This window comes from Candidatus Krumholzibacteriota bacterium (assembly GCA_016932415.1).
Lineage (GTDB): Bacteria > Krumholzibacteriota > Krumholzibacteriia > Krumholzibacteriales > Krumholzibacteriaceae > Krumholzibacterium.
On the sequence record JAFGCX010000009.1, the window covers coordinates 57,672 to 115,342 of the forward strand.

Sequence of the window (57,671 nt, forward strand, 5' to 3'; positions counted from 1 at the left end):
GTACTGGTTTCTTGACGGCAGGCCTCTTGTGTTTCTTGACGCTTTTCGGGAAGATTTTTCGATCCTGTCGCTGAAATCAAGAAGTTTTCTGCCGATCCTGGAATGAAGCGTCCGGATAGGATCTTTTGCTTTTCTGCACTGATACAGAGCGATGGTGTATTCCCTGGGAAAAGCGCGCATCATCTCGAAGATAAAATCGTGTGAATCGAACCGGTCCTCCATTTTTTCAAGGATAGATTCAAAGACGGTGTCGACGAACAGCTCCATCTCGTACCTTTCCGTTTCTTACCATTTTCCCCTGTGTACTCTTTCTTCGTCGTATTGGGTCCTCGGTTGTTTTTCCTCCGCCGGGTGGCCGATCGCTATAAGGCTCAGTATTCCCGTTCCATCAGGGATATCAAGGACCTTTTTTATCGCCGATACGCGTTCTTCTCTGGGATGGCATCCAAGCCAGACTGATCCCAGCCCCAGTCCGGTCGCCGCGACGAGGATGTTTTCCGTCGCGGCTGCGCAATCCTGGACCCAGTAATCGGGGGAGATGGCTGTCTCGGCGCAGACAGCGATTGCCGCGGTGGCTTCGAAAAGCATCTTGCCATGTGGATGGGCTTCGGCCAGGCTGTCGAGGACCTCTCGATCGGTAACTGTAATAAAATGCCATGGTTTAAGGTTTCTTCCCGAAGGCGCGGCCATGCCCGCTTCAAGAAGAGCCGTGATATCTTCCCGCCCGACAGGAAGGTTTGAATACTTTCTTATACTTCTTCGGGCGAATATATTTTCATTCGACATCGCAAACTCCATTCTGCTCGATCCTGCCGGGGATCACCGGTTCATCCATCCGATCTCCCCGCTATTTTGACGTAACCTGTTTTCTCTGCCTCAAAGCCTCATAAAGGACTATCGCCGCTGCCACCGAGACATTAAGGGAATCGGCATTTCCATGCATAGGAAGCTTGATCCCATCGTCGCACGCGTCCATCCATTTACCGCTGATACCGCTGTCCTCACTGCCGACGGCTATCGCGACAGGTCCGGTAAGGTCCATTTCCGAATATAATTTTTCCGCCCGGGGAGTTGTCGCCATTATCCTTATATTATGTTTCTTGAGCCATTTGATGATCTCTTCCGCCTGGGAGATCGCCGAGGGAATGGAAAAGACAGTCCCGAGACTTGCCCTGATGAGGTTCGGATTGCTCAGGTCAGTGACCGGATCGCTTATCAGGACTCCGCTGGCGCCAGCACCATCGGCGGACCTGAAAATTGCGCCAATATTCCCCGGTTTCTCGACTGAATCGACGACAAGATAAAGGGGGCTGGCGCCAGGCCTGAGATCATCAAGGGTATTTTTCATTTTTTTAGCGAGCGCTGCCAGAAAACTCGAACTGCCCCTGTACGTTATTTTTTCCAGAACCTGAGGAGTGACTTCAGTCTGTTTGATATTCATCGGGCCAAGCACTGTCAGAAGGTTTTCCTTCTCCTCATCAGTGGCAAGAGTGGGACAGATGAATATTTCGGTGACCTCGATACCGTTTTTCAGAGCTGAATGGAGTTCCCTTACTCCCTCAATAAGCATCAGGCCCGAAAGGTCTCTTTCTTTCTTTTTTCCGAGTCTGATCAGCGATTTGACGACCGGGTTGTGCAGACTCGAAATCTTTTGAGGACTCATTTTTGCAGGTCACTTTTCTCTTTTGCGGTATCTCGCGACCCTGTCTCCGGCAAGCAGCGCCTGGAATATCCTGCTTCGTCTACGCTCCAGAGACCGGGCCAGCGAGAGGCTGAACTTTTTAGCCAGAATATTTATAACAGGAAGATTGTAATCGAAATGGGCTCCCTTTTCCATTAAAAGGCCGGATTCCCTGCATAACCTGTCAAAGACGGCTGTGCGGTATCTTGTCAGAATGACCCCCGTGTCATCCGATCGGCTACCTGGTCTGATAACACCCTTGATCTTCTGGATAGAGGGATATACAAGCTGTTCATCGAATGATTTAGGGGAGTATTTTTTTGATATCTGTATCACGGCGTATCCGCCGGGTCTTGTCAGAGAATATATCTTGTCAAGAAACTCCCTGATCTTCGGTATGTAAGAAACGACTCCGATACAGAGGACAGCGTCAAAATACCCTTCCATATCGTTAAGATCATATATTTCGCCAGTAGTAAAAGTGACTCTCTTTTCACCGATCTCGTCGGAGAATTTTTTGCTCGCCTTTTCAATCATGCCGGGCGCGATATCAATACTCGTGATATTGTACCCCCTGTCAAGAAGCTGACGGGTATAGATCCCGGGGCCGCACCCTATATCGAGAATTTTTTTTCCATCATCTTCCAGGAGCTCAAGGACATGGGCCATTCTGGCAAGATACGAGTATTGATGACAGTTTGAGTAATCTTCGGTGTATCTCACCTCTTCGTAGCGGCGGGAATCCTCATCGAAATACTCTTTGACCTTTGATTTCTGATATTCAGAGTCCATTGTCATCTTCTTTACCACGTTTCCTGATCACTTTCGCCGGTGAACCGGCTGCCACGGAGAAAGATTCGATCGGCTTTACGACGACGCTCCCCGCGCCTATTATCGATCCCTCACCGATATTGTTCATTATCACCGAATTAGCTCCTATCCAGGAACTCTTTCCTATCGATATGAAAGGATCTTTTTTTTCGCTTTCAACCAGGATCCCTTCTTCATTGTACATATGCTGGTATTTACCGCTCAATATCGAAACATGATCGGAGATCATAACGTTGGAATCAATCGAAACAGATCCGATTATCGAGTACTGGCCGATATATATTCTGTCTCCAACCGAGGCATCCCTGTGGGTAAAGAGCGATCCGAAGCTGACCAGCAGGTCTTTTCCAGAATATCGAAGAGTGTAATTATAATAAGCCCGTCTGGCAAATTCTCCATGTTTACCACTGATCCGGCTGAGCATCTGCGCGAAGGCGCTGAAGGTGTTCTCCGTTCCCGAGATCCTGTGGTTGAAACAGACAAGAAGATACAGAGGAAAGACGACAATCTTGTATATCGAGTTCAATATATGTTTCATAAGATTATTCATCGCTACAGCCCGGAAACAGGTCCAGCATCAGATCGCCTCAGTCAACGCATTTTCAAAGTACCAGCTTATCATATACGCTACAATATTTTTCAACCATGGTATCGGTTGAAAAAAGACTCTCCACTCTTTTTCTTGATTCGATCCCCATCTCTTTCCTCAGAGCTTTGTCTTTTACCAGTCTCAGTATCGCAGAGGCGAGAGCGCCCGAATCGCGGGGAGGAACAAGTATCCCTGTTATGCCGTCGATCACTAGCTCAGGTATGCCACCCACTTGTGTAGAGACTACCGGTATGCCCGCGGCCATAGATTCAAGGACGACCATCGGCAATCCTTCAGAGTCGGAGGAGAGAGCCGATATATCGACTCCTTTCAGGACTTCGTCCATATCCTTTCGATAACCGGCAAAATCAGTTCGAGACGCGACGCCCACTTCAGCTGCGTATCTTTCAAGCTCTGACTGAAGAGGTCCGTCTCCGACTATCAGGAATCTCACGATATCGGTCTCCCTGATTATCGCGGCGGCGGCGTCGAGAAAATTGAAATGGTTCTTTACTTCAGAGAGCCTGCCGATTATGGCGACAGTGATCAAGTCGTCTTTTACATGCAATTGGATATCGTCCACGGTCTGTGAGGAAAGGTCGGGAAGAAGGGGCGTGCCGTTATAGATAAGGAGATCGCATTTGTAGAGTGACATCAGCTCTTCCGACACCGCTATTTTGTGGTTATTCTTGAAAAGACCGCAGTATTTTATCAGCGCTTTCTGTTTCAAACTGTAATGGAATATCCCGTGAAGGGTCGTTATTACCGATGCCCTTGTCCTGACAGCCGCGGCGTGGCCGTAGAGTTCTCCTCCGACATGGCAATGGACTATATCTATCGATTCATTTCTGATTATATCGCGGATCTTTCCGACCAGTGAGGGATCGAAACCCTCTTTTCTTCCCGGAAAATGCAATCTGATCCTTTCTTCGTCCAGTTTTCCGGCCAGGAAGGTGTCCCTCTCGTCTTCCATGCTGCAGACGGAGACTTCGTATTTCTCCCCGTCGAGGTGGGTGGCGAGATCATACACTATCTTTTCCGCGCCACCGGTCCGGAGAGAATCTATGACCTGTAAAATCCTTATACGTTTTTTCACTCGAATCTCCATAGGCCATCCAGGACAGTCAGAATCAGAGCCCAGCCTCCTGTTTCAAGTCCTCGATCCGAAAGGTGATCATATTGAAATCCTTAAGCCATTCTTTCCTGAGAGACTCTTTCAGGCTTTCCAGTTCCTTTTTGAGACTCTCCCTGTCGCCGGCAGCTTTTATAATAGCGTCAGCGATCGAGCGTTCATCATGTCTCGTGTAGACGGCGCCGCTGGAAAAATATCCTTTCAGAGTGTCGGTGTCGGAAAGGATCAATGGTTTAGAAAGAGAGACACCTTCATACCCGCCACAGACTATGCATCCTTCCTGTTCGGTCAGGACCATGACGATATCGACGCGGCTCAGCAGGGCGAGATATTCCCTGTCGGGAAGGTATCCCGTCAGATCGATCCTGCCTGAAAGAGCATCCCGGTCTATTCCGGCTTTTCTGAAGTTTCCCGTCACGAATATCCTGAAACCGTCGGGAAGAAGTTCCGCCGCCCTGAAAACAGACCCGTACGGTTCATCCTCGGCGAAAGTACAGACATAAAGGATGTTGATACCTTCAAGTCGATTGTCATCACCCTCGATATCGAACGAAGGAACCGTGTCGGGAAGGATCATTACTCCATCGACGTGAAGCCGCTGCCTGAAATTGTCGTTCGTCACGATAGTGAGATCGGAGTGTCTTATGCAGAACCTCTGGAGAGCCCAGAACAACTTCGCGAGAACCGGAGGAAGATCGATATAGGGAGTATGCAGGTCATTGATAAGGATGTACCTGAAAAACTGTTTCAACATTACGGCAAGCAGGACAAGGATTATCGACGGATTCTGAACGAACAGTATTCCGGGGCGATCATGCCGGATCGTGGTTATTGTCCTGCCGATACTTTCACGGTAGCGCGAAAGCCTGCTTTTGGCCGACGTACCGAAGTGGTAATAATCAGATCCGAATTCACGGGCGAGAAAGTCGCTTCTTCTGTGATAATGCCAGCTGATCCAGATCTTTTCTTTTTTCATCCTCTTTTTATCAGAGGAGCGATGAGTATAACTTTTCATAATCCCTGACTACCCTTGCCGCCGAGAAATCATTTTCAATGACTGTTCTCGCGTTTGCCGACACGGAGACCGCCTTTGCCATATTGCCGAAGATACGGTCGATGACATCTGCTATGGCTTTCGGATCCCGAGTTTCGACCAGGTATCCGTTTCTACCATCCGTTATCAATTCCGTGATCCCCGGGATCCTTGTGCTGATGACTATTTTTCCCATGGCCATCGCTTCCATGATTGACCTGGAAATACCCTCAGTCAGCGAAGGCAGGACCATGATCCGGGACCTGTTGAGAAGGTCGAGACTGTCGTTCCTGTGTCCAAGGAAATCTATACGGTCCGAAATGGATAACCTTTCCGCTAAAGATTCAAGTTCGCCACGCATCGGTCCATCACCGATGATCTGCAGTCTTGTCTCCTTATCTTTAACCATCGCAAGAGCATTGATCAGATCATCGACTCTCTTGAGACTGACCAGCCTGCCCATATAGGCGATCAACCGCGGGTCCCCTTCTTCAGGAACCGGTATAGTGTCGAGATCGACAAAATTGTTTATCACAATCAATTTTTTCTTTTTTATTCTTTTAAGTGTCGAGGCCATTTTCTCAGACAAAGGAGCAACCGAGTCGAAATGGCGAAGAAAAATCCTGTCGATTTTTTCATATAACCCCAGCTTCCGGTCTCCCGTGGCGCACCATCCATGAGGAGTGCTTATTTTTTTTGCTGAAAGACCTCGCGCGGCGAAAAGGGCATAGACATCCGATTTGTAATCGTGAGAATGGACAATATCCGATTCAGCGGCAATGATCTCTTCGCGGATAATCTTGATATCATCAGAGCTGAATTTCGACGAACTTTCCAGGACCATATACTCGATACCGATCTGCTTGATGTGGCTGGCGATCTCAGGGTCCCCACCGGGAGCAAGAAGAATGACCCGGGGTTCGACGATCGACCTGTCGATCTTCCGCAGAAAAGCGAGCAGCCATCTTTCCTTTCCGTAATTTCCCAGCGGTGAGAGGATGTGCAGGACTTTTATTTTTTTCAACATCTCTATCCAGTGTCCCCCGATAAAGCAAAGTGAAGTTTAATCGCAGGTTGCCAATTTCAGTAGCATATATTGTGCAAGAATCATGATCTTTCAGGTCTATTGTATAATATTACGATAGACTTTTCTCCATATTTATTTAAGATAGAGACTGCTTCGCGTAATGGATAGATGAATAAGGGCGAGGATAAAGGTAACGGGGAATTTTCAGGTCATATTCGGTTCAACTTACAGGGAATGGAAATTGCTTGATGACAGGACAATCGGTTGCTTCCGGACCTGATAAGGCAAAAAATAAGAAAATCTCAATAATATGAAAAAACAAAATGCTCTGATAATATCCGCCCTTGTGTTCGTTACGCTGATCCTTTCCCTGGTGCTTCTGAAATCCGCGCTACTTGCCATTGCGGCAATATTCGCGTTGGTCATGTTAATAACTATATTTTTTCATCCTTACTTCGGGTTATTGATCTATCTGATTTTCCTGATTCTCAGGCCGATGTCATTTATTCCCTATCTGGCGCCTCTTCGAATTATGCTTAACCTGGCCTTGGTTATCATATTATTTTTTCTGATCCGAAAGATCTTCAACAGGGAAGAAATCAATATATTTGCCACACGCCAGAATATCCTGATGTTTATCCTGTTTCTCATAGTCCCCATAAGCGACCTTTCAAATTTCAATCCCGGGAGGGCATGGAATTCCTTGAACGAATTTCTCACCCTGCTTCTCCTGTTTGTTCTTCTGGTCCTTCTTACCGGGCGTAAATACAGGATGGTCTTCTGGTGCCTCTGTTTTTCATGTTTATTTCTGGCAATCAATGGACTGGTCCAGCACTTCAACGGCGTTGATCTTTTCGGCACTCCCCCCGTGGGCACCAGGATCAAGTATGTCAGCATCTTCGGCGATCCTAATGATCTGGCTCTAGCGCTGGTATCTTCGATACCGATCATCCTTTTTCATTTCTTCAGCAGAAAAGTGAAGCTGATTTTCAGGATCGGATTGATAATCATGTTGACAGTCTTGTTCATGGCCATTTTCTACACAAATTCAAGGGGAGGGTATTTAGCGGTTATCGCGGTACTGGTCAGCTTTGCCATTAAAAACTGGGGCGTAAAGAGAGGATTGATTGCGGGATCAGTCCTTGTAACGATAGCCCTCCTGATGTCGCCTAGCCGGATGTCGCAGATAGAAGCGTATGGCGGTTCTGAAAGTGGGCGAGTATTCGCCTGGATGCACGGGCTTGGAATCGTAAAATCCCGCCCAGCCTTCGGGATCGGAATGAACAATTTCATCGCGACATATGACAAAGCAGCTCACAGCGCTTATATCAAGTGCATGGCTGAACTCGGGCTTATCGGGTTTTCAGTGTGGGCAGCTCTGATATTTACAAGTTTCAGGGACCTGGTCAGAATTGAAAAAATTTCAAATGATAAGATCCTGATATTGTATTCCAGGATCACCCAGGTCTCGTTGATAGGATTTCTTACATCGGCGTTTTTTCTATCCCAGACTTATAGTCCGATCATATATATTCTGCTGGCGATGTCGGCAATACTTTCATTGCGACTACACGCCGAAGCCGGCATTAAATTCACATTTATGACAAGGAAAGAATTGCTTATGATCCTGACCCTGGTGGGGCTTACGATAGTGTTTTACAAGATTCTCATGATACTGTATTAAGGTGTTTTATCATAACAGTGGTCAAACGCAATATTGAAACATGAAAAAGCTCTTCTTTATCAATTATGTTCTTCACCGTCCCAGGTTGCCGAATGTCAGTGGCCGATATGAACTGCTCTCGGATTCATATCATGGTGATATGGTGGCGGTATGTCCCAGTGGTAGTACTGACGCGATGCCGGGTAATTTCGTTTTTCACAATATTTCTTCTACCCGAATAAAGATAATCGACCACATTATCTTTATTTTCTCTGTCCTGTGGCATGGACTGCGATCTCAAAGAAGGAAAAAGATCGACATTATTGTAGCTTACGACCCTCTTCTTTGCGGATTCTGCGGATATATACTCAAGAGAATGACTGGAGCCAGATTGGTCGTTGAGGTAAACGGAGATATTATCAAGGCAGGGTTCCTTGGCGAACTCGGTATTCTGCGGAAATTTAAAAATCGATTAGTATCGGGGCTGACAGTTTTTATTCTCGACAGAGCAGACAAGATCAAATATCTGAATTCTGAGATTGCCGCTGCTTATTCATCTATGACAAAAAACGGTGACTATGAGACTTTTATCAACTTTGTCCCGACATACGAGTTCCAGAAAGGCCCGACCCGATTTGATAAAGTCGTTCTGTTCGTGGGGTTTCCCTTTTACCTCAAGGGCGTCGATATTCTGATCGATGCATTTAAAATGATCTCGCACCGGCACAGTGATTTTGCGCTTAAAATTGTAGGATATTGCCCGGATCCGCAAGACTACTATGAAATGATCGGTGATAACGCCAATATTATTATCGAGAAACCTGTTTTCTACGATGAGATCATTTCCGAATTCAAGAACTGTTACTGTTTCGTCCTTCCCTCGAGATCCGAGGGGATGGGCAGGGTCCTGATCGAGGCTATGGCCAGCGGTAAACCTGTGATAGGTTCGAAGGTCGGAGGTATTCCTTTTCTGATCAGGGACGGTGAAAATGGATTCCTTTTTGAAAAAGGGAATGCTTCAGATCTGGCCGCCAAACTGGAAATTCTGCTGGGTGATGAATCCATAGCAAAAGAAATGGGTGAAAGAGCCCGCCAATACGTTGAAGGGAATCTCTCTTCCGAGATCTATATTGCAAGGTTCAAGAAATTTCTTGATTCATTGCTTTGACGTGTTTTACAGCATGCATAATGCTGAACGAAAAAAAAGAAAACGCAGCCAGGAACTCAAAAAGTTCATCATCCATCTGAGTATAGTATGCCGCCGGGTAGAAACTGAAAGGATGAAACCCCAAGGTTCCGAACCTCAGGCCTACCAGTATCCACGCGAATAACGTCACAATGAAAATATAGACAATAAAACGGGTTGAAACAGGGAAGTGAATAAAATAGAGCAACTTTCTTACTTGACTGTATTTTTTAGCAAACCATGGAACAACCAGGAAAAATATCACTGTAAGCAGAAAAAACGCGTTGGAAAAGATACTGACTGATTCGATATTATGCAGTGTCAACTCTCTCTGGACGTTGACTTCCCTGAGAATCCCCGGTGTTTCAATGCCAATGATCCTCTGTCCCCAGCTTATTTCTTCTCCGGCGCAAAGAATAAAGAATATGATCAGCAAAATATCTGTCATCAGTTGCCATCTTCCATTAACCCCGCACCTGGAACGCCTGAAGATGTGGATGAAGACGACCATTGCCGCCAGAAACCAGAGAATCGATGAACCGTATTCTATGATACCATCCTCTTTAATCATGTAGGAGTATGATCCGACATTCGAAAAGGCCAGAAACCCCATATAGCTGCCGAAGAGAATGGCCAGAGAGACGAGGAAGAATCCGATCGATTTTTCATGGTCATATTGTATTTCAAAAAATGCCCCAGCCGATTTATTGAGCATTTCAGTAATGCCTCTTTCAACAGGTCGCCTGATCAGTAATAGCACTGTGAACAGCGGTATATTTATCGCGTTCAACATTATCACAAAATTTTTTCCTCTTTGAGCGTAGATCAGCAGGAGCGATCCGGCCAGTAGAAACACCGCAGTTAGAAATCCCCAAACGGATAAAAACTTTCCGAGATTGATATTATCAGTTTTCTTGTTCATTGAAGATCTCCCGGTGCTCTCAGTCTGATCAATGGTTGAAAACAACCCCGATGAGAAGAAGTGTAATTATAGCTTGTACTTGTGTCAAGGTAATTGCGGGGAAGACCCGAGTTGGCCGAAACACGAATATTTCGCCTGTCTAATGAGAACCGGGATAATCAGGGCCCGGAAAGGGTGATATTTTCGGGGAGAAAATACCGGTTAATAGCTTCTTCTCACCGAAGGACGGACGAATTTTCTTGATTCGCCGGTTTGCGGCATCATAGTATTGCTCAGCATGGTGCAAGATTGCATTCAGTCAGGCATCCTTAATCATGAAAAGTCACCCTGAAGGGAATGTGCCGTCTTATGGCAACCAGGATATTCATTACAATCGATACGGAAGAGGATTCCTGGGACAGACGTTCCAGGACAGACAACGCCGTATCGAACATCTCATATATACCGAAGATCCAGGATCTGTTCGATGAGTTCGGGGCTGTTCCGACCTATCTGTTGGATTATCCGGTCGTAGTCGACCCGGCTGCGTCAGAGATCATCCTTAAGATCCATGAAGAGGGAAGATGTGAGATCGGGACTCATTGTCATCCATGGAATACCCCGCCTTTTGAGGAAGAGATGACAGATCATAACTCGATGCTATGCAACCTGCCGTATTCCCTGATTTGCAAAAAGCTGGAGATCCTCCACAAGGCGATTATCGATCGATTCGATACTGCTCCAATCTGTTTCAGGGCTGGAAGGTGGGGTTTTGGGCCAGACGTAGCTCGATCTATCATGGAACTGGGGTATCATGTCGACAGCTCCGTTTTGCCTCTCTGGGACTGGACAGATTACTGCGGACCGGATTTCTCCGGCGCCCCTTCGTCTATTTATCATTTTTCTCCTGAAAATATTCTCGAAGAAAAACCTGGTAACGGTCTGGTAGAAGTCCCCGTGACGATGAGCTTCATGCAAAAACCCTTCGCAAGATATGCCTCTTTGCGAAGAAGATTGATGAGGCAGGGCCTTTCAAGATTTCACTTGCTCGGAGTCCTCGACAAATTAAAGATCCTTAATCTCCGCATGCTTTCACCGGAGGTCTCCACATCATTCGATATGATCAGGACGGCAAGGAACTATCTGGAAGATGGCAATTCTTTTTTAAACATGACCTTCCATTCGACATCACTGATGCCGGGGAAAAGCGAGTTTGTTCGGGACGAAAATGATCTGCGTGATTTTATCGCGAAAATCAGAGCTTTTCTTGAGTTCTGTTCCGATGAAAAATTCTCATTTTCTCCCCTGAGCGATGTCCTGGAGAATTCAGATGGATAAAAGCAATGATCGGATAAGAGAATTCAGGCAGGGAGATGAGACGGGGATATCCGTATTGTTCAAGGATGTCTTCAAAACCGATAAAACGGTGGAATATATCCGGTGGCAGTATATGGATCATCCGGGTGGTCCCGGATGGCTGTATCTTTCTTCGATAGATGATGCGATAGTCGGAGAGTGCTGTACGATGCGCAGTCATTTGAATTTCCTTGGAAAGGAGATTCCCGCCGGAGAATTATGCGACGGGCTTATACGACAGGACCAACGAGGCAAGGGGTTATTTACCGGAATGGTCGAACGCAACTGCGAACGCGCCATCGAAGAGGGATTTAAAGCGATTATCGGATTTCCCAACAGAAGCGCTTATCCTGTTTATATCAAGAAACTCGACTGGTACAACATCACTTATCTTGATGAGTACAGCTTCAAGACAGGGTACAGAAAACTGACCGGAGCGGTACTGGACAAGATCGTTAAAATAATTCTGGCAGTACCGGTCAGAATAAGATTCCGGGTCTTGAAGGACATATATCATTCGTTTCTCCATCATAACGACGTAAAATTCATAACGACGTCGAAATTGCCGGACGATATTAAAGAAGTCCTCGAAGAAGCTTTGAAAAACGAGGTCATCTCAGTCTGGAAGGATCTGCCTTATTTGCGCTGGAGATACGAAGATCATCCCGAAAATGATTACGAATTTCATATTATGATCGTGGACGGTGAACCTGTCGGAGTGACCATCTGCCGGAAGATGAATGATATTGTGGCGATATGCGATCTGATACATAAATCAAAGAATATCGATCAGTCGGAACTGATGCTGCTGTATGCTTTATCCCATTATTTCTCTACCGGCGCGCAGAAGATAGAATTCTTCGGTCACGACAACGGTTTTTTCGAAACGGTATTCAGGCGTTGCCGGTTCAAACGAATATCTCCATCGAAATTTGTCCTTGTCGGAAAAGTATTTGATGATCGCAAGCTTGAATCGTTGTTCGGATTACCTCATAACTGGAAAGTCACTTATGGGGATACTGATATTATCTAGTGTTTCTGATGACCCGCGGATAGAAGTCATGCCGATCCAGCGCGCCGGAGATAATTGACATCATGAAAGTATGTATCTTTTTCCCAATCTTCCCACCGAGGTTCGGAGGCGGGACGATCCAGGCTCTGAAGTTGGCGGATGAGCTGCGGAGAAAAGGTGTCGACATATTTTTTGTCGCTCTCACCGACTGTCCCTGGCAAAGGGGATCAGGTAAGTACGAGGGAGTTGAAGTCCACTACATATTTGTGAATGACCTCGATATATATATCGAAGGGCAGAGTACATTGATCGATAAACTCAAGATCTTTATCAAACTCTTTGTGACCTTCATCAGGCTGAGAAAGAAATATTCGATCATTCACATACAGGGTATGGGGTATCCATATACTTCTTTAAGCATACTGGCAAAATTGTACAGAAAAAAGACTCTCGCGAAAGTCTCCATGTTACAGGAGGTGAACTTCAAGGATTGCGGCAGGATTTTCGGCATGATAAGCAGGTACAGCGCCCTCAAAGTGGACAGGCTGATAGCGATCAGCAGCTTGATACGGGACAGACTGATCGAGGACAATTTTAAAGAATCAAAAGTCAGATACATACCCAACAGTGTCGATATTCAGAAATATCATCCCTTGTCGCCAGATCAAAAGAAAAAGTTGAAAAGAGAATTGAATATTGACAATCAGCTGGTTATAACATTCGTCGGTGGGATCACGTACAGGAAAGGTGTCGACCGTCTGGTTTCGATGTGGCCGGCTATCTTTGAGAAGTATCCGGACAGCTGTCTGTTCCTGGTAGGGCCACTGTCCGAGAAAGAGGGAGCGACAGGCGACAAATTCTGTTACGAAGAAATAAAGAAGGATATCAAGGATAAAGAACTGGGGGAAGTCATCCAGTTTACAGGCAGGGTAGATAATGTGGCTGAATATCTCCAGATATCTGACCTTTTTGTCTTTCCGTCGACAATGGAAGGGATGCCGAATGTTCTGCTGGAGACAATGGCTTGCGGCGTTCCCGCGATATCATATCGCGTGAGTGGAGTGGATGATATCATTGTCGATGGCGAGAACGGTCGAATAATAAATGTAGGGGATGAGAGTGCTTTTCGCGAAGCGGTCATCGAACTGTTACGCGATGAAGATAAGAGAAGCAATTACTCCAGGGAAGCCAGGGAAAAGATCGTCGATATATTTTCACTGGATTCAATCTCCGACCTGTACATCGAAATATACGACTCTCTCGCGGAAAGCTAACCTGCTATCTTGAAGTACCTTCTTTCCTTGCTGTTAAGCAAAACGAAGATGTTCAACAACAGCGCGAGAGAACAGACAGGAACTCCCAGTTTGAGAATGCTGAGATAACTTATCTCGATCATATTTCTGATAACCAGCCAACTGATAAAATAGATGCCGGCCCCAAACAGAATTGAAGTAGATAAGACTTTCAGCAGGTTCAATAACGGCACTTTTATCACGCGGCATGTATACACGGGAGTAATAAACAGACTCGTTATCAACAGAGGGATCGTCGTCCCCCAGGCTACTCCTATTATGCCGTATTTTCTCACCAGGATAAGACTGAGTACGAGGTTGGCGATCGCTTCGCTTGAAACGATTATCGAGTATTGTTTATGTTTTGAGACTGCCAGGAGTACAGTTGCTGAAACCGATTGTACCGAATCGAAGAGCATGCCGATAACCAGTATGACAAGTATCGCGTAGGCGTCAATAAAATCGATTCCCATCCATCTTGAAATAAAGGCTTTCCCGAAGATCACGAGAAAACCGCCTGAAAAAACAGAGAATATCGACGTAAGTTTTATCATCAGAATGTATTTTTCGCGAATACTCTCAAAATCATTTTGACCTTCAAGCTTGCTGAAAACCGGAAACATCAGTGCAATTCCGGTCTGAACAATACTCTGGTAGTAAATCGCCACCCTCGATCCTATGTTGTAATGCGTCACCGCGCCAAGCCCCAGAAAAGCTGAGATCACGAAGTTATCAGTATGAAATCTGATTCTCTTGGACACCATAACGATGAATGAGAAAGTTCCGAACCCGAGGAGTTTCTTCATCCATATCCTGCTTATGTAGGATCTCCGGATCTTCAGGATCTTGTAACGGACAAGGACATAGATCACGACAGAAAGATACTGAATGCTGTTCACTCCGACAGTGATCACCGCGAGTGAGACAATGCCATACCCTCTTTTAAGGAAAATGACGATCAGAGCAGTTCTGACAAGGAGTTTTATTATATCGATCCCTTCGATCACATCATGCCTGATATTCGAACCTAAAAATCCGATAAAAGCCCTGACCGAGAAAGAGAAAGCTACATCCAGACCTATAAGTAGAATTACTTTCCTGAAAATATTTATATTACCGGGATCATGGACAAATCTGGGGCAGAGCCATATGATGACAAGCGAGACCAGAACGATCAGAAGTGAACCCATAAAAAACAGGAACAGGGAAGTATTGAAGATCCTGTTTATATCCTCATCATCATCCTTTCCGGAAGCTTGAGAGATAAACTTCTGTATCGCGATCAACAGGCCAAAATCAAGAAATCCGTAATAACCGACGATGCTCGCAGCGAAGATCCACAATCCGTACCATCTCTCTCCCAGAGCGTGGATCACGAAAGGCATCATGAAGAAACTGACCACCACGATGACTACAATATTCAGGATCCTGAAAAAGGACCCTCTTAATAATTTTTCAACCAGGGTAGCCATGAGTCAGGTCACTCCATTCTATCATCATGTCAGAGGAAACCCGCCGTCAAGCTTGTAACTTACCAGAGAAACCACAAGACAGGAATAACTATTTGCATTCAGTATATTCAAGATATTATTGATTTAAACGCACCTTATCTGTTCTGCTCCGATGTTGCCCGGGTATGTTCCCGGATGGAACGATTCAACCAGGGGATGAACATTCGCGTGACAGCTTTCGCTCCAGCCTCGATCGGGTGCGAGTCTGTCCTCCCCGCGGCAAACTGGGGGACCAGAGTGTTCTCATCCGGCCTGCCTTCCAGAATAGCCAGGCAGTTGAACAGATCGAATACTCTGACATTCGGTAAATCTACTCCATATTCAGTTGTCAGCCATTTCGACCACTTACGGGCTCTTTTAGCGTTTTCCGGTGTTGTTGAGGCTTTTACCAGGGGGGGAGTCGACATGGCGATGAATAAAATACCGGGATTGTCTGTAAAAGTAGCCAGGAGAGAATTATAATATTTCTTATACTGGTCGAGCATCAAGTCGCTGGTGATGTTTGAAGCGGGAAAACAGCTTTTGAACATGATTATATCGTGTTTTTTTTTCTCCCCTGTCAGTTTCCAGCTCTTGATTACATCGAAGTACATGGGAGTATTGAAATTAATGGGAAAATCCGGGGGATCGGTATGGTCACCTATCACGTAGTCGCCCACCATGGCGTCCTGGTAGTAAATGCTGTAAAAATCGATATTGTCGGCAGTCAACGCGTCTCGAAGTCCGCCGTCAAGGATCGATTTCCCAGTGCTGTGATGATGCCATACCATTGTCATTCTATCAGATGGCATCCCGGGATCAATCCCGGGATCGAGGGATATGCTGGTGTCTGTTTCAGGGACTGACCTGTTGCTTTGGGCGCAGCCCAGCATTAAAAGGGATAAGCATAGACTGACCAATCTTTTAGGTATCAGGGAAGCCATAATCGATTCTCCCTTTGAAAAGGAATCCAAATGCCGATATGATATTTGACAAAATCGTTCCATCAGAGCCAAACGACACCTCTTATCCAACCATAGTCGCTGTCATCGCTACCAGGAACTCTCTCATAATCACTATTAATGATTGCGGCGAGATATATCAAGGGTTAAAGTCGGGTCGTCCTGACTCTCTCCAGGAATGGAAGAAATCTTTTTGTCATCTTCTCCAGTTACCGGTATAATCTCGTAACACATTGACAAAACGTCAAATATATGTAATAATATTAGATAGAGATTTGTTTTTTAATTTATTTTATTTCTGTCTGGAGTGGATATTGATGATGGGAAGGTATTCGTCTCTGCTGTCATATTGTCTTTTGGGATGCCTGGCGGCTTTTTTAATGGCAATATTCTCACCTGTCAATGCCCAGAGGGCCGCACCGCTGATTGTTGACCATAACTGCACTGATATTACACTTATTCCGGAAGCTGGAATCATCAACGCGAAAACGGTGCTTCATATCGTGTATGGACACACGTCGCACGGCAGCCAGATAACAGATGGCATGACCGGCCTGGTGGGTTTTGCCAACGGTGGCGGTCTGGGGTTATCCCTGGCGGCCGATATATTCGCGTGGAACAATGGTGGATCGGACGGCGCGCTCGATCTGCACGATGAAGGTATGTACGGAGACGTCGGATATTATCCCGACTGGGTGAACGAAACGGTGGACTATATAGAGAATAATCCGGATGTGAATGTCATCGTCTGGTCCTGGTGCGGCCAAGCCGGGGACAAGTATGTCGCGGGGACTCTCTACAGCGAATATCTTGCTCCGATGAGCCAGCTCGAGATCGATTATCCTGATCTGACATTTGTCTATATGACAGGTCATATGGACCATTACGCGGATGCCGATATAAAAGCAGCCAACCAGATGATACGCGAATATTGCATTGAGAACAATAAGGTGCTCTATGACTTTGCCGACATAGAATGCTATGATCCAGATGGGACTTTTTTCGAATATCCCGATGACGATTGCGATTATTATTCGTCTGAATTCGGACCTCTTTTAGGTAACTGGGCTTTAGAATGGCAAGATTCGCATCCGATGAACGTGGACTGGTATGATTGCAATGCCGAACACAGCCAGCCATTGAACGGTAATCTCAAAGCTTACGCCGCATGGTGGTTGTGGGTCAGGTTGAGCGGATACGGGATAAACACGGGGATTGAAGATATACCCACGCCTTTTACACTGGGGCAGAACTTTCCCAATCCATTCAATCCGGCTACTACGATCAAATACAGTGTATCAGTGAAGTCGAGGGTCTCACTCGCCATTTATGACGTAAACGGCCGGTTGATCGACAGGCTGATCGACCGTATTATCGCCCCTGGTTCCTACGTCCAGTCGTGGGATGGTACTGATACCAGTGGTCGCCGGGTGAAATCGGGTATTTATTTCTACAGGTTGAGATCAAACGGGTCCGAGCAGACAAAAAAAATGGTATTACTCCAATAAATCGATTTCGGGAAGAATCTGATGAAAAACCGCCTCGATCGAGGTGAGATCTATTAAGGTGAAATATCTTTTACGGGATTTGCGCTTTCCGCGCAAAACTTCTCTCTGACCAGCCTGTTTTTCTTTTCCGTGTCAAAGAGGCTGACTCTTATAGCGTTATTGCTGCAATTTATCAATTTCTTATACAAGCTGCACTTCATGATCGTTTTAGCGGGATTTCCCATCACGACTGAATCGGGCTCTATTTTCCCTCTTACGACCGAGCCTGCCCCTATAACGCAGTTATCACCGATGACTGAACCTGGTAGAATAATACAGTTGATGCCGATAAAACAATTGGAGCCGACTTTGATCTTCCCGAAGACATTTATGTCGTTTGAATGATCGTCGTGGTCATAAAAAAGCCAGGCTCCTCCATCATGAGTTATGAACTGCGTTCCGGTCGCGATAACGACATTATCTCCAATCTCGACGAGGTATGGCTCACTGGAGAATTCCAGAGTGTATAATCTGCAATTATCACCGATTTTGACTCCCTCTTCCCTTGCCATCTCAACTCGCCACTGGTAGATGTTTGTTCTGAACAGTATTTTAAGTTGGAATTTCTTCTCGATCTTTTTCAATAATCTCGATGAAATCCTGCTGTTAAGCCTTCGCACGACGGGCAAGAATAATTTTGATGAAAGATATTTCAAGTTGTCAAAAAGACGTTTCATATTGTTTTCTCCTTGACCCGGACGGGATGCTTCCACCTGCTTGCAGTAACTATGCCTCGATCCCTCCATTTCTGGAGGCGCCGAATCTGCCTCGGGGACGGTGGATTGTATCCGCGCCAGTCTACCGGCCCGAGCGGATTGTACCCTTTTTTGCACAGTTTCACAAGTGCCAGTATGCACGACGCGGTATATCAGGAAAAAATATGCTTGGTAATTTCAATCTATTTCTGTTATCTCTCTTTATGTTGATAACTGTTATATTTAGACTTACCTTGCTAGTGCAGGACGGGGTCGCCGGTTTCCCGGAAACCCTCGAGTATGGGAACGAAAATTGCGTAGTCTAATGAGGATTTAGCATCTTCGATTGTACCTGGAGGGTAAATGATGGTCATTCCAGAAACAAATAGATATTTTGTCCTGTTTGCGGTTCTGCTGATCCTGCTGATGCCTTCGGGCGGGCTGAACGCGAGGATTGTTCATGTAGCGGTCAACGGGAGTGACAGTGGAGACGGGAGCGCGGAGAATCCGTATGTCAGCGTTCAGATGGCCATTGATGACACTTATGAGAATGGATATGGCCTTCCCGGGGGCGACACGATATACGTTCATGAAGGAACATATCTGAATGAACCGAGAGCGGGGGGGTATCAACTTTACGGTGAACCTGACGCGTGGACATATCTGATGGGGGTTCCCGGAGAAGACAATCCCGTTTTTGCGGCCTTGCCGACGGCAGGATTCACCGCTTTGCATAGTGACTGGCCCGCGTTGAACCATTTTGTTCTTAAACGGCTCACCTTTAAAAAGACCAACCCGACAGAAGGGGCGCACAATATAAATATCTACAGTGATGACTGGGACGAGGAGGCCGTGCATCATGTCGTGATTGACAGCTGCATTTTTTACAATCAGAGGGTAAATTCCGAAATGATTAAAATGGCCGGTGTGGATAATTTTGTCATCAGGAACTGCTATGCCAATGGAAGCAACGCGACCAGTATCGCTTTCGCCGGTGTCGGCTGCCATAACGGTGAGGTCGTCAGTTGCAGGATCGATTCATGTATGCAGGGGGGGATACAGTTCAAGGGCGGAAGCAGTGAAATAGTAATCAGAAATAATGTTATAAATATGGCTAGTTTTACCGGTGTCAATATGGGTGGAGATACCGGTACTGATCATCTCAGGCCTTCAATCGACGAGATGGAAGAGCCGACTTATGAAGCGAAAGGCATAGATGTCTACAGCAACGTCCTGATCGACTGTGTCGTACCTTTCGCGTTCAACACAGCGAGAGACTGCAGGTTTTATAACAACATGGTGATAACGACGGATCTTACGCGCAACGCTGAAGGATTGTACGAAAGTGTCGGCGTCGTATGGATACGACATACAAGTGACTGGTGCCCCAACGCGTCCCGAAACTGCCTGGTTGCCAATAATATTTTCTACTTCAATGAAGTAAGAAACGGTTATCAGAATATATTTTTCCAGCTGACCTCAGATAACAATTACGATGAAGACGATTATGCTTCTACATTCAGATTTCATAACAATCTGTGGTATTGCTATGAAAATCCGGCAGAATCGTGGAAGGATTGGACCAACGAGGGAAGATGGGAATGTGTCGACACTACCGGCACCAATCTATACGCTGTGGACCCGGTTCTTTATACAGATCCTGTCTCTGGCCTCCCTCTTCCGTCCAACTCTTATACCCTGGCCTGGAAGGGAATTAGCGTGACTCCTCCGGATGGTTACGAGTTCAGAGACTTTTTTGGAGAGGTCTATTCAAGCCCGCCTCCGATAGGGCCGGTCAACCTGACTTCTGAGCCTGGCGCTCCCCCTTCGATGCCATCAAACAGGATATTGATGTTCCAGAATCTCACGGGGAAGAAGGATTGACGGGGAGAGCACTCTTTCTTAAGCAGAGTTTCCTTGTGGCCAAAAATCCTGTGATCGACTGGTATTTATTTTCCTGACATATTACTGGCGAGAAAAAGTCCGCTTGATCTTTCTCATCAGTTCAGAAAACCCGAACAGTTCCGCTTCAAATTCAATGTTTGATATATTATCGCCATCGAGAAAACGGGTCAGAGCGAATTTGTCAGTCGATGGATAGTTGAGTCCCGGATCGCACGTGACGGCGCTTTTGATACCGGTATCCTCAAGCCATGGAAACTGAAGACTGTCCCAAATGCCGCTGGGATAGCAGAAATGATCAGCTTCAATATTCAATTCGGATCTCAAAGCTTCGCGGTTATCCTCGATTTCCGCGAGAGCGGTATTTTTTTCAACGGGGAAACGGTGCCGGTGCGTATGCAATTCAAGACTTAATCCCATCATTTGAATATCACGCAATTCACGAATATTCATCATATGCAGCATCCTGCTTTGTACGATCCTGTCAAAACTTACATTTAAAAGCTCTCCCAAGCGCCGGAGAATATTACCCCTTTTTTCTTCATCGCATTCATTTTCACCATAATTGATCAGCTTAAGGATCGTCTTTTCCTTCTCATTAATATCCGAGATATCTACACTGCCCGTCTCAGCATCGAGCAGTTCTGACATATCAAGGTTTGTCTCAGTTGTCTTCCAGAACATATATTGGATTACCAGACGAAAAACCGGAGTCTGTTTGAGGACATAGTATGTCGACACATATACTACGGCGGGAAACGAATATTCCTTCAGCATCGGAGCGGCAATCTTGAAAGTACTATAGAATCCGTCATCAATCGTTATTACAACTGAATCGGGAGGCAATTCATCCTTTTGCAAAAGCGCAAGGGCATCCTGGACAGGTATTACATTGAAAGCATTCTCTTTCAAAAAACGCAGGCGCCGGTCAAAAATTCCGGCAGTCATGAATGTAAGCGGATAGAGATGACTCTCATCTTCAATCTCGAATCCATGGTAGCATAATATCCTGAGTCCGGACCGCGTCAAAACCCTTGAGAGTCTAAAGATCCCGAGAGCTTTACAGACAATATAGAACCCACTTTTAAAAAGGCTATAGGTCCTTTGATATTTCATCAGGCGAAAAATCCTCCATAAAGAACATTTCTGTAATACGAAGATCGATTGTATATAAATAAGCCTTCTTGAACAAGCAAGATATAGAAACTTTGTCCGTGTCGATCTGGGCAGTTCCCGGGAATTGTCGGACAAGTGGCAAGTAAATTGCGGAGGATTTAAGGCGGTAGCATGATAAAGGAATATTGAAAACAGGCGCGTATAGAAGGCTGGATCGATGAGGCTTGACTGGAAATCCGGAGTAACGACAGGGAACGGAAAAAAGATGAGAGACTTCAATGTGGAAAATCGGGTGGCAAGAATTTTTAGCAAAATGCAACAATTGGTTTCAGAAGGCGACTTGCGGGGCGCGAGAAATGATTTTTCATCAAACAGGAATAATAGCTTGCGGCCGGTACAGGACATCCCAGTCTCAAAGTTGATAATCAACTCTAAATCAAATAATAGTATAGAGATGATAGAAAGAAAGGAATTGAATCAAAATACTTATTGATTAAATTCGGGATATGCTCCATTTTAAGCAGGACAAAAACGAATCTTTGAGGAGGATGATATGACTCCTGTCAGAATAAAAGCAGCAATCTTCGTATTCGTTTTAGTGTTTTCCATCCCCGTGGCGGCGCAACAAACGATCGACTATATTGTCAACTGGTCCGCGAATCCAGAACCTGACATTGAAAAATATCTGGTCTACAGGTCATTTGAGTCCGAAAGCGGGTTCGAGTTGATAGACAGTGTCGATGTAAACACCTTGTTCTATATCGATCTGGAACGCGAAGAAGGAATTGCTTGTTATTACCGTGTGGCGGCTAAAAATACAGCCGGAGCGATCGGCGTAATGTCCGAGAATGTATCAGGGTTTACTATTCCTGATGGCGCCGACCAGGCAACTGACGCGCTCTGCCGGATCTCAAGTTTTAGAAAGATAGACAACAGGATATATGATGTCACCTGGACTACTCAAAACCCGACTATCGGTTTTCTGAGATTCGATTCAGATGACGAAGTCCTTGATCTGACAAGTTCATGGGACAATTCGGAGTATCGAACTACACACACCATCCGTGTGAGCGATTTCGAGTCGGAAGGGATGTATTATTTCAGGGCCGTCTCATACGATGCTCAAAAGAATATGGTGATCTCTTCCGTTGAGATACTTGAAGTCGAGGACGAAAACGCCGCTCCTCCTACAGCAGTACAGGATCTTTTCATATATCCGGTTCCTTACAATCCGGTATCGGGATCTATGACTATAGATGGAGTCCCTGAGGGCGGTTCGGTTACGATCTTTAATGAGAGCGGACTTGAAGTATGGAGAAAAGAGGGTGTGGAATCAGATTCCACGTTAAACTGGGATGGTAATAATATGAATGGAAGCCCTGTCACAAGCGGCATCTACTATGTTGTTACCAAGTCCGCCAGCGGTAAAATATTCAGCAGGAATCCGATAATGGTAGTGCATTAGAAAGTGACGGCATCAAAATGGAATATACAGCAAATACGATAAAGCGTTTTCTGTCTGTTCTGGTGCTGTTATCAGTCCTGACGGTCCCGGTGGCGCTAAGCGCCACCGATGGACCAGGATGCACCGGGGCAAACTACCTTACATATACCGTCGGATCGAAATCTGTGGCGATGGGAGAGGCTGTCGCCGCTTTATCCGGCGATCAGTTCACCTGGCTCTCATCTCCGGGGACGTTCCATTTCATGGAGGGTAGCGGAGTCGGGATAACGCACGCGGAATGGTTGATAGATACAAGATTCAATAATCTATCTTACTATCAAAGAATCAGTGATATGTATGTCTTCAGTGGAGCTATTACCTATACATACCGGCCGGATATTCAGGGGTATGACAGTTATGGGATCGAGACGAGTAAACTTCAGAGCTATAACTACGTGGCTCAGGCAGGAGTCGGTTTTACGCCAGTCGATCAGTTCACGGTGGGAATGAACCTGAAATATTTCAGAGAGAAACTTGACAGCTGGGCCGAGGGCGGGATCTGCTTCGATCTTGGGGCTCTTTTTACGATTGAAAGTAAAAATATTGCCCTCGGTTTTGTCTTGCAGAACATTGGTCCTGATCTTGAATCCGAGACGATGAAAGAACCCCTGCCCATGACGATACGTTTTGGGGCCAGCCACAACCGGGAGATCATTAAGGACAAGTTTGGTTACGGAGCCGTATTCGATCTTGTGAATCCCAGGTTCGAGGATCCTTACTTGAGTGCCGGCATTGAACTTCAGATGTACAATATTCTTTCTGTCAGGGGAGGTTATCTCAGTCAGGAATCAAAAGCCGGGAATAATCTGACCATGGGGTGCGGGATCAGGGTACAGGAAAACCTGTCGATCGATTACGCGTGGGCTTCGTTTGGGGACCTCGATTCAATTCACAAGGTCTCGATTTTCTGGAAGCTTGACTGAGACTGAAAAACAGTGGGGATGACTTCGATCTTGATCAGGTGACTGTCTCTGCATCCCTGGCGGGTCTTTGTACCGGGGATGTACAGCGCCGGTATTTTTTAGTCGCCTGTATTGTCCGTTCATAAACTCCTTACGGTGTCGTGCCGCGTTCAAAGCTTTCATAAAACCGACAAATCCATATTTGAGAGCAAATTCATCCTTGTCTAATACGATATCAGGAGATAGAATAATCGCGGGGATAGCGATTAACTACAGGCAACAGAGTTCTTGTGACAGCATCGCTTAATGTGAGTCTGCCGGGCTGTCCTATCGATTGAAAAAGACAATTGTCTTTCTATCAGCCGAAGATCCGCTCGCATTGGTCGAGTCCGAAAGGGCCATGGATCAGGAGACAGGTTGTCTGTGAAAGAATCGACTCAGCATAGAAACGCGGGAATAGATATTCTCAGAGCCGCGGGCTGTCTATACATAGTCGGGTTCTGGCATTTATTGGATTATACCAACGCGGTGGTACATTACAATAATCCAGTGACTCTCAGACTGACCTATATCATTCTTGGCACCTTTATCTTTGTTTCAGGATATTATGTCGGGCTGAGATTCAAAACTACAAGCAGGAATGATATAATCGGCTTTTACAAAAAAAGACTGATAAGAATCTATCCTCTTTATCTTATCGCTATTCTGCTGTTTGCGATGCTTCAACTATCCGATGTAAGAACGTCTCTGAAAGCTGCCTTCCTGATCTCAATGATTGTCGGAAAATCCCCACCGACCTTATGGTTTATCGCTCTGCTGATGACCTATTACGTGATATCGCCATTGATCATTTATGCTGTCAAGGCATTGAATACATTCGGGACGATCTTGTCTTTTGCGCTATTTATCGCGTGTCTGATGATATTATTCTACATTACAGGACGGCCGGATCTCAGAATGATCGTATATTTCCCTTCCTACCTTCTCGGCATATATGTAGCGGACAGGAAAATCGATAATACCGTAAAGGGGCATATGATTCTTATTCCAGTTGTCGCGACCATATTTCTTTCATTCCTGGAATTTCAATATGTTTTTCTTGAGATCACTACTAAAACAATAATGATATTGTTATGTTCATTCCTTGTTTTTAGAACCGGATACAATATAAAAATATCATCGAATAGATCATATAAAGGTGTATTGATTTTAAGCTATTCAAGTTACTGCATGTATCTTTTTCATCGTCCGGTATATATTGTTTTGAAAAAACTGTATTTTCCCGCGGAGATGGCGTACCAGGTCGTCTACCTGGTCATATTATGCGTCCCATGCGTGATCCTGGTGTCATATATTCTTCAGAGGACTTACGATAATATTATTGGAATGCTGAAAAGAAGCCCCGCTCCCGGAATCCACTGATCAGAGCCAGATATTATTGACAATAATCTGACGATCTAACCTGCGGTTTTTTTCCAGCGGGCATCAGGATCAGAAAAAAGATATTTGTACAAGCCGATCACGGCAGCAGAGTTCAATGATAAAAACAATGAGAAAAAATTGAGTAACCTGTTGTTTTTCAGCCGGCTGCTGAGCAAAGTAATAGATCCTGAAATATAGATGGCGATCTGGATCCAGAAGAGGATGATATACAAGGTGCTTGACGCCAATCCGGATGTGACGGCGGAGATAACCAAAGCGTACGGTACGAAAAGGCGAAACCATTTGTGGGAGACAGATTGGAAGAATATCCTGTTTTTAAAAGGATTCAGTGACCACCGGTTGTTTGAAAAGAATTGGAAATTCCCGGTCAGTGTCCTCACCTTTCTCCGGAATTCAATCCCGATCCTTGCCGACGGATCGTCATACGCGATTGCTTCTGATTCAAAAATGACCCTGTATCCCTGCCTTAAAACCTGGGCCGGAATCGCCACATCATCGAGGATAGTATCGTCAGGAATGGGGGAGACCAACTTTCGCCTGACGGCATAGATCGCTCCCGTCGCTCCCAGTGTGGAGTCGACCATTGATTCGGCTGCCCTGAGCATCTTTTCGTATTTCCAGTATAGTCCTATATTCGCGTCCGAATCATTTTCTCCGGCGGATAACACGAGTTCTCCGCTGACGCATCCTACAGCCGGATCATCGAAGTTTCTGACAAGTTTTTTAAGCGAATCTTTCCTGTATATCTGCCTGGCATCCGAAAAGACTATGATATCATTCTTGGTCTTCTCCAGAGCCTTATTGATCTGATGCGGTTTGCCGTGATTTTCCGTGTCCTCTATAAACATGATATCCATTTCTTCCTTCAGGATATCATTCGTTTTGTCAGTGGAACCGTCCGATACTACGCAGATATCAAGGCTTCCCCGGGGATAATCGAGTTTTCTGCAGTTTTCCAGTTTGGCAGCGATAGTATCCTCTTCGTTATACGCTATAATGATCATCGTGACGGAAGGAAGCACCGGGTCATCACTTATCAGTGGAGGGTTTTTCCTTATTCTGGCCAGGCTCACGATGATGAGAGGATAAGCCAGGTAGGTGTATACGATAAAGGCGGCTGATATCCAGAATAAACAGATAATCACGATTAATCGCTATCCATGGTTAAAGAACACGGGTTCTATTCGTTCCCTATTTAAAGCCATCGAGTTTTTTCTTTACCATGTCTATTGTCTTATGGTCAGGCTTTTCTTCGAGTCTTTTTATTGCCTCATCGCGGTCCATATATCCAGCCCGCACCAGCCCGGCCAGCTCAAACGCGTATGGATGGAATCCGAATCGTTTTAAATGAATGTCTATCCCCATGGAATTGAGAATACAGTTTGTCGAGTTCGGGTCGGTGTCTTCGGGTTTTTTCCAACCCAGGGACTTGATGTGCTCAAGGATCTTATCCTCATCGTACTCAAGAAAAGCGAGGGGACTGATATTATGAGGGAATCTTTCCGGCGTGCTGAAATGTTTTTCGGTCAAAAAGTAGTTATCGATCTCGTCGCCGACGACAGTTTTCATCGGCACCGTGAACTGTGCCTGCATGGTTCTGATCATATCGGGATTGTTATGGAATATTGAAGCCTCGATAGGAGCCTGCCCGGGCGACCATCCGTAGATGATAAATGGGATGCTGCTTTCTATCGCGTATCTGAGCGCGACGAACTTCACTATTCCCATGCAGGTCGTGCAAATGGAGCTGGCTCTTTCCAGTCCTTTTCTCGAGTAGATATCTTCCTTCGCGCTGTGACGAAATAGCTTGCCCAGCGTGTCCATCCTGGGTTTGTAGATGATATGATCCACACCCAGTCCCTCCACGACATTGCGGATGTTATCGAGTGATCTGGGGGAAATAAATCCGTTATCCATCGTCATGGCCAGAAAAGAGATATTGTACTTTTCTTTTAGTACAGCCATCGTGAAAGTCGAATCCTTACCACCGCTGTATGCCATAATGGCATCGTATTCTCCGGCTTTCTTCTTTTCGGCAAGAAGTTTTTCAAAACGACCGCGGTACTTCTCCATGGATTGTCTGAGGCGGTCGATACCCTTGAACCTTTTGCAGAAGTTGCAGACGCCATCTGAATCAAACTGTATGCCCGGGTAGGTTTCCGGGAGGACACATCTCGTACAACGTTTCATGATCCGGCTCCTCAGGCCAGGCTGGTGTTACGACCTGGATCGGCCTGGCAAATATTTACAATAAGTCCCCATTATAAGACCAATTCAGGAGAAGGAGGCATCATTCTAAGTGTCTCCGTCGCCTTTTTCTTTCTTGCAAAATCATTCCAGGCCCGATCTATCTGCTCGACCGTCAAACCTGTCACTTCTGATGTTTTTTCAATTGAAATATCATTAAGCATGGCGAACATTACAAGATCAAGCGTCTCATATGGCATGCAAAAGTAGAAATCCTTGTCACTGACAGGAAGGCTGTACGTGTCAGGACTCGGTGTCCGTGATATGATCTCCTGTGGGACTCCGAGATGTTTTCCCAGATCGAAAACCTGTTTCTTGTATAGATTGGTCAAAGGCTCTATATCGACTCCGCCATCACCGTATTTTACGAAAAATCCCTGGATCGTCTCTGGCAGGTTGGTTGTACCACAGACGATATAATATCTTTTTTCTGCTTCATAATACATCTGAGTCATTCGCACTCTCTGCTTTATATCGTTGGCAGCCATCATCTTAAGGTAGTCCTTATGAGCCAGCCGTTTTGTCTCTATCTTTCCGTCTTTCTTCTCGAGCTCAAGATGATAGGTGCTTATCCTGTCTCTTTCCAGGAGGTCCTGGGGAAGGGTCAGCCTGAATTTCATGTCACCGTCATAGTCGGGGAAGTACTTCTCGACGATGGAATTCCTTTTCGCGTAGACACCAAATCCTGTCAGCATCGTAGTGATCGCGACCTCCTGGTATTTGATACCAAGTGATTCAGCGCATTTTCGGCCAAAATCCCGACTGTCAGGGCTCGAGTCCTTCTCGGGCAGAATTACACCGAAGACCCTTTCGGGACCGAGTGCCCGAACAGAGAGGGCGGCAGCGACCGAAGAATCGATCCCCCCGCTGAGGCCGATAATTATACCCTTTCTATGGAATACATTCTGCACCTGATCGCGAATGAATCCAGCTAACTGGTCTGCGAGTTTCCCCGGGTCAATATCGAGTACGTATTTCGTGAATTCCATTTTTTCTTTTCCTCCATCTTGCCTGATTTCCTGGTCTGTCCGCCAGTTTTCTATTTAAGGCCTTTAACGGTTATTTTCCCGGTCGAAGTCTTGGGAAGAGATTCTCTGAACTCTATATATTTTGGAATCATGAAGTCTTCAAGGTTCCTGGCGCAATGAGAAAGGATCTTCTTCTCTGAAAGGTCAGTCCCTTTCCTGAGTACTATATAAGCTTTGATAGCTTCGCCGAGAAGTTCATCGGGCACTCCGACGACAGCCGCTTCCAGAACGCCTTCAATGGAATATAGCGTGTTTTCGATTTCTTTTGGGCTTATTTTTTCTCCCCGGCTTTTGATAATATTATCCATCCTCGACACAAAATATAGAAATCCTTCATCATCCATTCTGAAAAGGTCTCCAGTATAAAGCGATTTTTCCCATGAGTACAGACCGGGTCTGAGCCGTTCTTCGGTTTCTTTCGGAAGATTCCAGTACCCCATCATAACGTTTGATCCGCGGACTACGAGTTCTCCGATCTTTCCAGGCTGATCGATCACCCTGTCTTCCTCATCAACCAGATATACTTCTTCATTCGGCATTCCTTTGCCTACAGAATCCGGTCTTCGAGCCAGTTCAGATGGCGGGAGGTATGAGACTCTTTTGCATTCGGTGAGCCCATACATCGAATATATCGATGTCGAAGGAAATATTCTTTGAAGACCTTCAATATGACTTATAGGTAAAGCGGCAGCCGTATTGGTCACGTAACGAAGGAAGGAGAAATCTTCCTTGTCAAGATCCTGCATCTGAAGAAGTATCGCCGAAATAGTAGGGACTATGGGAAATCCGGTCACTTTCTCTTTTTTAAGGCTGTTTATCACTGCGTAGGGATAGGAAAACGATCTTTCCAGTACGACGGTTCCTCCGAACTGGGCAGCCATGAGTATCTGGTAGAGACCATAATCGAAAGAGAAGGGAAGCAGATTCAGTATGATGTCGTTCTCGGTATTTTCGAGATAAGTAGTGATAGAAGTCGATGCCGAGACCATGTTGTGATGAGTCAGCATGACACCTTTCGGGTTTCCCGTCGTCCCCGAAGTATATATAAGGGCCGCCAGATCGATATCGATCGTTTTGATCGAAGGGGGAGAATCGCAACTATTGTCCATTACTTCTTCCCAGGGCATGAGTCGGATTTTATCCGGTACGGGGCTGAGCGTTCCGGTATCAGTGACGCCGGTCGATATCACAGTACGTAATGACGGAATATCAGCAAGAATATCATGGACAGCTTTCCATCTCGATCTGTGAGCTATCAGACAGGAAGCTCCACAGTCGTTGAGGATGTATTTGATCTTTTGTGACTTTGTTGTCGGGTTTACGACAAAAAAGATGCACCCGGCCTTCAATATTCCCCAGACACTTATTATCGTTTCGATCGAATTGTCTATCAGGACAGCTACCCTGTCGCCATATTTTACTCCACACGATTGAAGCTCGGCGGCAAGGCTGTTTGCCGCTTTATCTATATCGCCAAACGTATACCGATTCGCGCCCTGAATGATCGCGGGCTTTTCATTCAGGCGCCAGGCACTGTTTTCGAGAAATTTATGAACGAGCATAATTTTTATAGATGAAAAGTAATGGGGAAACCGCCTGGTTAACCCTTTTTTCTTCCGACATACTCAACAAGCTGGTTCAGCGAATCAAAATTCTCCGGTACCAGTTCATCATCAGACACTTCAATATTGAATTCATCTTCTATAAAACCGACAAGTTCGAGGATTCCCGTGGAATCTATTATTCCCGATTCGAGGAAGGAATCACCATCGCCGAGCGAAGCGTCATCCGATCCGAAAAGGAAGTTTTCTATTATGAAACCCTTGATCTTTTCCCTTACTTCCAAGTAGATCCTCCTGAAAATATTATAATGCCGTTCTTACCCAGCGATTCTTTACGATGAGAACCATTGTATTTTACACCAGAGATCAAAAGAAGCAAGAAAAAGTCCAAATCCCGTGAAAAATAACAGAAAAACCGGATTATGCTATTCGAGCAGAAAAAGAGGGTCTGATCAGGTGATCTGTTTAGATGGTCATATAAGTCCATTGAGGAATGGGTTTTGACGCTTTTCAATGCCTATTGATGTCGATGGACCATGGCCGCAGTAAACGACTGTTTCGTCAGGCAGGGAGAAAAGTTTTGACCTTATTGAGGAGATTAGCGTGTCCATGTCACCTCCGAAAAAATCGGTCCTTCCAATCGATCGAGCAAAAAGGGTGTCGCCGACAAAAACGGCACCGTTCAAGAGAATACTTATTCCTCCAAGAGTATGCCCGGGAGTCTCTATTATCTCTCCCTCAAGATCGCCAAAAGTGACCTTATCACCATCGGTCAGCTTACTGATCGCTTTCGGAGTCCTCACTGTGCCGAGTCCCCATAATGGAGCATCCTCGATCGATTTGATCATTGTCTCCATATCTTTCTGGTCGATAAAGACATCTATTTCGAATCTGCGTGAAATCTCTTCAGCTGCCGCCATATGGTCGCTGTGACCATGCGTCAGGATTATTTTCACGGGGTGGAGTCTTTCCGACGCGATACGGCCAGAGATCACTCCGGCGTCACCGCCTGGATCTATTATGACAGTCTCCATCGTCCTAACGCAGGAAACCAGGTAGCAGTTGGTCGCGAGCGGTCCGACTACCAGTTCGTCGATTTTTATTGAGTCATCGAGGTTCACTTCTCTCCTCCATGCGTCAATCAGAGCCTTGCCCCGGATCAAGCGATTCAGGGCAATGAAGAGCTCCCGTCGGACAGACAATCGCCGCCTGCCCGCAGGGGCGGCATCGCTCCGGAAACGACCTTAAGGCCATCCCTTCGATAATGAGCGCTTCACTCGGGCAGACGGCAGAACATACGCCACACGCTATGCAGAGCGCGCGGTTGATTATAATTGTATTTTCAGCATTGCAATTGCCTGACATGATGATTATAACCTTTTTGCCGGGGTTTTTCAAATATCTGTAATAAAAATCCTATATCTTTCCTGTCAATGGGATCTTTCAGGACGAGGCCAGGTGATCTTGGCCGATATCTTATCCCTGGCAAGCAGTAGCAAGGTCTTGAAAGCTATTGAAGGACAGAACTTTGTGAATACCCTGAGTATTCTCAGAGGATCGACCCCCGTTCTGTCGATCAATCCGGGTTCCCTGCTGAGTCCTTCGAGGATCTTCTCCAGGCTGTCGTCATCGAGGGTGTAGAATATCTGTGCCGTCTGGTAAAACAGATCATTGATCCTCCCGTCAGTCTTTTTCCAGTTTCTGGAATACTCCTTTAAAATTTCACGCGAGCCAGTCTTTTTTTCCACCGCTCTGGCGACACTGACTGACGCGGATTCGGCTGCATTGAGAGCCTGTAGAATTCCTCCGCCAGTCAACGGATTATTCTGGTTTGCCGCCTCGCCGACGGCGATATATCCGTCTACGGCGAGTTCCGGAAGACCTTTTGCCACTTCGCAGCCGCCGACTACAAGCCTTTTTCTTATTCCTTCCGGGCAACGATATTCAAGAAAATTGTCGAGATATTCGACGGCACTCCTTCCGGCGGACAGCAGCGGCGATATTCCCACTCCGATATTCGCTGTCATCGAATCTTTCGGGAAGATCCACCCGTATCCCCCGGGTGAATGTTTCGATCCAAGGTGAAACTCAATGAATCTTTTCCGGACATCTACTCCCTCAATCGTTTCCTGCGCGCAAACGAGTATCTCTGATGGAGTGATATTCTTTTTTAATCCGGCCCATCGGGGAGATAGAGATTCCACCCCATCGGCGCCTACTACAACTATCGATCGGATGGCAGACTCGTTTCCTGTTTTCAGGTCGATCATATTGACTCCTGATATTCCCGTTTTATTTCTGATCAGGCCTGTAGCCTGGCAGGAAGTGCGCAGAACCGCGCCAGCCCTTACAGCTTCACTTGCAAGGTGTTCATCGAACCGGGCGCGATCGAGGATATAACCGATTTCAGGCAACTCGATCTCAAACCTGCGGCCATACGGGGAGACGATAGTTATTCCATTGACTACTGAAGATATGAAACGCCGATCGATATCGATAAGGTTATTGACCTGTGAGGCGGGACCGACCGCTTCCGCGCAACGGACGGGGAATCCGACTTTCTCTCTTTTTTCAAGGAGGATTACTGAAAATCCCCTGCCCGCGACACGAGCGGCGACTCTCGATCCGGCAGGACCGGCTCCGATGACTATGACATCACAGGTCTTGCGTCTCATCAGAAATGATAGTAAAGGTTTAGAGCAAGGGATAGTCCTGAGAAATCTATGTCGAAGTTGGAGTTATGCATTCTGAACTTGCTCTGGGACATCTGGTAACGTCCTTCAAGTCCAAGGGCGTACTGGTTGGTCAGAAAGTACTTCATCCCGAATTCGAGATGAAGCCCCGACTCATAACTGTTCTGTTTAACATTTTCTCCCGGCGTGCTGAAACTGTCTCCATTATCGAGTTCAGCGTCGGTCTCCAGCCGCATCAACGGGAATACCGATGAAAATCCGCCGGAGATGTAGGGAATGAGCGCGCGTACTTCCGGTTCGACCATATAATAAGCGAATCCCAGGTCCAGGGAGAGATAGTATACCTTGAAGGTCCGGTCGGCATTTATATGCAGTATCGGATCCACCGTGTAATAATCTCCCGACCCCGAGGATTTAAGGTACGTGAAGGCAAGAGTGGCCCTGAGAAAATGAAGGGGGGATATCATCCTTTCATATCCTGCAGACGCGTATGCCACTGTCGTAATATCATCATAGATATATTCGCCCCCATCCTGCTGCGCCCACCAGTGCAGATATTCATTGAGGTAGTCAGCGTTTGGTCCATCGATGAAACCGATACTGAAATTAAAGTTATCGGGTGATATCGGACCAAAATATTTCTTTTGTTTATAAAGGGAAGGGGACGCGGCGATCGATGTAGAAATAAAACAAGCAAGCACGATCAGGGAGAAGCCAGATAATCTCTTCATCAAGTACTCCGATCTTCAAACTGAAAACAACGGTTGCCTACTATTCACTTAAAAGTTAATTCCCATCCACACCTTTGTCAATTCCAAGATGCATCTTTCCAGGCCGTTGCTGTTTCGCTTCTGAATCTGCCGCAAAAAAATCAATCATTTGGGACAAGACACAGGAACCTCATCTTATTTTCCCCGGTGTTTATGAAGGAATGCTGCCTGTCCGGGGGGACGAAAATAAAATCTCCCGAAGAAAACGGTTTTTCTTCACCATCGAATATCAGTTTGCCATCCCCATCGACAATATAGACTTCATGCTCCCATGAATGACTGTGAAGCGGAGAATGACCTCCGGGGCCAAGCTCGAACATCCTCATCGCGAAATTGGGAGCGCCGTCATCTTTGGAGATAAGCCATCTGATCGTAACGTTTTCGGCGCCATCCATCTCGACTTCCTTTTCTTCGACGTCGAGAGCTTTCATCAGTTTCAGTTCAGCCATTTCAGTTCCTTTCCGAGTTCTGGATGCATATCTGCCGTCAGGCCGATTTCCAGGATTTTGGATCGACCTGATCATTTTTAACAGAGAGCACACACTCTTTATTAATTGAATCCTGGTACGGTAATAATATAGACTGGTGGATCAACAGATTGCAATTATTGATTATTCAGTCCCGGAGATGACCGGAACCCGCTTGATGGAGTACGAATGATGAAAAAAGTGATTTTCATCTGTTCGGGAAATACATGCAGAAGCCCGATGGCTGAAGCTATGGCCAGGGTGCTTGTTCCCGACGAGCTGAAGGCCCAGGTCGATTTTTCATCCGCTGGATGCAGCGCGATCGATGGACGACCGGCGACCGGATACGCCGTAGAGGCAGTCAGCCTCCGGGGAGGGGATCTGTCAGGGCATTCGTCAAGGTTATTGACGAATGCAATGATTGAAGAGGCCGATCTTCTGATAGCGATGACAGGAGAACATGTCGATCATATTCTGCGGCTTGACCCGAAGGCCCATTCCAGGACTTTCAAGCTTGGTTCATTCGGCAGCGCGGGATCGGATGAAGATATACCCGACCCGATAGGAGCCGGCCAGGATGTGTACATTATGGTCCTGGCACAGATCGAACGATTCATAAGGTCTCTTATTGATGAACTCGGGGCGAGGTTCGGAGCGGAGACCGGCAACGGTTAACAGAAGCAACCGACTCTGAATCGCTGATGCGCCATACAAAACAAGTACGGGACCCTTCAGGATGTATGTTGACATAATATCATTATTAATAACGGATTATACAATACCTGATAATCGTTTTCCGATATTTTGGAAAATTCTGCACAAAACGCAATTTCTGGTTGCCGGTCGGTTCCTATATCAGTATAATGATATGGGTTGACAGTCTTTGCAGCGGCACCTTTAAGTATACCTGAAGTCGTTGTTTCGGATGGACATTAACATGGTTTGAAAAGGAGTCGGGATATGGCGCTGCCAAAATCAGAAAAGATCTGGATGGATGGGAAGATGGTAGATTGGGACGACGCGAAGATTCATGTCTGCTCCCATGTCATTCATTACGGATCATGCCTTTTTGAAGGTATCCGGTGCTATAAGACAAAGAAGGGATCAGCGATCTTCCGTCTGGAACCGCATATCAAGCGCCTCTATAATTCATCGAAAATGTACAGGATGGAGCCGCAGATCCCGATGAAGGATTTCATGGAAGCCTGCAAGGAGATCGTCCGGGTCAACAAGATGGAAGAATGTTATATAAGGCCGGTCGTTTATCGCGGCTATAACTCTCTCGGCGTCAATCCATTCCCAAACCCCGTCAATGCCTTTATCGCGGTCTGGGAATGGGGCAAATATCTTGGCCCTGAAGCTCTCGAACAGGGTGTCGATGTCTGCGTCTCCTCCTGGGACCGCATCGCGCCCAACACATTTCCCGCTCTGGCCAAGGCTGGAGCGAACTATATGAATTCCCAGCTTATCAAGATGGAAGCAATCGTAAACGGGTATACTGAAGGAATAGCGCTTGATTCAACAGGATACGTCAGTGAGGGAAGCGGCGAGAATATCTTCCTTATTCAGGATGGAGTGGTCTACACACCTCCTCTCGGTGCAAGCGTACTTCCGGGAATAACACGTAACGCCGTTATGGACCTTGCCGAAGACCTCGGGTACAAGGTAGTTGAAAAACTTATTCCAAGAGAAATGCTTTATATCGCCGACGAAGTTTTCTTCACGGGGACAGCCGCCGAGATATCTCCGATAAGGAGTATTGACAAAATACAGGTAGGTGAAGGTAAGAGAGGTCCGATAACGAAAGAACTTCAGGATCTGTTCTTCAGAGTCCTTGATGCGGATGTCGAGAATCGTATGGAATGGCTCGATTTTATCTGATCCTGTCGATCCCACAAGCCCAGAGAAGGAGGGTGTCGTGAAGGTTGCCGTTGGATCGGATCATCGTGGCTACCCCCTGAAGGAACGGATAAAAAAAATGCTCGCCAGTGAAGGTCATCAGGTGACCGACCTTGGCACGGACAGCACAGATTCCGTTGATTACCCCGATTATGGCATCGCGGTCGCCGAGATGACGGCGGCCGGAGATGTCGACAGGGGTATTGTCGTCTGTGGAAGCGGTATAGGCATATCGATCGCTGCCAATAAGGTCAGAGGTATAAGGGCAGCGTTATGTCATACGACCGAGGAAGCGAGGATGACGCGTCTTCATAATGATTCGAACGTGCTTGCCCTGGCTGAAAAAACCAACAATGATCCGGACGTAGAAGAGATAGTAAGAGTATGGCTCGATACTCGATTCGAAGGCGGGCGTCACCAGGCCCGTATCGACAAGATAAAAGATTATGAAAATGCCCATTCAAATGATATCCATCGATAGCTGAAGAGGTGAGAATATGTTTAACGATAATCTATTCAAGTATCTTGAAGAGACTGATCCCGAGATCATGGAGACGATGCGATCGGAGTTGAACAGGCAGCAGACTACTCTGGAGCTTATCGCGAGCGAAAACTTCGCCAGCAGGGCGGTACTGGCGGCGCTCAGCAACCCGATGCAGAACAAATACGCTGAGGGGTATCCCAGAAAAAGATACTACCGGGGGTGTAAATTCGTCGACCAGGCTGAGGATCTGGCAAGGGAGAGGGCGATGAAGCTCTTTGGCGCGGAGTACGCCAATGTTCAGCCGCACTCAGGGACGCAGGCGAATATCACGGCATACCTTTCCCTGATCAAGCCTGGATCGAAGATAATGGGGCTCAGCCTTTCGCATGGCGGACATCTTTCGCATGGACATCCGGTAAATTTCTCCGGGCTTTTCTTTGAAGTCGTACATTATGAAGTCGATCCAGAGACAAGGGTACTTAACTACGATACGATTGAAAAACAGGCCAAGGCAGAAAAACCAAAACTTATCGTGGCTGGGGCGAGCGCTTATCCGCGGTTCTGGGACTGGGAAAGACTGAGAGCTATCTGTGACAGTATAGGCGCCTATCTTATGGTCGATATCGCCCACATAGCGGGATTGATCGCGGCGGGAGTCCATCCAAGCCCCGTGCCATACGCCGATATCGTGACCTCGACGACTCACAAGACTCTTCGCGGACCGCGCGGAGGGCTTATCCTTGCCCCGGAAAAGTACGCCAGGGAAATCGACAAATACAATTTCCCAGGTACGCAGGGAGGGCCCTTCATGCATTGCATCGCCGCGAAGGCTGTATGTTTCAGGGAAGCGATGACCGATGAATTCAAGGTCTACCAGAAACAGGTAATAACCAATGCCAGCCATCTCGCCGCGGAGATGATCGAAAGAGGGTTCGATGTCGTAAGCGGAGGAACGGATAATCACCTGTTCCTTCTCGACCTTTCGAAGCAGGATCTTACAGGCAAGGAGACGGCGAAAGCGCTTCACAAGGCAGGTATAACCGTCAACAAGAATACCGTGCCGTTCGATAAGCAGAGCCCATTTGTGACTTCGGGTATCCGTGTCGGGACACCTGCCCTGACGACAAGAGGGATGAAAGAGCCCGAGATGGAACAAATCGGAGAGATGATGGCAAAAGTCATAAATAATCAGGATGATGACGGTGTGATAGATGCCGTCCGCGCTGAGGCTGAAGCTCTGGCCGGAAGATTCCCTTTGTATGAGTGATACCCGGTTGTTTGATTCGAGGAGATGAGGAAGATGGCCAGACCATCATGGGATGAGTACTTTATGAAGATCACCAACCTTGTCGCTGAGAGGTCGACGTGTCTCAGGCGCAGCGTCGGCGCTGTCATCGTCAAGGATAAAAGGATAATTTCCACCGGGTACAACGGCGCGCCGAAAGGGTTGAAACATTGTCTCGAACTGGGTTGTCTGCGCGATCAGATGGGTGTCCCGTCGGGAGAGAGGCATGAGCTCTGCCGTGGAGCCCATGCCGAACAGAACGCGATCATACAGGCAGCCGGCAGTGGGACCAATCTGCATGGCGCGACGATGTACTGCACCAATTCCCCATGTTCGACTTGTACGAAGATGATAATCAATGCTGGTATCAGGAGACTGGTCCTCGGCGCCAGTTATCCTGACAAACTGGGAGCCGAGATGATAGAGGAGTCAGGAATAGAGACGGTATATATGGCGCTTGCTTCTTCGTCCGAAAGGTCGAAGGACTGAAGTTAGGGGGGCATGATTTGCGTTGTCCCGCGTGTGGTCATGAGGAAGATAAAGTCGTAGACAGCCGTTCGACAAAAGAGAACTCCGCGATAAGAAGGCGCCGGGAATGCATAGCCTGCGGCCATCGATTCACAACATATGAATATGTCGAACACAGACCGGTGATGGTCGTCAAGAAGGATGGACGAAGAGAACATTATTCCCGCGACAAGATACTTAACGGTCTACTGAGGGCGTGTGAGAAACGCCCCGTATCGATGGAAACCCTGGAAAAACTGATCGACGATGTTGAAAAACGGGTGTCAAGCCGGGTGAGGGACGAGATCCCCACGAAGGAACTCGGAAATGAAGTGATGTCCAAACTTGCTGTAATCGATCAGGTGGCTTACGTCCGTTTTGCTTCCGTATATAGAGATTTCAAAGATATATCGCAATTTTTATCAGAACTGGAAAACCTTCTTGAAAAAAGTGAATAAAGCTCAAAGGGGGATATCATGAAAAGATTTCTGGATACTCTCGGGTACAGGTCAGCGCTGTTGGTGTTTGCGGCAATATTGCTTATATCGACGATCATGCCGAAAGCTTGCCGCTCCGGGGATGATGACAGCGAGGTAAGATTGAGATTCTCTCTCAGCGAGGGGCAGGTGCTAAAATACAAGAGCAATCAGCGTACCGAGATGAACTGGCACGGAATAGAATTCACCCGCGTCAGCACTGTTATATCGGAACTCTCACTCGACAAGCAGATCGATGATACGACGCAGCAGGTCGCACTTAAATTTATCGAGCGAAGAGACAGGAGATCGAGGGGTGGAGGGGAATTTGAGGATTTTGACGGTCCGGTCAAACCTGAAGGTAAAACGGTCAGGATAACTGTGGACGAAGCGGGTAGAGTAAAGGAAGCGATCGGGTTCATAATAGGGATCAAAAAGGGTGAACCTCTCAAGTCGTATGTCGAAAGATGGTTTTTCAAACTCCCCGAAGATCCGGTCAAAAAAGACTCCTCATGGATACGGAACATTCCTGAAGATGATCCTGAAGATAACGGAGAAAAAGATGATCAGCCGGCTCTTAAAGGTACGATCGAATTCAAGCTGAAAAAATTCGAGAAGAAAGATGGCATCAGAGTCGCTGTTATCGAATACGAGGCTGATCTTGTCGGGCACCAGGTGATCGAGGAGGGAATGACCGAATCTGTGATCAAGTCTCAAGGCGAGGTCAAGATAGCGGTTGATGGCGGGTATATTGTCGAATCGAAGCTGTCGGTCGACGTCAAGGGCGAGGTCATCACAGTCGATGAGTTCTCTGGGGATGAGACAAAGAATGGTTTCGCGCAAACCCTTTACACAGAGATAAAACTCGAAGACTAGATATGGATTCAGAGTCAACCGAAAACAAAGAAGAATTGAAAGAGATGGGGTTTCTGGGCCATCTCGATGAACTTAGATCGATGTTGATCGCGTCCCTTGCCGCCTGGCTCGGATCTTCCATAATCCTTTGGTTTTTCTCGGGATACGTGCTGGACTTCCTGCTTGCCGGTATTCCTCTTGAAAGTCTATACTTCCACGCCCCGGTCGAAGCTTTCATGGTACGCATGAAACTGAGTTTCGCGGCAGGGTTCCTTATCTCATTCCCGTACATACTTTTTCGCGTATGGTCTTTTATATCTCCCGGCCTGTTCAGGAGTGAAAGAAGAGTCATTCTTCCCCTTATTGTCCCGGCAACGTTGCTGTTTTATACAGGGACTGTCTTTGCCTACTGGATAATGATACCTGTCGTACTCGATTTTCTGATAAATTTCGGTACCGAGATGCTCTCGCCACTGATCTCGGTCGACAGGTATTTCGGGTTTGTCCTGAGGCTCTGCTTTGCTTTCGGTATAGTATTCCAGCTACCACTTGTAATCGTATCCCTTACCAGCCTTGGGGTGATATCGCCTCGCGCGCTGCTCAGGCAGTGGAGATGGGTTATTCTGGTCATATTTATAACCGGAGCTATTCTGACTCCACCTGATCCCGCTTCCCAATTGCTGATGGCTGTGCCTCTTGTGCTCCTCTACCTTGTAAGCGCTACTCTTTCCCTCTTCATAGAAAAAAGAAGAAAAGAGAAGTCCAGTGAAGAGGGTGATGAATCTGATCGCGGGGATGATTAATAATCAGAAGGACAAAGTACTGTCAGCAGCCTTTTCCCGGGGTCTGGACGATCTTTCCGGTGGCATCTTGACTTTAGCGTTCTATAGTGCTAGTTTGCAGTATTCAGAAGGCTCTGTCCGGCCTCCCACGACGGGAGAATGCAGGCCAGGGCGGTAGATACCGGCATTTTATCGGAGAACGGTCGGCCGCGTTGAAATGATATTCAAAGATAGTAATTATCGAAATGAATTCCAGCTGCCGGTGAGGAAGGAATTAAGCCTGCTTGAGGAAATGCTGCGGCTGGCTCTTCACTCGGATGTTCCGCTGATCGAGGATATCTGTGACCACATAAGGTCGACACCGGGCAAAAGACTTCGCCCGAATATACTTTTTCTCGCTTCAAAAAGTCTCGGAGGAAGTTCTGAAGCTCCTATGATAGCCGGGATGGCTGTGGAACTGATCCATACTGCTACCCTTATTCATGATGATATAATCGACGGCCACATGCTTCGCCGGGGAGAAGAGACTGTATATGCCAGATGGGGAAATAATGTCGCCACGATCATGGGTGATTTTCTCTACTCAAAAGCGTTCGCAAGCCTTGGTGATGCGGGGCTTTACGAGATAATGGAGATCCTGGCAAGAACGACGAACATAATGAGTGTCGGTGAGATGATGCAGTTTCAACAGACAAAAAATATCGAAATGAGCGAAGCCGGATATATGGATATGATATACAGTAAAACAGCCTCGCTTTTTTCCGCGTCGAGCGAATGTGGAGCGGTAATAGGAAGCGGGGGAAGTCCGAACGGTTTCAGAAAACCTTACGCCTCGTTTGGAAGGAATATCGGCCTTGCTTTCCAGATAACAGATGATCTGATTGATTATCTCGCGATCGATGAACAGGTTGGTAAACCGACGGCGTCTGATTTTTCCGACGGTAGAGTGACCCTGCCATTTATTACTGCATTCAGGAACGCTCCAGCGACCAAGAAAGAGCGGATGAGAGAACTCTTTCATTATGGCTTTGACAAAGACGCGGACTGGGGTGAGATCATTTCGTTCGTGAGAGGTTACGGGGGAGTGGAATATTCGTACAGAAGAGCGCAGGAACTTGGCGCAAGGGCAAAAGCTTCACTTGATACCATCACGCCGTCGCGTGAAAGGGATGCTCTCTGCATGGCCGCTGATTATGTGATCGGTAGAGTCGACCCGCTATCAGCCTAGGAAAAATATCTGCCGTGGCAAAAAATGATCCGATTCAATCATATCTCGAAATATCACTGGTGGTTACGTAATGGATGGTGTCGAGGCTCTGTATTATGAGAAGACGCGGCAATCGGGAGTCAGATGTCTCCTGTGTCCCAATGATTGCCGAATAAACCCTGGAAAAAACGGCAGATGCCGGCTTCGCTGGAATGACGGGGGAAAGCTTATCGCTCTTTCATATGGACATACCGTGACAGCGGCGGTGGACCCAATTGAGAAAAAACCGCTTTATCATTTCATGCCTGGATCGAGGATCCTCTCGGTGGGCCCGAATGGATGCACGTTGACTTGCGATCATTGTCAGAACTGGGAAATATCGCAGTGCTCCTCTCCGGTGCGGTATATTTCTCCAGGGGATCTCGTAGATCTTGCCGCCGATGAAGAATCTTCAGGAGTCGCTTTTACATATACTGAACCTTTGCTATGGTACGAATATCTTCTTGATGCGTCGCGGCTGTTAAGAAAAAGGGGATTGAAGACAGTCATCGTGACCAATGGTTATCTGAATGAAGAACCGGCGAGACAAATCGCTCCGATGACAGACGCGTTCAATATCGATCTGAAAAGCTTTGATGACGGGTTTTACAGGAAATATTGCGGGGGTACTTTAGAGCCTGTTAAAAAATTCATCGAGATAGCGAGTTCAGTGGCGCATGTAGAACTCACAAACCTCGTTATTCCAGGATTAAACGATTCGCTTGAATCAATCGAGGAGATGGCGAAATGGATCTCCGGAATATCCAGGGAAATCCCACTGCATTTTTCGAGGTTCTTTCCGAGATACAAAATGGGAGATGTCCCTGCTACATCGGGGGATATCCTTAAGAAAGCGTACGATGTCGCGAGAAGATTCCTTGATTATGTCTATATTGGTAATATATTCATCGAAGGCACCGAGGATACAGTTTGCCCGGATTGCGGTGAAGAGGTCATAAAGAGGTCCGGTTACAGTGTTGAAATGAGAATCTCCGACGGAATCTGCCGTCGTTGCGGGAAAGAAATCAAGGGGGTCTGGAAGTAATTGAAAAAAATAGCACCGAAAACGCTGGCGAAAAAAATAATAAAGGCCGCGTGGGACAAGAAAGCTGAAGATATCATCCTGTTGAATCTTAAAAAAATCTCGGGGATGACTGATTATTTTGTCATCGCCTCAGCCGGCAGCGATGTACAGGCTCGCGTGATCGCCGATCATATCCTGGATCTTTTAAAGGGAAAAGAACTTGTCCTTCATATGGAGGGGTACGAGTCGGGCAACTGGATACTTATAGATTGTTTTACCGTAGTCGTACATATTTTCCGGCCTGAGGCGAGGGAATATTACGGGTTGGAAAATTTCTGGGGAGACGCTCCAAGAGAGGAATATCCCGATGGAAAGTAATGGGCGGCAAATTCAGAAATCAGCCCGGAGCCGGGTCATCGAGAAAATATCAGCGACGATGGATTCTCTTGGATACGATTTGGGTGGAACAGAGATTTTCCTCGAGCGGCCGAACAATCCTGATCACGGTGATCTCAGTTGCAATCTGGCGATGATCATCGCCAGTAAGTCAGGGATGAATCCAAGAGATCTGGCGGAAAGAATAGTGAAGGAATTATCATTTGATGGTGATTTCATCGATAAGGTAGAAATCGCCGGGCATGCCTTCATAAACTTCACTTTCGCAAAAAAATTTCTTATTGAGCAGGTAGAGCGCATAAACATGGCGGGAAGTTCATATGGCGATTCAGGGATCGGAGAGGGCAGGAAAGTACAGGTTGAATACGTCTCGGCTAATCCGACGGGTCCCCTGGTCATCGTTTCGGCCAGAGCGGCTGCGGTCGGGACATCTCTTGCCAAGCTCCTGAAAAAGACTGGATTTGATGTAGAGACAGAGTATTACCTGAACGATGCCGGTAACCAGGTCAAAAAACTCGGATTTTCACTTCTCGCAAGGTACAGGCAGAGAATGGGAGAAGACATCCCGTTTCCCGAAGAAGGGTATCCCGGCGAGTATCTGACAGATATTGCGGAAAAGATAGAAGCTGAAACAGGCAGTGTGTGGCTCGAGCTGGATGAAGATGAGTCAGCCACGGCTTTCGGGCAGTACGCCGTGTCGAGAATCACCGAAGGGATTGTCGATGATCTTCATCGATTCGGAGTGGTTTTTGACAGATATTTCAACGAATCTGAACTTTACCGGGATGGCGGTGAGATTACCGAGGCGCTCATGATGTTCAGGGAGAGAAAAGTCGTTTACGAAGAAGAGGGAGCTCTCTGGTTCCGGTCGACAGATTTTGGCGATGAAAAGGACAGAGTGCTGATCAGAAGCGACGGTACTCCGACATATTTTCTTGCTGACGCTGCTTATCATCTCAATAAACTTAAACGCGGGTTTGATCATGTCATTGATATTTTCGGTCCTGATCATCACGGCCATATTGCCAGGCTTAAAGCTGCTGCCAGGGTATTCGGGGCCAGCGAAGACTGGCTGGATATCCTGACGGTACAATGGGTGAGGTTGATTGAAAAAGGAAAACAGATCAAAATGTCAAAGCGTGGCGGGGAATTCGAAACGCTGTCCGATCTTGTTTCCGATGTCGGAAGCGACGCGTCCAAATTCTTCTTCCTGATGAGAAAGACGAATGCCCACCTCGACTTTAACCTGACCCTTGCCCGTACGGAATCTGATGAGAACCCTGTTTATTATGTACAGTATGCTCACGCGAGGATCTGCAGCGTTATATCATATGCCGAGGATGAAGGAGTAGTGCTTCCGGAGGAGATGTCCTGCCTGAATCTGCTTGAAGAGAAAGAAGAACTCGATCTTATAAGGGACCTGGTCGTCTTTCCCAATCTTCTTGAGGGCGCGGCGTTGTCAGCGGAGCCTCATCGTCTCAGCGGATACGCTCAGCAACTGGCAGCGTCTTTTCATCGTTTCTACCATGTATGCAGAATCATCTCGAATAACAAGGATCTTAGCCAGGCAAGGCTGTTGCTGGCTCAGGCGACCAGAAGCGTGCTGGCTGAAACTCTTAATCTGCTTGGAATATCGGCTCCCGAGAGGATGTAACAGGCCGCTGCTCAAAACAGGAAGACGCGTTAAATAGGGAAGATTTCCCGTTGAATACAGGAGGATGGAATGAGTCTGGTCATTGTCGGTTCGATTGCGTTTGATACCATAGAGACACCGGTCGAGAGGGTCGAACGGGTTCTGGGCGGATCGGCTACATATTCTTCAATGGTCGCTTCATTTTTTTCTCCCGTCGAGCTTGTCGGAGTAGTAGGGGAGGATTTTACCGCACGGTACAGAGCAGTTCTGGAATCGAAAGGAATCGGGCTCGAAGGCCTTGAGACAATCAAGGGGGGAAAAACTTTTTTCTGGGAAGGACGTTATGGGGAGAATCCGAATGACAGAGAGACGCTGATTCTCGAATTGAACGTGTTTGAGCAGTTCAGACCTGTCCTTCCTGACAAGGCCAGGAAAGCCGGATGGGTTTTTCTCGGGAATATAGATCCTGAGATACAGATAGACCTTCTTGATCAGATAGATGGTGATGCCCGTGTCGGTTGCGATACGATGGATTTCTGGATCGAAAGTAAACCTGAAAAATTGCGAGAACTCCTCAAGCGCGTTGATATCGTCTTTATCAATGACAGCGAGGCGAGGTTGCTGAGTGGCGAGATAAACCTTGTAAAAGCGGGAAAAAAGATACTTTTGATGGGACCATCAGCGACCGTTATTAAAAAGGGTGAACATGGCGCGATGCTGATCAGTGAAGAAAATATCTTTTTGACGCCCGCCTACCCTATTGATGAAGTAAAAGATCCCACCGGAGCCGGCGACAGTTTTGCCGGTGGATTTATGGGATATCTCGCGTCCCGGGGTGAATTAGATGAAAAAAGCCTTAAAAAAGCAATGATGATCGCGACAGTCTGCGCCAGTTTTACCTGTGAGAAATTCTCGGTTGCCGCACTGGAAGATCTTTCAAGCGAGGAGATAGAAAGGCGTCTTCAAAGCCTTCAGGCGATGGTATCGCTCTGAGCGGGTTGATTATCTAATACTCCCTTTTGGCGGTAAACTGCTTATAAAATAAGTAAAACCAACCATTTTATCAGTTTCTTATCTAACCAGATTGAGTTTTATAATGATTTGTGTTACAATTGGTTACGTGTGAAGTGATTTTTACTGAAAAGGGACGGTGTAAGCTGTGTTTGATGAGTTTCCAGGGAAGGATATTATTGAGCAGGCTGAAGATCTGATCATGAAGATGCGAGATATCCAGTCTTGCCGCATCGCCACGGATGATTCGGGCAGGATAGCTGAAATACATGTCGTTGCCGCGACCAACCGGCCTCCAAAGATGATAGCTCGCGATGTCGAGACCTGTCTGAAAGCTCAGCTCGGAATAGCAGTTGATTACAGAAAAATCGGAGTCGTACTGATAGATGTCGTCGATGATGATTCAGAGTCTTTACCTGAACTGGAAGAGATCGCTCGACCGGTATTTTCTCCCGACAACATCATAGAACGGAGATTTTCAGAAGCAGGATCAATATCTGAAGAGATCGAAGATCCTCTTCCTGGGAATGAATCACCGCAACTCGAGTTTCTCGAAGATGATTCGAGAGCTCAATTCAGGGGTATGAGCCTCACGATCAATGAAAACAGGATAGAGGTAGAAGTCAAACTGGAACGAAACGGTATTGAAGTGACCGGGTCTCTTGGAGCTTTGCGAAAATCGGGACCGGTCTACAATACGATTGCGGGGGCGACGATAATTGCTCTTTCAGAACTACTTGACGAGAAATTCGATCTGTGTTTATCTGGGATTGAGGAATTGGAATTATCAGGTAATAAAGCACTCGTCGCGGCAGTGGAATTGATCGAGGGACGGACGATCAGGAGTTTTTCCGGAAGTGCTTTTGTAGGCAGAGATCCAAACGAAGCTTCAGTCCTGGCGATTCTTGATGCCGTGAACCGTCCGTTTGGAAGATGGAAGTCACGCAGGGAAATACACTACAGGATCAGATAACACCCGCCGATCTTTCCCTCGCGTGGTAAAATCCCGGAATAGCCATTCTCCTGTTGCCAGGAGGCACAAAGGTCGCGCCCGGGATGATACCGGAAGGCGACTACGGGGGAGCAGGTTAGAGTCGGAATAGAGCAGTATAAAATCACAGGTGAATATTGGCTGCGGTTAAACAAAAATCTGGGGCAGGATTCAAGTTATTCTACTTCATATATGTTGTGGCGGGATTTCTGTTCCTAGCGTATTTCATCAAAGTCCTTCCCGCCGATCATTGGCGTGATATTTTTCTATTTCTTATACTGATCATAATAGCCGACTCCGCGCAGATATCTCTCCCCAGGGGTGGGGCATCGATCTATGCTTCTTCACCGATAGATCTGGCAGGAATAGTCTTGTTTGGTCCAGCAGTCATGGCTGTGATCGAAGCTGTTGCGACTCTTATAACTGAGGGCATATTCCAGAGACGACCGATTATCAAGGTGTTGTTCAATATCCCACTTCTCGTAATGACCGTGGGAGTCTCAGGGTTTGTCTATAACTATTTCGGCAGCCTGGTAGACTTGAATTCTCCACTTTTTCTGATCCCTCTTTTAGCCGCTGGAATCGTGTACTATCTGTTCAACACATGGTCGGTAAGCATCGTTATCTCGCTTGATTCGCAGAGAAATCCGCTTGTCGTCTGGAAACAGAACTATATGTGGAATTTCTTCCATATTCTCGCCTTTTTCCCGATAGCGGCGGTCATAGCGCTGCTATATCGTAATTCTGGCGTATGGACGATAGCTCTTTTTATAATCCCATTATTCCTTGCCAGATATTCGTTCCAGCTTTATCTCGATATGCGTGAGACCCATATCAATACGGTAGCCGCTTTGACTTCGGCTATTGACGCCTCTGATCCATTTACTCACGGGCATTCCTACAGAGTGTCGCGATATGCCTTAAGGATAGCGCGGGAGATGGGAATGACTACAAAAGATATGGAGATGCTTGAGTATGCCGCATTGTTGCATGATATAGGGAAGATAGCTGTAAAAAACGAGATCCTCCTGAAAGTAGGTCCCCTCACTGATGAGGAGTGGAAATCACTACGGGCGCATCCGCAGATCGGAGCCGAAATAGTAGAAAAACTCAAGTTTCTCAATGAAGCGGGAAAAGTGGTGAGGGCTCATCATGAAAGACCTGACGGATCGGGATATCCGAACGGGCTCAAGGAAGATGATATTCCTCTGGCGGCGCATATACTTAATGTCGTGGATGCGTTTGATGCCATGACATCAGACCGACCATACCGAAAAGCATTACCGGTTGAGAGGGTCCTGGAAGAGCTTGAGACGTATAAAGGAAGACAATTTCATACGAAAGTGACAGATCTTCTTCTTGATCTGCACAACAGGGGGGATTTTCCAATAATCGTCGAGGCGGATGTAACGACAGAGATATATAATTCACTTGTCGAGCATGTTCAGCTCTGAGAAAATCGATTTCGCTATATTTTTTCATTAAATTCCGGTTATTATTATTCTTCCGGGTGTGGGGTACGGGCGGCGAATGGCAGGAGTGTAGAACGGAGCGAGGAAGGAAAAGGATATTGAGTTCAAAGTACAGTGAATCAGGGGTTGACATAGATGCGGCTGCCGCCGCCCTGAAGGGGATTGGCAGCCTCGTGAAGGAGACGTGGGGTAGGGAAGTACTCTCAGAAGTCGGGAATTTCGGTGGGCTTTTTGAGCTATCCACCGGGTACAGAAATCCGGTCCTGGTTTCGAGTACTGACGGCGTGGGTACCAAGTTGAGATTGGCTTTTATTTCCGGAAAACACGATTCTGTCGGGGAAGACCTTGTAAATCATTGTGTTAACGATATCCTCGTACAGGGTGCCGAACCGCTTTTCTTTCTTGATTACTTTGGGTGCGGCAAGCTGGAAAAAGGTATTGTTGAAAGCGTAGTTAAAGGTATGGCCAGGGGATGCAAGGAAAACCGGTGTGCCCTTATTGGTGGTGAAACTGCCGAAATGCCAGGTTTTTACGCGGAAGGCGAGTATGATCTGGCGGGAACGATCGTGGGTATAGTCGAGAGAGATGAACTGATAGATGGATCGACGATCAGGGAAGGGGACGGTGTCTGGGCTTTTCCATCGAGTGGATTGCATACAAACGGTTATTCTCTTGCACGAAAGATCATATTTGAGGACCAGGGGCTGGGAATCGACGATGAGATACCCGGTACGGGCAAGACAGTCGCAAATAACCTGATGGCGGTGCACAGGAGTTACCTTCCGGAGATAAAGGCCCTCAGAAAAGTCATTGATATACGGGGGCTGGCTCATATTACCGGAGGAGGGCTTATAGATAATATCCCTCGCATCCTGCCTGGTGATTGTGGTGTTGAAATCTTCCCGGATAGATGGGAAGAACCCCGTGTTTTCTCCTATCTGAGGGAAAAGGGTAGAGTCGATGATAAAGAAATGTACCGTGTTTTCAACATGGGAATCGGTATGATCATGATAATCCCCCCTTCTGATGAAGAAAAATTGGATCTGGCAGGGCTCCGATGGGAACCATTCCCTATCGGAAACGTAGTAAAAGGTGAAGGGAAAGTGTCACTTAGATGATCTGTGATGCCAAGACACTACTCTTGACATGGGTAGATGGCGGTGATACGATCGAATCCTGGATAAATTCTGTTTGTTCAGTGAATGATCAGAATGTATTATATAGGTACTGAAATCATATACTGGTGATAATTATATAGAAATACTCGAAGAGAGGAGCTTGGTATGTTGAACATCACTAACAAGGACGCAAGTGGAGTGATTGTTCTGGCTCTTGAGGGGCAGATCGACGGGGGACCGAAATCTCAACGAATCCATGAGATGATCAAGGAGGGGATGGGTGAAGGGAAGAAGAAATTCATCTTGAATCTCAAGGACGTGAAATGGCTCAATTCTCTGGGCGCGGGCGTTCTGATAGCCGCCTATGCTTCGGCCAAGCGGGAAGATGCCAGTGTAAAACTGACGAATATATCGGAAAGAGTCGGTATCGTCTTGAAGACATGCGGGCTTATTCCGGAAGTGTTCGAAGTATTCAATGACGAAAAAGATGCTCTGGCGAGCTTCTGAACAATCACAAGTCGACTTTGAAATTGATTAGGAGAGAGATCCAAGATGAAGATTAAAAAGAAAGATGTAGATGGAGTGACCATTCTGGAACTTTCCGGGGAAATGTATGGCGGACCTGATAATATGAAACTTATCGACGTGATCAGCGAGCTTATCGAAGAGAAGAAGCTTGATCTGGTGATAAACCTTTCGAAAGTCAAATGGATATCGAGTACCGGACTTGGAATCCTCGTCTCTGCTCGATCCAGGTACGCAAAAGAGGGCGGAGTAGTAAAATTGTGCCAGCCTAACGACAGGGTCCTCGGCATCCTTCAGGTGACAAGGCTTAACCTTATATTTGACGTTTATGAATCAGAAAAGGAAGCGATAGAAGCGATCGGTAAGTAATAAGCAATTATCCGCTTTTCCCATGGATCGGTATATAGACTGTTACCTGGATATTGAAAAATAAGAATAAATCAATAATGCCCGATCCGTTCGGGCGTTATGCTTTCAGCTAATCACAGTCCTGCGCCGGTGCCGCGGCGATCCCGTATCGTTCATTCTCGATAAACGGCATGGAAAAAACGTTACTCTGATACTCATTCAGCCATGAACCATCTGTCCCGATCTGTACGAGCCTGTCGTTACGCTTGTCGAGAAGATACAGGCTTGTGCCTGCCACCGCAATATCTCCCCATCTTCCGGCATCAGCGCTGTTGCCTCCGAAATATGTATAGAAATCGAAAAAGTCCATATCTACTGTCCCTGACCTTGCATCTATTTCAGCAATTCCACGATTCGAGTCGTCATCATCCAAAGTGATATAGAAGATTCCTTGCCCGGGAGAACATATGCCTCTGGGCGTCCGCGGCCCCGTATTTAGAATCACAGGGACATTCATCGAACCGAAATCACTTCGTCCATCCCAGGTAACAGATCTGAGAGTGTAGGTCGGCGGGGTACCGGTTATAAAGTATAGATCCCTTGACTCCGGGTCAGAAGCAAGACATTCAGGATTTATATTGCTATAGGCAAATTCGGCAGTAAGGTTCGATAGCGGACAGAATATCCCGTTAAGTCCAGTCGGCCCGGCCAGAGAAAGGATTCCCCCGAAGCTCGGTTCGATCTCGTAGCTCGATGGTGAATCAAAAGTAAGGAATGTGCTGAGTTGTCGCAGCACCGGGTCCACCTTGAAGATCTTGGCCGTCGAAATCAGAAATAGTTCTCCCCTGGGTGAGAAGGCGAGATCAATTATGATCTCAGAAGTTTCAAGTAATTTTTCGGTCTCCCCGGTCAGAGGGTCGAATTCGATAAGTACCGAACCGGATCCCGTTATATATGACGAACTGGTCGTCGTAATGAATATGTTACCTTCAGTCCAGCCACATTCAGGAGCAGGATCTTCCTCGGGACATTCCAAAGCAACGGCAGTAGCATTGAACTGATCGATATCTTCCTCGATCGACGCACTTATTTGATACTGCCCGGCGGTAGGTCCCAGGGTCACTACAGAAGACGCGATACCGTCGATACCTGATAAAGCAGTTTCCTGGGAAATAAAGACTCCGGGATTACTGGATGTGAAACTGACTTCTATACCGGACCTGGGGTTGCCCGAGAGATCGGTAATTCGGACGACAAGCGGGTCAGGAAGTGTTGCGTTAATCCTTTCAACCTGATTGTCTCCGGAATAAATCAACAAGCGGCTATTTTTATTCTGGTCCTCCCCGGAAATCTGATCGCCGTCGCACGAAAAATAAAGTAGTGATAACAGTGTGAGAGCCGATATCAGTATGAATCGGATCGTTATCGCGCGTATTTTCATGATAACTTCCTTCCTGCTGATGAGAAGGGTTCGGATTCTTATTAGCATATTACACTGTCTACTCTATGTGATAGTCATCGATCAGTCAATCTATGAAAAAGGAACAGAAGTCGTTCAAAGCAGGCGTCAAGAGGCTTGTTTGACAGAAATACTTTTTGATGTTATAATATAGATGAAAATAACCCGGGCAGCCTTGCCAGATCAGGAAGGAAGAGATGTACAGAGTTCCAACTGACTTGGAGGGGCAGTATGACCGGTTTCTGAAAGGCAGGGGGGACATAGCCAGCTCCCTTGTTTTGCGTTTAAGGGAGAAAGGCTTTGCCGGAAGCGTTTCTGGAGCCTGGACTGCTCTTCTCCTTTCCAGAATATATACAGTTAAAGGCAGGCTTTCACTTGCAAGTTCATACCTGAAGCTGTCGCGTGATCTGTTTCGCGCGCGCGATCATAGAATAATTCCTCTTGGGCTATGGATCAATAAAGCAATACTCCTGAGAATGCAGGGCGAGTACCTTAACGCCGCGCATCTTTTGCGGCGGATCCATGTTCTTTCAATAAAAAACGGAACCTCCTTAATAGCTGCCAAGGCTGCTCTTAATCTGTCCGTGACTCTGGCGAGGTTATCCGATCTTAAAACCGCGGAGAGATATCTTGAGTACGCTTCCCTGAATTATTCCGTCCTCGAAGATGCCAGGGGAGTCGTCCGAGTGGAGATCGCGAGGGCTTTCATCGAGTCCATGACACAAAGACGCCGATTCGCTATCGACAGGCTTGAGGATCAGTTATCGATAAGAAGCAATGACGCTTTGATCAGAGAAAAGATTTGCGGCCAGCTTCTTATGACCGAGATCCTTCTAGAGGATGGGGAATACGAGAAAGCCGAAGTAGTTCTTCAAGAGATAAAAGGCAGTTTCGAGATTCTAGATTGTCTCATACCGATGAAAATAAGATGGTTCAACCTGAAAGCAATACTGGAGGCTTCAACAGGCAGGATTGAATCAAGCCGAAGGTTCAGGAATGAGGGGAGGGTTAAAAGTGATGTTACCGGAATAGTTGACCCGCTGGCAGATTCGAAAAACATCATAGCCCATGGAAGATCAATGAATAGTAACATCTCATGGTACGGGAATCGACCACTCGTGGAAGGAGTAAGTAATTCGGTTAAAGAAGGATATGAAGTTGCTGGTTTGAACATTGGGCCGGATCGACCAATCGATCCTGGAACGAGGATTGAATTCATTTCAAAAAACATAAGGATCGATTCGATACTTAATAATATTCGGCGTTATTCGCCATTACACGTTCCAATACTCCTTGAAGGGGAATCTGGTACGGGTAAGGAGATAGTCGCAAGATTGATCCACCACTGGAGTGGGCGGGGTAAATACCCTTTCATTCCCGTAAACAGTGCCGCCATTCCGGAAGATCTTTTTGAAGCAGAGTTGTTCGGACATTCCAGGGGAGCATTCACTGGAGCAGTGCGCGAAAGGAAAGGGATCATCGCGGTGGCCGATAAGGGAACCGTATTTCTTGATGAAATAGGTGAACTTGCTCCGCGCGTTCAGTCGAAGCTTTTAAGGTTGCTGGAGAATGGTGAATACATGTGCATCGGCGATCCAAAGGTCAGGTTCAATCATGCCAGAGTGATAGCGGCCACGAACAAAGATCTGGCGCGTTTGACAGATAATGGAGAGATGCGTAATGATTTTTATTATCGCATGTCAGCCAGTTCCTTTAAGCTGCCCGCACTCAGAGAGAGGGGTGATGATATATTCCTACTGTCTGAATACTTTCTTAATAAATATTCGGACCAACTCAAAATAGGACCTTTTGAATTGAGTGATCCACTGAAAGAACTGCTCCGAAATTATTCCTGGCCGGGGAATGTCAGGGAACTGAAGAATGAACTACTATCAGCATCCATAAGGCGGGAAAAGGGAAAAATCAGGATCTCCGACCTGTCCTCAAGATTGATCCGCAGTATCAGCGAAGAACGGACTCGATTTGCGGTACGTCCCGAGGCTGGAATGACGGAAGAAGGTAGTAAGAGCATTTTTATGCCCGCGGAAAAGGTAACCGGCATCCTCGATCTGCGCATTCAGGAGATAGAAAAAAAAGAAATATTCGACGCGCTTGATTTTGCCGGAGGTAATAAATCGAAAGCGGCAAAAATCCTTGGGCTGAAGAGAACGACTTTTCTCTACCGGTTAAAGCGCCATGGCTTCGATCTTCAATGAGCGCTTTTATAACAAGAGAGAGTTTAAATCCACTTTGGTATGATCAGGCCGACCCAGGTCACAATTTGTAACCGAATTTTCTCAGTATCTCATACCTCCATTTTTTCCCCTGATCATCCTCGATTCCGGATGGTCTGTTTCCATCGATCACGCCAACGATACCTCGCCCGCGACTGTTTTCGGCGATTATAATATCAGACGGATTGGCTGTCGCGCAGAATATACCACATACTTCCGGTACGCGTTTGATTTCGTTGAGAAGGTTGATCGGAAACGCGTCGCGCATAAAAATTATAAAGGCGTGCCCCGCTCCTATGTTTGAAGCGTTCTTTTTAGCCAATTCGATCATTTCATCGTCATTTCCCGAAAAACGGATCAGGCAATCGCCGGAAGCTTCACAAAAAGCCAACCCGAATTTTATTCCAGGCACTGACGAAATAGCCGCTTCATGGATATCCTCAACGGTTTTAATAAAATGAGATTGACCCAAAATGAAATTTATATCAGGTGGTTTGTCGATTGTGACGGCTGAAAATTCCATTTATCCCTCCTATTGGCGAATAGTATCAATTTCTTCTTATACCATGGAATTTTATCCTGTTATGCAGATGCTGGCGTGTTACGTCAAGAATCTTCGCTGCGTGAGTGACTTTTCCTCCGGTGTCCCTTAATACGTCTATGATGATTTGTTTTTCCACAGCTGAGAGTTTTTGTTTCAATGAGCCCTGTTTGTTCTTATTGTCTGAATATTCAGGGAGATCGGAAAACTGGGGGAAAAATTCTTTAGACAGTATTTTTGAATCACCGCATAATGCAAGCGCGCGTTCGATTGTATTTTCGAGTTCACGGACATTTCCCGGCCATTTGTTAGAGATAAGAAGGTTCATTGTTTCAGGGACGATCTGAATATTATGTTTATCCATTTTTGAAGAATACTTTTTCAAAAAATGTTCAGTTAAAGGAAGAATATCATCCTGCCTGTCTCTGAGAGGAGGTATATGAACAGGGACGACATTCAGTCTGTAGAAGAGGTCCTGCCGGAAAAGCCCTTTGTTTATATCGTCGGCCAGATCCCTGTTAGTGGCAGCAATGACCCTGACATCTACTTTCCGGGTCTCATTCTCTCCGATCCTCCTGATTTCTCCCTCCTGTAGGGTTCGAAGTAATTTTACCTGAAGTTGAACAGGCATGTCTCCGATCTCATCAAGAAAAATGCTGCCACCGTGGGCCGTTTCGAAAAGGCCTGGTTTGTCGCTTGTCGCTCCGGTGAAGGATCCCTTCTTATGTCCGAACAACTCGCTTTCGAGAAGCTCTGCAGGCATTGCGCCGCAGTTAATCGTCACCATCTGTTTTTCTTTTCGAGGCCCGTTGAAATGAATCGCTTTGGCTATAAGTTCTTTTCCTGTACCTGTTTCTCCATTTATAAGTACTGTCGTTTCAAGTGGCCCGATCTTGCTGATCATTCTGAAGATATCCTGCATCGATTTACTTTTACCTATGATTCCTGAAAACTCGTATTTTTCCGATAACTCATATCTCAGTATGCGATTTTCGTTGGCGAGGTTTTCTTTTGAGAGGATCAATTCACCATGAAGCCTTGCGTTTTCAATTGCTATAGCGGCCTGGGACGCAAAAGCCATGATGATCGGGATATCATCTTCAGACAACTCATTCGTGAGTCTTATCGAATCGGTATATATGACTCCTATTACCCGGTCCTCGAGTTTAAGAGGCACGCAGACAGCTGTATTAAGTCTCAAGTCTATTACACTTTTCTGGTCCTTGAACTGCTCATTTTCAGTGACATTGGAAATATACAGAGGTTCTCCCTTTTCATAGACATCGCTTATTATGCTGTGGCTTACCTCAAAATCTTTTTGTTTCAACGAGTGCTCTTTCATGTCCCTCGCTATTCGAAACTGCAGGGTATCGTCTCTGTCAGAAAGCATGAGAAAGCCCCGGTCGGCATCAGCGAGCTTGATGACTGAATCTATGATATCAGCGAGCAGATCATTCAGGTTAAGAGTCGAATTGAGGTTCTTTGTGATATCGGACAACATTTCGAGTTTGGATAGCCGACGAATGGTTTTTTCGAGTTCAGTCGCCAGAGATGCGTTGTTTTTTGTCGTATCTGATCGTTCAAGATCTCCCAGATCCCCATCGACTTCTGCAAAGAAATCTTCCGAGCTTTCAGGTCCATCCTTTTTCATTTCTCTTGAGCCTCTTTCCTGTTGGCATCAGGAGTCGAACCGATACTGTTAATAATGCTACAGTCGATTCCTGACGCAGGTCAAACTAAAATTAACCAGATGGCATTTCCTAATTTTTTTCGCTCCCACAGGCATGATACTTGATACGGACATTGCCTGAAGGAGGTCAATCCATCATGTATTATCGTGGCGACCCGGACGATCTGTTTGTTTTCTCTCTATTGGCAGAAAAATGCTGAAAACAGATCCTATTCCCTGATTGCTTTCGACTTCGATCTTTCCTCCGCAGTTAGAGACTATTTTTTCTATTATATAGAGTCCAACTCCTGTATGTATGTTGTCATAAGTGCCGATATTTTTCGTCGTATAACTTTGATCAAATATTTTTCGTCTTATTTCGGTCCTGATTCCATATCCGTTATCCATCACTTCAAGGAGTACGTATTCTCCTACAAGATCGGTTCTGACGGAGATCTCCCCATCCCTTCCCTCAATGAGTGCCTCGATAGCATTCATCAGCAGGTGGTAGATTATCTGGAAAAGTTCGCTTTCAGTCATGGAGAGCTCAGGGATATGGTTATTCAGGCGTGATCTGATCGATAGTTTTATATCCCCACTGTACGATTTTCTAACCCGGTCGATCCAGTATCGGACCGATTTATTAAGATCTGAGGTGTTGAATCCAGGAGCACTGGTCCATCGATTTTTCTGGATATTGTCCAGCAGCTGGTGAAGAATCTTTGTATGGTAGAACAATTGTTCTAGGAAACCGGCCAGGCAGGAAAGAGATTCTTTCGGTGGAGGATCTTCGGATCTTCGTTGATTTTCAGTTATGGCATATATTCTCTTTAGCTCGTTTTTGAGCCTGTCAGACTCTTTCCTGATCTGATTGACAGACTGGGACATACTATATGCCATGCACTTGGAACGTTCATCAGTTCCTGATCTGGCGTTCAAAGATAATATCCTCTCCTGCTTCCGTGCTATTATATCTTCAAGATTTTCAATATATCGTAGCAGGTCTTCATCATTCATGTTCCGGCTTTTTCTTGCAGGAAAATTCCCCGCGCTGTAAGGATTCCCCAACTGATGCCTAGAATTTATTGTAATTTTCACCTGACAATCCTGAATCTGGGCAGGGATGAAACAGTACTTTGCCAGGCAAATTACCCGGGTTTTCGATATTACCTCGTCGTCTGCGTAAAGCAGTATGAATATAAAAGTTATATCACTGGCATCCTTTCTCAACGCAACTGATGTGCCATTTTCACCAAATTCTAAATTAAGCTGTAACATTAAGTAAATAAAGGTGATAGAGTGACGATCTCTTTGCATGGCTATTGTCATTCCTTGATGATTCGATGCTAATCGTAAATTATAATTTACAACCTGTTTTGATGTTTGTTGATAACTCATTGTTGTAAAGATGATTATAAAACGGTAAACAAAAACTTGCAACTGTAAAATATATATTCCAGTATTTGGTGTTGATGTGGCGGTAGCTTGAATATATCTATTTATTCTTTTTTTGGAATATTGATCCAGGTCCAAATGAGAACCGTATTGAGCAAATTATGTCGATCCAGGATCAGCAGCGGAATCGCTTTGTTGATAAAATTATGTTTGTCAGCGTAACATATAGTGAAAACATAAAATACAAGAAGTATGCTTGACAAGATAATTTAAATCTGATAGAATCGACA

At 46.4% G+C, this 57,671-nt stretch carries 57 protein-coding genes (1 of these 57 only partly in view); 30 read left to right on the forward strand and 27 right to left on the reverse strand.

The window, feature by feature from the left end:
• The 8 genes from JW814_02560 to JW814_02595 all read right to left on the reverse strand — a co-directional run.
• On the reverse strand, nucleotides 1–267 hold the 5' portion of the coding sequence (locus JW814_02560; GenBank protein ID MBN2070313.1) for a hypothetical protein. 24 nt of this gene lie to the left of the window's left edge; 267 of the gene's 291 nt are visible here — the first part of the coding sequence; the start codon lies at nucleotides 265–267; its stop codon lies off the left edge, out of view.
• Between the two features lie 18 nt (nucleotides 268–285).
• The gene (locus JW814_02565) at nucleotides 286–786 is read right to left on the reverse strand and encodes a nitroreductase family protein (protein ID MBN2070314.1); all 501 of its coding nucleotides are present in this window, start codon (nucleotides 784–786) and stop codon (nucleotides 286–288) included.
• A 61-nt stretch (nucleotides 787–847) separates the two neighbouring features.
• Complete coding sequence (locus JW814_02570; GenBank protein ID MBN2070315.1) at nucleotides 848–1,663, reverse strand: RNA methyltransferase; 816 nt, start codon at nucleotides 1,661–1,663, stop codon at nucleotides 848–850.
• Between the two features lie 9 nt (nucleotides 1,664–1,672).
• Entirely contained in the window at nucleotides 1,673–2,473 is an 801-nt protein-coding gene (locus JW814_02575; protein ID MBN2070316.1) for a class I SAM-dependent methyltransferase, read from the reverse strand.
• Nucleotides 2,463–3,050, reverse strand: coding sequence for an acyltransferase (locus JW814_02580; GenBank protein MBN2070317.1), 588 nt, complete (start codon nucleotides 3,048–3,050; stop codon nucleotides 2,463–2,465). The genes JW814_02575 and JW814_02580 overlap by 11 nt, the downstream gene beginning before the upstream one ends.
• Nucleotides 3,051–3,114: 64 nt before the next feature.
• Complete coding sequence (locus tag JW814_02585; protein ID MBN2070318.1) at nucleotides 3,115–4,197, reverse strand: glycosyltransferase; 1,083 nt, start codon at nucleotides 4,195–4,197, stop codon at nucleotides 3,115–3,117.
• A 34-nt stretch (nucleotides 4,198–4,231) separates the two neighbouring features.
• Entirely contained in the window at nucleotides 4,232–5,248 is a 1,017-nt protein-coding gene (locus JW814_02590; GenBank protein ID MBN2070319.1) for a glycosyltransferase, read from the reverse strand.
• Nucleotides 5,220–6,290 carry a glycosyltransferase gene (locus tag JW814_02595; protein ID MBN2070320.1) on the reverse strand — a complete coding sequence of 357 codons (1,071 nt, stop codon included), beginning with the start codon at nucleotides 6,288–6,290 and terminating at the stop codon, nucleotides 5,220–5,222. Before JW814_02595 ends, JW814_02590 begins: the two co-directional genes overlap by 29 nt.
• 313 nt (nucleotides 6,291–6,603) lie before the next feature.
• Between JW814_02595 and JW814_02600 the strand changes: the two genes are divergently transcribed.
• A complete protein-coding gene (locus JW814_02600; GenBank protein MBN2070321.1) occupies nucleotides 6,604–7,977 on the forward strand; it encodes an O-antigen ligase family protein in 1,374 nt (457 codons plus the stop codon).
• A gap of 40 nt (nucleotides 7,978–8,017) precedes the next feature.
• On the forward strand, nucleotides 8,018–9,124 hold the full coding sequence (locus JW814_02605; GenBank protein MBN2070322.1) for a glycosyltransferase family 4 protein: 1,107 nt from the start codon (nucleotides 8,018–8,020) through the stop codon (nucleotides 9,122–9,124).
• Here the strand turns inward: JW814_02605 and JW814_02610 are convergent.
• Nucleotides 9,096–10,064, reverse strand: coding sequence for a hypothetical protein (locus tag JW814_02610; GenBank protein ID MBN2070323.1), 969 nt, complete (start codon nucleotides 10,062–10,064; stop codon nucleotides 9,096–9,098). The genes JW814_02605 and JW814_02610 overlap by 29 nt on opposite strands.
• Before the next feature lie 348 nt (nucleotides 10,065–10,412).
• On the opposite strand from JW814_02610, the gene JW814_02615 reads away from it, so the two are divergent.
• From JW814_02615 to JW814_02625, 3 genes are all read left to right on the forward strand, one after another.
• Nucleotides 10,413–11,381, forward strand: a complete 969-nt coding sequence (locus JW814_02615; protein MBN2070324.1) for a polysaccharide deacetylase family protein — start codon at nucleotides 10,413–10,415, stop codon at nucleotides 11,379–11,381.
• Nucleotides 11,374–12,432 carry a GNAT family N-acetyltransferase gene (locus tag JW814_02620; protein ID MBN2070325.1) on the forward strand — a complete coding sequence of 353 codons (1,059 nt, stop codon included), beginning with the start codon at nucleotides 11,374–11,376 and terminating at the stop codon, nucleotides 12,430–12,432. The genes JW814_02615 and JW814_02620 overlap by 8 nt, the downstream gene beginning before the upstream one ends.
• Before the next feature lie 62 nt (nucleotides 12,433–12,494).
• Entirely contained in the window at nucleotides 12,495–13,685 is a 1,191-nt protein-coding gene (locus tag JW814_02625; GenBank protein MBN2070326.1) for a glycosyltransferase family 4 protein, read from the forward strand.
• Here the strand turns inward: JW814_02625 and JW814_02630 are convergent.
• Nucleotides 13,682–15,175: a polysaccharide biosynthesis C-terminal domain-containing protein gene (locus tag JW814_02630; GenBank protein ID MBN2070327.1), complete on the reverse strand. Its 1,494-nt coding sequence runs from the start codon at nucleotides 15,173–15,175 to the stop codon at nucleotides 13,682–13,684. The genes JW814_02625 and JW814_02630 overlap by 4 nt on opposite strands.
• Before the next feature lie 134 nt (nucleotides 15,176–15,309).
• A complete protein-coding gene (locus JW814_02635; protein MBN2070328.1) occupies nucleotides 15,310–16,005 on the reverse strand; it encodes a hypothetical protein in 696 nt (231 codons plus the stop codon).
• 530 nt (nucleotides 16,006–16,535) lie between these two features.
• Here JW814_02635 and JW814_02640 point away from each other — a divergent pair.
• Entirely contained in the window at nucleotides 16,536–17,663 is a 1,128-nt protein-coding gene (locus tag JW814_02640; GenBank protein ID MBN2070329.1) for a T9SS type A sorting domain-containing protein, read from the forward strand.
• 53 nt (nucleotides 17,664–17,716) lie between these two features.
• Here the strand turns inward: JW814_02640 and JW814_02645 are convergent, their stop codons facing one another.
• Nucleotides 17,717–18,379, reverse strand: a complete 663-nt coding sequence (locus JW814_02645) for an acyltransferase (protein ID MBN2070330.1) — start codon at nucleotides 18,377–18,379, stop codon at nucleotides 17,717–17,719.
• A 384-nt stretch (nucleotides 18,380–18,763) separates the two neighbouring features.
• Here JW814_02645 and JW814_02650 point away from each other — a divergent pair, with 384 nt between their 5' ends.
• Complete coding sequence (locus JW814_02650; GenBank protein MBN2070331.1) at nucleotides 18,764–20,281, forward strand: right-handed parallel beta-helix repeat-containing protein; 1,518 nt, start codon at nucleotides 18,764–18,766, stop codon at nucleotides 20,279–20,281.
• Nucleotides 20,282–20,362: 81 nt separating this feature from the next.
• On the opposite strand, the gene JW814_02655 is transcribed toward JW814_02650, so the two are convergent.
• On the reverse strand, nucleotides 20,363–21,415 hold the full coding sequence (locus tag JW814_02655; GenBank protein ID MBN2070332.1) for a polysaccharide deacetylase family protein: 1,053 nt from the start codon (nucleotides 21,413–21,415) through the stop codon (nucleotides 20,363–20,365).
• Nucleotides 21,416–21,632: 217 nt separating this feature from the next.
• Between JW814_02655 and JW814_02660 the strand changes: the two genes are divergently transcribed.
• The 4 genes from JW814_02660 to JW814_02675 all read left to right on the forward strand — a co-directional run bounded on the left by JW814_02660 (nucleotide 21,633) and on the right by JW814_02675 (nucleotide 25,243).
• Nucleotides 21,633–21,908 carry a hypothetical protein gene (locus JW814_02660; protein ID MBN2070333.1) on the forward strand — a complete coding sequence of 92 codons (276 nt, stop codon included), beginning with the start codon at nucleotides 21,633–21,635 and terminating at the stop codon, nucleotides 21,906–21,908.
• 60 nt (nucleotides 21,909–21,968) lie between these two features.
• Nucleotides 21,969–22,880 (forward strand): hypothetical protein, encoded by a 912-nt coding sequence (locus JW814_02665; GenBank protein ID MBN2070334.1) that lies wholly within the window; start codon nucleotides 21,969–21,971, stop codon nucleotides 22,878–22,880.
• 17 nt (nucleotides 22,881–22,897) lie between these two features.
• Nucleotides 22,898–23,842 carry a PorV/PorQ family protein gene (locus tag JW814_02670; protein MBN2070335.1) on the forward strand — a complete coding sequence of 315 codons (945 nt, stop codon included), beginning with the start codon at nucleotides 22,898–22,900 and terminating at the stop codon, nucleotides 23,840–23,842.
• Nucleotides 23,843–24,238: 396 nt separating this feature from the next.
• Entirely contained in the window at nucleotides 24,239–25,243 is a 1,005-nt protein-coding gene (locus tag JW814_02675; GenBank protein ID MBN2070336.1) for an acyltransferase, read from the forward strand.
• A 35-nt stretch (nucleotides 25,244–25,278) separates the two neighbouring features.
• Here JW814_02675 and JW814_02680 read toward each other — a convergent pair whose 3' ends face one another.
• The 10 genes from JW814_02680 to JW814_02725 form a co-directional block, all read right to left on the reverse strand.
• Entirely contained in the window at nucleotides 25,279–26,409 is a 1,131-nt protein-coding gene (locus JW814_02680) for a glycosyltransferase family 2 protein (GenBank protein ID MBN2070337.1), read from the reverse strand.
• A gap of 46 nt (nucleotides 26,410–26,455) precedes the next feature.
• Nucleotides 26,456–27,454 (reverse strand): hypothetical protein, encoded by a 999-nt coding sequence (locus JW814_02685; GenBank protein ID MBN2070338.1) that lies wholly within the window; start codon nucleotides 27,452–27,454, stop codon nucleotides 26,456–26,458.
• 71 nt (nucleotides 27,455–27,525) lie between these two features.
• Nucleotides 27,526–28,500 carry an NAD(+) synthase gene (gene nadE, locus JW814_02690; GenBank protein MBN2070339.1) on the reverse strand — a complete coding sequence of 325 codons (975 nt, stop codon included), beginning with the start codon at nucleotides 28,498–28,500 and terminating at the stop codon, nucleotides 27,526–27,528.
• Between the two features lie 50 nt (nucleotides 28,501–28,550).
• Complete coding sequence (locus tag JW814_02695) at nucleotides 28,551–30,101, reverse strand: AMP-binding protein (GenBank protein ID MBN2070340.1); 1,551 nt, start codon at nucleotides 30,099–30,101, stop codon at nucleotides 28,551–28,553.
• A 38-nt stretch (nucleotides 30,102–30,139) separates the two neighbouring features.
• Nucleotides 30,140–30,385 (reverse strand): acyl carrier protein, encoded by a 246-nt coding sequence (locus tag JW814_02700; protein MBN2070341.1) that lies wholly within the window; start codon nucleotides 30,383–30,385, stop codon nucleotides 30,140–30,142.
• Between the two features lie 189 nt (nucleotides 30,386–30,574).
• On the reverse strand, nucleotides 30,575–31,222 hold the full coding sequence (locus tag JW814_02705; protein ID MBN2070342.1) for an MBL fold metallo-hydrolase: 648 nt from the start codon (nucleotides 31,220–31,222) through the stop codon (nucleotides 30,575–30,577).
• A gap of 16 nt (nucleotides 31,223–31,238) precedes the next feature.
• A complete protein-coding gene (locus tag JW814_02710; protein ID MBN2070343.1) occupies nucleotides 31,239–31,466 on the reverse strand; it encodes a 4Fe-4S binding protein in 228 nt (75 codons plus the stop codon).
• A 65-nt stretch (nucleotides 31,467–31,531) separates the two neighbouring features.
• The gene (locus JW814_02715; GenBank protein ID MBN2070344.1) at nucleotides 31,532–32,776 is read right to left on the reverse strand and encodes an NAD(P)/FAD-dependent oxidoreductase; all 1,245 of its coding nucleotides are present in this window, start codon (nucleotides 32,774–32,776) and stop codon (nucleotides 31,532–31,534) included.
• Entirely contained in the window at nucleotides 32,776–33,525 is a 750-nt protein-coding gene (locus JW814_02720) for an outer membrane beta-barrel protein (GenBank protein ID MBN2070345.1), read from the reverse strand. Before JW814_02720 ends, JW814_02715 begins: the two co-directional genes overlap by 1 nt.
• 140 nt (nucleotides 33,526–33,665) lie before the next feature.
• Nucleotides 33,666–34,004 (reverse strand): cupin domain-containing protein, encoded by a 339-nt coding sequence (locus tag JW814_02725; GenBank protein ID MBN2070346.1) that lies wholly within the window; start codon nucleotides 34,002–34,004, stop codon nucleotides 33,666–33,668.
• A 219-nt stretch (nucleotides 34,005–34,223) separates the two neighbouring features.
• On the opposite strand from JW814_02725, the gene JW814_02730 reads away from it, so the two are divergent.
• From JW814_02730 to JW814_02815, 18 genes are all read left to right on the forward strand, one after another.
• Nucleotides 34,224–34,706, forward strand: coding sequence for a low molecular weight protein arginine phosphatase (locus JW814_02730; protein ID MBN2070347.1), 483 nt, complete (start codon nucleotides 34,224–34,226; stop codon nucleotides 34,704–34,706).
• Nucleotides 34,707–34,991: 285 nt separating this feature from the next.
• Nucleotides 34,992–35,912 (forward strand): branched-chain amino acid transaminase, encoded by a 921-nt coding sequence (locus tag JW814_02735; GenBank protein MBN2070348.1) that lies wholly within the window; start codon nucleotides 34,992–34,994, stop codon nucleotides 35,910–35,912.
• 37 nt (nucleotides 35,913–35,949) lie between these two features.
• Entirely contained in the window at nucleotides 35,950–36,411 is a 462-nt protein-coding gene (rpiB, locus tag JW814_02740) for a ribose 5-phosphate isomerase B (protein MBN2070349.1), read from the forward strand.
• Between the two features lie 16 nt (nucleotides 36,412–36,427).
• On the forward strand, nucleotides 36,428–37,681 hold the full coding sequence (locus JW814_02745) for a serine hydroxymethyltransferase (GenBank protein MBN2070350.1): 1,254 nt from the start codon (nucleotides 36,428–36,430) through the stop codon (nucleotides 37,679–37,681).
• Nucleotides 37,682–37,714: 33 nt separating this feature from the next.
• Nucleotides 37,715–38,188: a cytidine/deoxycytidylate deaminase family protein gene (locus tag JW814_02750; protein ID MBN2070351.1), complete on the forward strand. Its 474-nt coding sequence runs from the start codon at nucleotides 37,715–37,717 to the stop codon at nucleotides 38,186–38,188.
• A gap of 17 nt (nucleotides 38,189–38,205) precedes the next feature.
• On the forward strand, nucleotides 38,206–38,664 hold the full coding sequence (nrdR, locus tag JW814_02755) for a transcriptional repressor NrdR (GenBank protein ID MBN2070352.1): 459 nt from the start codon (nucleotides 38,206–38,208) through the stop codon (nucleotides 38,662–38,664).
• 18 nt (nucleotides 38,665–38,682) lie between these two features.
• On the forward strand, nucleotides 38,683–39,558 hold the full coding sequence (locus tag JW814_02760) for a hypothetical protein (GenBank protein ID MBN2070353.1): 876 nt from the start codon (nucleotides 38,683–38,685) through the stop codon (nucleotides 39,556–39,558).
• 2 nt (nucleotides 39,559–39,560) lie between these two features.
• On the forward strand, nucleotides 39,561–40,340 hold the full coding sequence (gene tatC, locus JW814_02765) for a twin-arginine translocase subunit TatC (protein MBN2070354.1): 780 nt from the start codon (nucleotides 39,561–39,563) through the stop codon (nucleotides 40,338–40,340).
• A 241-nt stretch (nucleotides 40,341–40,581) separates the two neighbouring features.
• Nucleotides 40,582–41,547, forward strand: coding sequence for a polyprenyl synthetase family protein (locus JW814_02770; GenBank protein MBN2070355.1), 966 nt, complete (start codon nucleotides 40,582–40,584; stop codon nucleotides 41,545–41,547).
• Nucleotides 41,548–41,617: 70 nt separating this feature from the next.
• The gene (amrS, locus tag JW814_02775; protein MBN2070356.1) at nucleotides 41,618–42,610 is read left to right on the forward strand and encodes an AmmeMemoRadiSam system radical SAM enzyme; all 993 of its coding nucleotides are present in this window, start codon (nucleotides 41,618–41,620) and stop codon (nucleotides 42,608–42,610) included.
• A gap of 9 nt (nucleotides 42,611–42,619) precedes the next feature.
• Nucleotides 42,620–42,967: a ribosome silencing factor gene (rsfS, locus tag JW814_02780; GenBank protein MBN2070357.1), complete on the forward strand. Its 348-nt coding sequence runs from the start codon at nucleotides 42,620–42,622 to the stop codon at nucleotides 42,965–42,967.
• Nucleotides 42,957–44,639: an arginine--tRNA ligase gene (locus JW814_02785; protein ID MBN2070358.1), complete on the forward strand. Its 1,683-nt coding sequence runs from the start codon at nucleotides 42,957–42,959 to the stop codon at nucleotides 44,637–44,639. The genes rsfS and JW814_02785 overlap by 11 nt, the downstream gene beginning before the upstream one ends.
• A gap of 69 nt (nucleotides 44,640–44,708) precedes the next feature.
• Nucleotides 44,709–45,611 carry a sugar kinase gene (locus tag JW814_02790; GenBank protein MBN2070359.1) on the forward strand — a complete coding sequence of 301 codons (903 nt, stop codon included), beginning with the start codon at nucleotides 44,709–44,711 and terminating at the stop codon, nucleotides 45,609–45,611.
• A 166-nt stretch (nucleotides 45,612–45,777) separates the two neighbouring features.
• The gene (locus tag JW814_02795) at nucleotides 45,778–46,602 is read left to right on the forward strand and encodes a hypothetical protein (protein MBN2070360.1); all 825 of its coding nucleotides are present in this window, start codon (nucleotides 45,778–45,780) and stop codon (nucleotides 46,600–46,602) included.
• A gap of 155 nt (nucleotides 46,603–46,757) precedes the next feature.
• A complete protein-coding gene (locus JW814_02800; GenBank protein MBN2070361.1) occupies nucleotides 46,758–48,074 on the forward strand; it encodes an HD-GYP domain-containing protein in 1,317 nt (438 codons plus the stop codon).
• A gap of 116 nt (nucleotides 48,075–48,190) precedes the next feature.
• Nucleotides 48,191–49,210, forward strand: a complete 1,020-nt coding sequence (locus tag JW814_02805) for a phosphoribosylformylglycinamidine cyclo-ligase (protein ID MBN2070362.1) — start codon at nucleotides 48,191–48,193, stop codon at nucleotides 49,208–49,210.
• 165 nt (nucleotides 49,211–49,375) lie between these two features.
• Nucleotides 49,376–49,717, forward strand: coding sequence for an STAS domain-containing protein (locus JW814_02810; GenBank protein MBN2070363.1), 342 nt, complete (start codon nucleotides 49,376–49,378; stop codon nucleotides 49,715–49,717).
• A gap of 45 nt (nucleotides 49,718–49,762) precedes the next feature.
• Complete coding sequence (locus JW814_02815) at nucleotides 49,763–50,104, forward strand: STAS domain-containing protein (protein MBN2070364.1); 342 nt, start codon at nucleotides 49,763–49,765, stop codon at nucleotides 50,102–50,104.
• A gap of 109 nt (nucleotides 50,105–50,213) precedes the next feature.
• Here JW814_02815 and JW814_02820 read toward each other — a convergent pair whose 3' ends face one another.
• Complete coding sequence (locus JW814_02820; protein MBN2070365.1) at nucleotides 50,214–51,524, reverse strand: Ig-like domain-containing protein; 1,311 nt, start codon at nucleotides 51,522–51,524, stop codon at nucleotides 50,214–50,216.
• Nucleotides 51,525–51,739: 215 nt separating this feature from the next.
• Here JW814_02820 and JW814_02825 point away from each other — a divergent pair, with 215 nt between their 5' ends.
• On the forward strand, nucleotides 51,740–53,758 hold the full coding sequence (locus JW814_02825; GenBank protein ID MBN2070366.1) for a sigma 54-interacting transcriptional regulator: 2,019 nt from the start codon (nucleotides 51,740–51,742) through the stop codon (nucleotides 53,756–53,758).
• Nucleotides 53,759–53,816: 58 nt separating this feature from the next.
• Here the strand turns inward: JW814_02825 and JW814_02830 are convergent, their stop codons facing one another.
• From JW814_02830 to JW814_02840, 3 genes are all read right to left on the reverse strand, one after another.
• On the reverse strand, nucleotides 53,817–54,299 hold the full coding sequence (locus JW814_02830) for an adenosine-specific kinase (GenBank protein MBN2070367.1): 483 nt from the start codon (nucleotides 54,297–54,299) through the stop codon (nucleotides 53,817–53,819).
• A 25-nt stretch (nucleotides 54,300–54,324) separates the two neighbouring features.
• Nucleotides 54,325–55,968 (reverse strand): sigma 54-interacting transcriptional regulator, encoded by a 1,644-nt coding sequence (locus JW814_02835; protein ID MBN2070368.1) that lies wholly within the window; start codon nucleotides 55,966–55,968, stop codon nucleotides 54,325–54,327.
• 174 nt (nucleotides 55,969–56,142) lie between these two features.
• Nucleotides 56,143–57,303, reverse strand: coding sequence for a sensor histidine kinase (locus JW814_02840; GenBank protein MBN2070369.1), 1,161 nt, complete (start codon nucleotides 57,301–57,303; stop codon nucleotides 56,143–56,145).
• Nucleotides 57,304–57,671 lie beyond the last annotated feature (368 nt).

Bases quoted from the DNA above. Each gene is read 5' to 3' on its own strand.
- JW814_02565 (MBN2070314.1), bottom strand. From the start codon at position 786: ATGTCGAATGAAAATATATTCGCCCGAAGAAGTATAAGAAAGTATTCA.
- JW814_02570 (MBN2070315.1), bottom strand. From the start codon at position 1,663: ATGAGTCCTCAAAAGATTTCGAGTCTGCACAACCCGGTCGTCAAATCG.
- JW814_02575 (MBN2070316.1), bottom strand. From the start codon at position 2,473: ATGGACTCTGAATATCAGAAATCAAAGGTCAAAGAGTATTTCGATGAG.
- JW814_02580 (MBN2070317.1), bottom strand. From the start codon at position 3,050: ATGAAACATATATTGAACTCGATATACAAGATTGTCGTCTTTCCTCTG.
- JW814_02590 (MBN2070319.1), bottom strand. From the start codon at position 5,248: ATGAAAAGTTATACTCATCGCTCCTCTGATAAAAAGAGGATGAAAAAA.
- JW814_02600 (MBN2070321.1), top strand. From the start codon at position 6,604: ATGAAAAAACAAAATGCTCTGATAATATCCGCCCTTGTGTTCGTTACG.
- JW814_02605 (MBN2070322.1), top strand. From the start codon at position 8,018: ATGAAAAAGCTCTTCTTTATCAATTATGTTCTTCACCGTCCCAGGTTG.
- JW814_02610 (MBN2070323.1), bottom strand. From the start codon at position 10,064: ATGAACAAGAAAACTGATAATATCAATCTCGGAAAGTTTTTATCCGTT.
- JW814_02615 (MBN2070324.1), top strand. From the start codon at position 10,413: ATGGCAACCAGGATATTCATTACAATCGATACGGAAGAGGATTCCTGG.
- JW814_02620 (MBN2070325.1), top strand. From the start codon at position 11,374: ATGGATAAAAGCAATGATCGGATAAGAGAATTCAGGCAGGGAGATGAG.
- JW814_02625 (MBN2070326.1), top strand. From the start codon at position 12,495: ATGAAAGTATGTATCTTTTTCCCAATCTTCCCACCGAGGTTCGGAGGC.
- JW814_02630 (MBN2070327.1), bottom strand. From the start codon at position 15,175: ATGGCTACCCTGGTTGAAAAATTATTAAGAGGGTCCTTTTTCAGGATC.
- JW814_02635 (MBN2070328.1), bottom strand. From the start codon at position 16,005: ATGCCATCTGATAGAATGACAATGGTATGGCATCATCACAGCACTGGG.
- JW814_02640 (MBN2070329.1), top strand. From the start codon at position 16,536: ATGGCAATATTCTCACCTGTCAATGCCCAGAGGGCCGCACCGCTGATT.
- JW814_02645 (MBN2070330.1), bottom strand. From the start codon at position 18,379: ATGAAACGTCTTTTTGACAACTTGAAATATCTTTCATCAAAATTATTC.
- JW814_02650 (MBN2070331.1), top strand. From the start codon at position 18,764: ATGGTCATTCCAGAAACAAATAGATATTTTGTCCTGTTTGCGGTTCTG.
- JW814_02655 (MBN2070332.1), bottom strand. From the start codon at position 21,415: ATGAAATATCAAAGGACCTATAGCCTTTTTAAAAGTGGGTTCTATATT.
- JW814_02660 (MBN2070333.1), top strand. From the start codon at position 21,633: ATGAGGCTTGACTGGAAATCCGGAGTAACGACAGGGAACGGAAAAAAG.
- JW814_02665 (MBN2070334.1), top strand. From the start codon at position 21,969: ATGACTCCTGTCAGAATAAAAGCAGCAATCTTCGTATTCGTTTTAGTG.
- JW814_02670 (MBN2070335.1), top strand. From the start codon at position 22,898: ATGGAATATACAGCAAATACGATAAAGCGTTTTCTGTCTGTTCTGGTG.
- JW814_02685 (MBN2070338.1), bottom strand. From the start codon at position 27,454: ATGAAACGTTGTACGAGATGTGTCCTCCCGGAAACCTACCCGGGCATA.
- nadE (MBN2070339.1), bottom strand. From the start codon at position 28,500: ATGGAATTCACGAAATACGTACTCGATATTGACCCGGGGAAACTCGCA.
- JW814_02695 (MBN2070340.1), bottom strand. From the start codon at position 30,101: ATGCTCGTTCATAAATTTCTCGAAAACAGTGCCTGGCGCCTGAATGAA.
- JW814_02710 (MBN2070343.1), bottom strand. From the start codon at position 31,466: ATGTCAGGCAATTGCAATGCTGAAAATACAATTATAATCAACCGCGCG.
- JW814_02715 (MBN2070344.1), bottom strand. From the start codon at position 32,776: ATGAGACGCAAGACCTGTGATGTCATAGTCATCGGAGCCGGTCCTGCC.
- JW814_02720 (MBN2070345.1), bottom strand. From the start codon at position 33,525: ATGAAGAGATTATCTGGCTTCTCCCTGATCGTGCTTGCTTGTTTTATT.
- JW814_02730 (MBN2070347.1), top strand. From the start codon at position 34,224: ATGAAAAAAGTGATTTTCATCTGTTCGGGAAATACATGCAGAAGCCCG.
- JW814_02735 (MBN2070348.1), top strand. From the start codon at position 34,992: ATGGCGCTGCCAAAATCAGAAAAGATCTGGATGGATGGGAAGATGGTA.
- JW814_02745 (MBN2070350.1), top strand. From the start codon at position 36,428: ATGTTTAACGATAATCTATTCAAGTATCTTGAAGAGACTGATCCCGAG.
- JW814_02750 (MBN2070351.1), top strand. From the start codon at position 37,715: ATGGCCAGACCATCATGGGATGAGTACTTTATGAAGATCACCAACCTT.
- JW814_02760 (MBN2070353.1), top strand. From the start codon at position 38,683: ATGAAAAGATTTCTGGATACTCTCGGGTACAGGTCAGCGCTGTTGGTG.
- tatC (MBN2070354.1), top strand. From the start codon at position 39,561: ATGGATTCAGAGTCAACCGAAAACAAAGAAGAATTGAAAGAGATGGGG.
- amrS (MBN2070356.1), top strand. From the start codon at position 41,618: ATGGATGGTGTCGAGGCTCTGTATTATGAGAAGACGCGGCAATCGGGA.
- JW814_02785 (MBN2070358.1), top strand. From the start codon at position 42,957: ATGGAAAGTAATGGGCGGCAAATTCAGAAATCAGCCCGGAGCCGGGTC.
- JW814_02790 (MBN2070359.1), top strand. From the start codon at position 44,709: ATGAGTCTGGTCATTGTCGGTTCGATTGCGTTTGATACCATAGAGACA.
- JW814_02810 (MBN2070363.1), top strand. From the start codon at position 49,376: ATGTTGAACATCACTAACAAGGACGCAAGTGGAGTGATTGTTCTGGCT.
- JW814_02815 (MBN2070364.1), top strand. From the start codon at position 49,763: ATGAAGATTAAAAAGAAAGATGTAGATGGAGTGACCATTCTGGAACTT.
- JW814_02820 (MBN2070365.1), bottom strand. From the start codon at position 51,524: ATGAAAATACGCGCGATAACGATCCGATTCATACTGATATCGGCTCTC.
- JW814_02825 (MBN2070366.1), top strand. From the start codon at position 51,740: ATGTACAGAGTTCCAACTGACTTGGAGGGGCAGTATGACCGGTTTCTG.
- JW814_02830 (MBN2070367.1), bottom strand. From the start codon at position 54,299: ATGGAATTTTCAGCCGTCACAATCGACAAACCACCTGATATAAATTTC.
- JW814_02835 (MBN2070368.1), bottom strand. From the start codon at position 55,968: ATGAAAAAGGATGGACCTGAAAGCTCGGAAGATTTCTTTGCAGAAGTC.
- JW814_02840 (MBN2070369.1), bottom strand. From the start codon at position 57,303: ATGCAAAGAGATCGTCACTCTATCACCTTTATTTACTTAATGTTACAG.